The 56500-nt window shown below is 64.7% G+C and carries 50 protein-coding genes and 1 pseudogene (2 of these 51 only partly in view); 32 read left to right on the forward strand and 19 right to left on the reverse strand.

Annotation, left to right across the window (positions count from 1 at the left end; all coding sequences use genetic code 11):
• The 4 genes from AC56QP_RS28315 to AC56QP_RS28330 all read right to left on the reverse strand — a co-directional run.
• Positions 1-2056: the 5' portion of an efflux RND transporter permease subunit gene (locus AC56QP_RS28315; protein ID WP_489862488.1), read on the reverse strand. Its footprint begins 1142 nt before the window's first position; only the first 2056 of its 3198 coding nucleotides appear in the window; its start codon is at positions 2054-2056; the stop codon falls past the left edge of the window.
• On the reverse strand, positions 2053-3015 hold the full coding sequence (locus tag AC56QP_RS28320) for an efflux RND transporter periplasmic adaptor subunit (RefSeq protein WP_489862487.1): 963 nt from the start codon (positions 3013-3015) through the stop codon (positions 2053-2055). Before AC56QP_RS28320 ends, AC56QP_RS28315 begins: the two co-directional genes overlap by 4 nt.
• Positions 3016-3026: 11 nt before the next feature.
• Complete coding sequence (locus AC56QP_RS28325) at positions 3027-3227, reverse strand: YgaP family membrane protein (RefSeq protein ID WP_140813415.1); 201 nt, start codon at positions 3225-3227, stop codon at positions 3027-3029.
• A 151-nt stretch (positions 3228-3378) separates the two neighbouring features.
• Positions 3379-4686, reverse strand: a complete 1308-nt coding sequence (locus tag AC56QP_RS28330; protein ID WP_489862486.1) for an NAD(P)/FAD-dependent oxidoreductase — start codon at positions 4684-4686, stop codon at positions 3379-3381.
• 221 nt (positions 4687-4907) lie between these two features.
• Here AC56QP_RS28330 and AC56QP_RS28335 point away from each other — a divergent pair, with 221 nt between their 5' ends.
• The 3 genes from AC56QP_RS28335 to AC56QP_RS28345 all read left to right on the forward strand — a co-directional run bounded on the left by AC56QP_RS28335 (position 4908) and on the right by AC56QP_RS28345 (position 7760).
• Positions 4908-5243 carry an ArsR/SmtB family transcription factor gene (locus AC56QP_RS28335; protein ID WP_489862485.1) on the forward strand — a complete coding sequence of 112 codons (336 nt, stop codon included), beginning with the start codon at positions 4908-4910 and terminating at the stop codon, positions 5241-5243.
• A 191-nt stretch (positions 5244-5434) separates the two neighbouring features.
• Entirely contained in the window at positions 5435-6178 is a 744-nt protein-coding gene (locus AC56QP_RS28340) for a hypothetical protein (protein WP_489862484.1), read from the forward strand.
• Complete coding sequence (locus AC56QP_RS28345; protein WP_489862483.1) at positions 6168-7760, forward strand: GH3 family acyl-acid amido synthetase; 1593 nt, start codon at positions 6168-6170, stop codon at positions 7758-7760. The genes AC56QP_RS28340 and AC56QP_RS28345 overlap by 11 nt, the downstream gene beginning before the upstream one ends.
• Before the next feature lie 85 nt (positions 7761-7845).
• Here the strand turns inward: AC56QP_RS28345 and AC56QP_RS28350 are convergent, their stop codons facing one another.
• On the reverse strand, positions 7846-8934 hold the full coding sequence (locus AC56QP_RS28350) for a cytochrome P450 (RefSeq protein ID WP_497100964.1): 1089 nt from the start codon (positions 8932-8934) through the stop codon (positions 7846-7848).
• 179 nt (positions 8935-9113) lie between these two features.
• Between AC56QP_RS28350 and AC56QP_RS28355 the strand changes: the two genes are divergently transcribed.
• On the forward strand, positions 9114-10175 hold the full coding sequence (locus AC56QP_RS28355; RefSeq protein WP_489862481.1) for a hypothetical protein: 1062 nt from the start codon (positions 9114-9116) through the stop codon (positions 10173-10175).
• 42 nt (positions 10176-10217) lie between these two features.
• On the opposite strand, the gene AC56QP_RS28360 is transcribed toward AC56QP_RS28355, so the two are convergent.
• A complete protein-coding gene (locus AC56QP_RS28360) occupies positions 10218-10667 on the reverse strand; it encodes a universal stress protein (RefSeq protein ID WP_489862480.1) in 450 nt (149 codons plus the stop codon).
• A gap of 219 nt (positions 10668-10886) precedes the next feature.
• On the opposite strand from AC56QP_RS28360, the gene AC56QP_RS28365 reads away from it, so the two are divergent.
• The 4 genes from AC56QP_RS28365 to AC56QP_RS28380 all read left to right on the forward strand — a co-directional run bounded on the left by AC56QP_RS28365 (position 10887) and on the right by AC56QP_RS28380 (position 16870).
• Positions 10887-12803 (forward strand): diguanylate cyclase, encoded by a 1917-nt coding sequence (locus AC56QP_RS28365; RefSeq protein WP_489862479.1) that lies wholly within the window; start codon positions 10887-10889, stop codon positions 12801-12803.
• 311 nt (positions 12804-13114) lie between these two features.
• Positions 13115-14062 carry a substrate-binding domain-containing protein gene (locus AC56QP_RS28370; protein ID WP_489862478.1) on the forward strand — a complete coding sequence of 316 codons (948 nt, stop codon included), beginning with the start codon at positions 13115-13117 and terminating at the stop codon, positions 14060-14062.
• A gap of 217 nt (positions 14063-14279) precedes the next feature.
• Complete coding sequence (locus AC56QP_RS28375) at positions 14280-15857, forward strand: sugar ABC transporter ATP-binding protein (protein WP_489862477.1); 1578 nt, start codon at positions 14280-14282, stop codon at positions 15855-15857.
• Positions 15854-16870, forward strand: a complete 1017-nt coding sequence (locus AC56QP_RS28380) for an ABC transporter permease (RefSeq protein WP_269906988.1) — start codon at positions 15854-15856, stop codon at positions 16868-16870. Before AC56QP_RS28375 ends, AC56QP_RS28380 begins: the two co-directional genes overlap by 4 nt.
• A gap of 78 nt (positions 16871-16948) precedes the next feature.
• Here AC56QP_RS28380 and AC56QP_RS28385 read toward each other — a convergent pair whose 3' ends face one another.
• Positions 16949-17317: a hypothetical protein gene (locus tag AC56QP_RS28385; protein WP_489862476.1), complete on the reverse strand. Its 369-nt coding sequence runs from the start codon at positions 17315-17317 to the stop codon at positions 16949-16951.
• Between the two features lie 186 nt (positions 17318-17503).
• Between AC56QP_RS28385 and AC56QP_RS28390 the strand changes: the two genes are divergently transcribed.
• A complete protein-coding gene (locus AC56QP_RS28390; protein WP_091584880.1) occupies positions 17504-17806 on the forward strand; it encodes a hypothetical protein in 303 nt (100 codons plus the stop codon).
• A gap of 488 nt (positions 17807-18294) precedes the next feature.
• On the opposite strand, the gene AC56QP_RS28395 is transcribed toward AC56QP_RS28390, so the two are convergent.
• Complete coding sequence (locus tag AC56QP_RS28395) at positions 18295-18990, reverse strand: XRE family transcriptional regulator (protein ID WP_489862475.1); 696 nt, start codon at positions 18988-18990, stop codon at positions 18295-18297.
• A 612-nt stretch (positions 18991-19602) separates the two neighbouring features.
• On the opposite strand from AC56QP_RS28395, the gene AC56QP_RS28400 reads away from it, so the two are divergent.
• Complete coding sequence (locus AC56QP_RS28400; RefSeq protein WP_489862474.1) at positions 19603-20316, forward strand: GcrA cell cycle regulator; 714 nt, start codon at positions 19603-19605, stop codon at positions 20314-20316.
• 315 nt (positions 20317-20631) lie between these two features.
• Here AC56QP_RS28400 and AC56QP_RS28405 read toward each other — a convergent pair whose 3' ends face one another.
• Positions 20632-20940, reverse strand: coding sequence for a DUF982 domain-containing protein (locus AC56QP_RS28405; protein ID WP_489863496.1), 309 nt, complete (start codon positions 20938-20940; stop codon positions 20632-20634).
• A gap of 105 nt (positions 20941-21045) precedes the next feature.
• Positions 21046-21327: a DUF982 domain-containing protein gene (locus tag AC56QP_RS28410; RefSeq protein ID WP_489862473.1), complete on the reverse strand. Its 282-nt coding sequence runs from the start codon at positions 21325-21327 to the stop codon at positions 21046-21048.
• An 89-nt stretch (positions 21328-21416) separates the two neighbouring features.
• Here AC56QP_RS28410 and AC56QP_RS28415 point away from each other — a divergent pair, with 89 nt between their 5' ends.
• The 7 genes and pseudogenes from AC56QP_RS28415 (at position 21417) to AC56QP_RS28445 (ending at position 25507) form a co-directional block, all read left to right on the forward strand.
• Positions 21417-22097 carry a YdaU family protein gene (locus tag AC56QP_RS28415; RefSeq protein ID WP_489862472.1) on the forward strand — a complete coding sequence of 227 codons (681 nt, stop codon included), beginning with the start codon at positions 21417-21419 and terminating at the stop codon, positions 22095-22097.
• Entirely contained in the window at positions 22018-22482 is a 465-nt protein-coding gene (locus AC56QP_RS28420; protein WP_489862471.1) for a hypothetical protein, read from the forward strand. The genes AC56QP_RS28415 and AC56QP_RS28420 overlap by 80 nt, the downstream gene beginning before the upstream one ends.
• A 143-nt stretch (positions 22483-22625) precedes the next feature.
• Complete coding sequence (locus tag AC56QP_RS28425; RefSeq protein ID WP_489862470.1) at positions 22626-23222, forward strand: DUF6456 domain-containing protein; 597 nt, start codon at positions 22626-22628, stop codon at positions 23220-23222.
• 107 nt (positions 23223-23329) lie between these two features.
• Positions 23330-23845 carry a DUF488 domain-containing protein gene (locus AC56QP_RS28430; RefSeq protein ID WP_489862469.1) on the forward strand — a complete coding sequence of 172 codons (516 nt, stop codon included), beginning with the start codon at positions 23330-23332 and terminating at the stop codon, positions 23843-23845.
• Positions 23784-24008 (forward strand): annotated as a pseudogene (locus tag AC56QP_RS28435) (DUF8758 domain-containing protein); the annotation flags it as partial. The gene AC56QP_RS28430 and the pseudogene AC56QP_RS28435, both read left to right, overlap by 62 nt.
• 96 nt (positions 24009-24104) lie before the next feature.
• Positions 24105-24551, forward strand: a complete 447-nt coding sequence (locus AC56QP_RS28440; protein ID WP_489863719.1) for a DUF8757 domain-containing protein — start codon at positions 24105-24107, stop codon at positions 24549-24551.
• A 29-nt stretch (positions 24552-24580) separates the two neighbouring features.
• Positions 24581-25507, forward strand: coding sequence for an HNH endonuclease (locus AC56QP_RS28445; protein WP_489862468.1), 927 nt, complete (start codon positions 24581-24583; stop codon positions 25505-25507).
• An 81-nt stretch (positions 25508-25588) separates the two neighbouring features.
• Here the strand turns inward: AC56QP_RS28445 and AC56QP_RS28450 are convergent, their stop codons facing one another.
• Positions 25589-27631, reverse strand: a complete 2043-nt coding sequence (locus AC56QP_RS28450; RefSeq protein ID WP_489862467.1) for an acyltransferase family protein — start codon at positions 27629-27631, stop codon at positions 25589-25591.
• A 268-nt stretch (positions 27632-27899) separates the two neighbouring features.
• Here AC56QP_RS28450 and AC56QP_RS28455 point away from each other — a divergent pair, with 268 nt between their 5' ends.
• On the forward strand, positions 27900-27989 hold the full coding sequence (locus AC56QP_RS28455) for a putative RiPP precursor (RefSeq protein WP_489862466.1): 90 nt from the start codon (positions 27900-27902) through the stop codon (positions 27987-27989).
• 356 nt (positions 27990-28345) lie between these two features.
• Here the strand turns inward: AC56QP_RS28455 and AC56QP_RS28460 are convergent, their stop codons facing one another.
• Positions 28346-28651, reverse strand: a complete 306-nt coding sequence (locus tag AC56QP_RS28460; protein ID WP_489862465.1) for a hypothetical protein — start codon at positions 28649-28651, stop codon at positions 28346-28348.
• Between the two features lie 585 nt (positions 28652-29236).
• A complete protein-coding gene (locus AC56QP_RS28465; RefSeq protein ID WP_489862464.1) occupies positions 29237-31780 on the reverse strand; it encodes a patatin-like phospholipase family protein in 2544 nt (847 codons plus the stop codon).
• 241 nt (positions 31781-32021) lie between these two features.
• On the opposite strand from AC56QP_RS28465, the gene AC56QP_RS28470 reads away from it, so the two are divergent.
• A complete protein-coding gene (locus AC56QP_RS28470; protein ID WP_489862463.1) occupies positions 32022-32435 on the forward strand; it encodes a GFA family protein in 414 nt (137 codons plus the stop codon).
• 88 nt (positions 32436-32523) lie between these two features.
• Here the strand turns inward: AC56QP_RS28470 and AC56QP_RS28475 are convergent, their stop codons facing one another.
• Positions 32524-33555, reverse strand: a complete 1032-nt coding sequence (locus tag AC56QP_RS28475) for a hydroxyacid dehydrogenase (RefSeq protein ID WP_489862462.1) — start codon at positions 33553-33555, stop codon at positions 32524-32526.
• A gap of 146 nt (positions 33556-33701) precedes the next feature.
• Here AC56QP_RS28475 and AC56QP_RS28480 point away from each other — a divergent pair, with 146 nt between their 5' ends.
• From AC56QP_RS28480 to AC56QP_RS28500, 5 genes are all read left to right on the forward strand, one after another.
• Positions 33702-34763, forward strand: coding sequence for a LacI family DNA-binding transcriptional regulator (locus tag AC56QP_RS28480; RefSeq protein ID WP_489862461.1), 1062 nt, complete (start codon positions 33702-33704; stop codon positions 34761-34763).
• 80 nt (positions 34764-34843) lie between these two features.
• Positions 34844-35833 (forward strand): sugar ABC transporter substrate-binding protein, encoded by a 990-nt coding sequence (locus AC56QP_RS28485; protein WP_256753789.1) that lies wholly within the window; start codon positions 34844-34846, stop codon positions 35831-35833.
• A 147-nt stretch (positions 35834-35980) separates the two neighbouring features.
• On the forward strand, positions 35981-36952 hold the full coding sequence (locus tag AC56QP_RS28490) for an ABC transporter permease (RefSeq protein WP_489862460.1): 972 nt from the start codon (positions 35981-35983) through the stop codon (positions 36950-36952).
• On the forward strand, positions 36949-37725 hold the full coding sequence (locus tag AC56QP_RS28495) for an ATP-binding cassette domain-containing protein (protein WP_489862459.1): 777 nt from the start codon (positions 36949-36951) through the stop codon (positions 37723-37725). Before AC56QP_RS28490 ends, AC56QP_RS28495 begins: the two co-directional genes overlap by 4 nt.
• 4 nt (positions 37726-37729) lie before the next feature.
• The gene (locus tag AC56QP_RS28500) at positions 37730-38584 is read left to right on the forward strand and encodes a sugar phosphate isomerase/epimerase family protein (RefSeq protein WP_489862458.1); all 855 of its coding nucleotides are present in this window, start codon (positions 37730-37732) and stop codon (positions 38582-38584) included.
• 260 nt (positions 38585-38844) lie between these two features.
• On the opposite strand, the gene AC56QP_RS28505 is transcribed toward AC56QP_RS28500, so the two are convergent.
• Together AC56QP_RS28505 and AC56QP_RS28510 are read right to left on the reverse strand one after the other, a co-directional pair.
• On the reverse strand, positions 38845-40059 hold the full coding sequence (locus AC56QP_RS28505; RefSeq protein ID WP_489862457.1) for an FAD-dependent oxidoreductase: 1215 nt from the start codon (positions 40057-40059) through the stop codon (positions 38845-38847).
• Between the two features lie 86 nt (positions 40060-40145).
• On the reverse strand, positions 40146-41672 hold the full coding sequence (locus tag AC56QP_RS28510; RefSeq protein ID WP_489862456.1) for a glucosamine inositolphosphorylceramide transferase family protein: 1527 nt from the start codon (positions 41670-41672) through the stop codon (positions 40146-40148).
• Positions 41673-41916: 244 nt separating this feature from the next.
• Here AC56QP_RS28510 and AC56QP_RS28515 point away from each other — a divergent pair, with 244 nt between their 5' ends.
• Both AC56QP_RS28515 and AC56QP_RS28520 read left to right on the forward strand, forming a co-directional pair.
• A complete protein-coding gene (locus AC56QP_RS28515) occupies positions 41917-44025 on the forward strand; it encodes a GumC family protein (RefSeq protein ID WP_489862455.1) in 2109 nt (702 codons plus the stop codon).
• A gap of 1 nt (position 44026) precedes the next feature.
• The gene (locus AC56QP_RS28520) at positions 44027-45376 is read left to right on the forward strand and encodes a VpsF family polysaccharide biosynthesis protein (protein ID WP_489862454.1); all 1350 of its coding nucleotides are present in this window, start codon (positions 44027-44029) and stop codon (positions 45374-45376) included.
• Between the two features lie 214 nt (positions 45377-45590).
• Here the strand turns inward: AC56QP_RS28520 and AC56QP_RS28525 are convergent, their stop codons facing one another.
• On the reverse strand, positions 45591-46091 hold the full coding sequence (locus AC56QP_RS28525; protein ID WP_489862453.1) for a cupin domain-containing protein: 501 nt from the start codon (positions 46089-46091) through the stop codon (positions 45591-45593).
• A 359-nt stretch (positions 46092-46450) separates the two neighbouring features.
• Here AC56QP_RS28525 and AC56QP_RS28530 point away from each other — a divergent pair, with 359 nt between their 5' ends.
• The gene (locus AC56QP_RS28530; protein ID WP_489862452.1) at positions 46451-48241 is read left to right on the forward strand and encodes a winged helix-turn-helix domain-containing tetratricopeptide repeat protein; all 1791 of its coding nucleotides are present in this window, start codon (positions 46451-46453) and stop codon (positions 48239-48241) included.
• A gap of 256 nt (positions 48242-48497) precedes the next feature.
• On the opposite strand, the gene AC56QP_RS28535 is transcribed toward AC56QP_RS28530, so the two are convergent.
• Both AC56QP_RS28535 and AC56QP_RS28540 read right to left on the reverse strand, forming a co-directional pair.
• A complete protein-coding gene (locus tag AC56QP_RS28535; RefSeq protein WP_489862451.1) occupies positions 48498-49760 on the reverse strand; it encodes a glycoside hydrolase family 5 protein in 1263 nt (420 codons plus the stop codon).
• Positions 49757-50926 carry a DUF1972 domain-containing protein gene (locus AC56QP_RS28540; RefSeq protein WP_489862450.1) on the reverse strand — a complete coding sequence of 390 codons (1170 nt, stop codon included), beginning with the start codon at positions 50924-50926 and terminating at the stop codon, positions 49757-49759. Before AC56QP_RS28540 ends, AC56QP_RS28535 begins: the two co-directional genes overlap by 4 nt.
• 321 nt (positions 50927-51247) lie before the next feature.
• Here AC56QP_RS28540 and AC56QP_RS28545 point away from each other — a divergent pair, with 321 nt between their 5' ends.
• The 5 genes from AC56QP_RS28545 to ligD all read left to right on the forward strand — a co-directional run.
• A complete protein-coding gene (locus tag AC56QP_RS28545) occupies positions 51248-52417 on the forward strand; it encodes a glycosyltransferase family 4 protein (protein ID WP_489862449.1) in 1170 nt (389 codons plus the stop codon).
• A complete protein-coding gene (locus AC56QP_RS28550; RefSeq protein WP_489862448.1) occupies positions 52414-53727 on the forward strand; it encodes an MATE family efflux transporter in 1314 nt (437 codons plus the stop codon). The genes AC56QP_RS28545 and AC56QP_RS28550 overlap by 4 nt, the downstream gene beginning before the upstream one ends.
• A gap of 9 nt (positions 53728-53736) precedes the next feature.
• Entirely contained in the window at positions 53737-54963 is a 1227-nt protein-coding gene (locus AC56QP_RS28555) for a GNAT family N-acetyltransferase (RefSeq protein WP_489862447.1), read from the forward strand.
• A gap of 342 nt (positions 54964-55305) precedes the next feature.
• Positions 55306-55530 (forward strand): hypothetical protein, encoded by a 225-nt coding sequence (locus AC56QP_RS28560; RefSeq protein ID WP_489862446.1) that lies wholly within the window; start codon positions 55306-55308, stop codon positions 55528-55530.
• 63 nt (positions 55531-55593) lie between these two features.
• Positions 55594-56500, forward strand: partial view of a DNA ligase D gene (gene ligD, locus AC56QP_RS28565; protein ID WP_489862445.1) — the start only. 1583 nt of this gene lie beyond the right edge of the window; the window shows 907 of its 2490 coding nt (coding positions 1-907); the start codon lies at positions 55594-55596; its stop codon lies beyond the right edge, outside the window.

Consider the following 56500-nt stretch of genomic DNA (forward strand, 5'->3'; position numbering starts at 1 on the left):
CCTTCAGGCTGGTGCCTTCCGGCACGGGGATGGTGGCGATGCGCTGGCGGACGTCGATCGCGATCTCATGGCTGGACCGGCTGCGGTTCGCTTTCGGCACCAGGTTGAGCGCAACGTCGCCCTGCTGCGGCTCGGTGCGCAGGATGGCATGGCGGACGAGGCCGTTGAAGTTGAAGGGCGCCGCCGTCGCGGCATGTGTCTGGACCGATCGAACCTCCTTCAGCTCGAGGACCTTGGCGGCGACGGCCTGCGCCACCGCGTCGGTCGCCTCGACGGAAGACCCTTCCGGCAGGTCGATGGTCACCGACAGTTCGGACTTGTTGTCGAAGGGCAGGAGCTTGACCGTGACATGCTCGGTGTAGAACAGCGCGAGCGAGCCCAGCGTCAGCACGCCGACGGCAAGCAGGAAGGCCCAGCTCGCCTTCTTCGAGGCCAGGATCGGCCGGGCGACGGCGGTGTAGGCGCGGCCGAGCGGGCCGCCATTGCCATGATCCGCATGGGCGTGCACTGGCGCCCGTCCGGCGAGTTTGAGCATCAGCCAAGGCGTCACCGTCACCGCGACGAAGAAGGAGAAGATCATCGCCGCCGAGGCATTGGCCGGGATCGGGCTCATATAGGGGCCCATCATTCCCGAGACGAACAGCATCGGCAGCAGTGCGGCGACAACGGTCAAGGTGGCGACGATGGTCGGGTTGCCGACTTCGGCCACCGCCTCGATCGCCGCCTGCCGGCGATCGCGCCCGCCGCCCATGGCCCAGTGGCGCGAGATGTTCTCGATCACCACGATGGCGTCGTCGACGAGGATGCCGATGGAAAAGATCAGCGCGAACAGCGAGACGCGGTTCAGCGTGTAGCCCATGACGCGCGAGGCGAACAGCGTGAGCAGGATGGTCACCGGAATGACGACGGCCACGACCATGGCTTCGCGGCGGCCGATGGCGACCCAGACCAGCACGATGATCGAGATCGTCGCCAGGCCGAGATGGTAGAGGAGCTCATTGGCCTTGTCGTTGGCGGTCTCGCCGTAGTTGCGCGTCACGTCGATCGAGACATCGCCGGGGATCAATCCGCCCTGGAGCAGGGCGACCCGGTGCAGGATGGCGTCGGCGACGGAGACCGCGTTCGAGCCGGCGCGCTTGGCGATGGCGAGCGTGACCGACGGCACGCGCTCGACGCCGGCGCCGGCCCGGGTGACCGTGGACACCAGCGCATCACCGGTGTCGGTGGCGAAGGCGACGTCGGCGACGTCGCGGACATAGACGGGGCGGCTGTCGCGCGAGGTTAAGAGCAGGTTGCCGATTTGGTCCGGCGAGGCCAGCGTCTCGCCGGCGACAATATCGATCTGCTCGCCCTGATTGCGAACGCGTCCGGCCGGAAACGCCTTGTTGGCGCCGGACACCTTGGCCACGAGCTGCTGCAGGGTGACGCCGTAAAGGGCAAGCTTTTCCGGGTTCGGGTTGACGCGGATGATCTCTCCGGTGTCGCCGACCAGATAGGTCAGGCCGACATTGTCGATCTTGGCGATCTCGGTGCGCAGTTCGCGCGCGATGCGGGTGAGGTCGTTGGCCGTCATGCGCGCGGCCGCCTCCGGCTTCGGCGACAGCGTCAGCGTGACGATGGCGACGTCGTCGATGCCGCGGCCGACGATCAGCGGCTCGGGTACGCCGACGGGAATGCGGTCCATGTTGGCGCGCACCTTGTCGTGGACGCGCAGCACGGCGGCATCCGACGAGGTGCCGACGACGAAGCGGGCGGTGACCATCACCTGGTCGTCGCGCGTCTGCGAATAGACATGCTCGACGCCGTCGATGCCCTTGACGATCGTCTCCAGCGGCTCGGTGATCAGCTTGACGGCGTCGTCGGCCTTCAGCCCGTCGGCGCGCACGAAGATGTCGACCATCGGCACCGAGATCTGCGGCTCCTCCTCGCGCGGCAGCGTGAGCAACGCCACCAGCCCGAAGGCGAAGGCGGCGACCAGGAACAGCGGCGTCAGCGGCGAGGCGATGAAGGCCCGCGTCAGTGCGCCGGCGATACCCAACGAGGAGGGACCCTTCATGGCGTGACCACGACATCGCCGGCCGCGAGGCCTGTCAGGATCTCGACATAGTCGCCGTCGGCGCGCTTGGTGCGCTCGCCGGTGACCACCGCGCGCTCGGCCTGTGCGCCGCCGGCGGCGACGCGCACGAAATCGATCCCCGAACGGGTCTGGATCGCCGACGCCGGCACCAGCAGCGCGGAGCGCTCGGCGACCGGCAGTTCGACCAGGACGCGGGCATCGATGAAATTGGTATCGAGATTGTCGACCTCGACGTCGGCTATGACGCGACCATTGTCGATCTGCGGATAGATCTTGGCGAGGCGGCCGGCGGCTCCCTTGCCGCCGGCATTGATGCGGATGGCGGCTCCCTGCTTCAGCGACGCCGCGTAACGCTCCGGAACGGCCAGCCGCAGGAACACGCCGCCGCCACCGATGGTGGCCACCACTTCACCGGCCATGATGACGGCGCCGCGCGTCACCGGCACGGTCAGCACGCGGCCATCGCCGGGCGCAAAGACATCGCCTTCGGCGCCCTGCTGCACGATCACCGAACGCTGCGCCTCGGTCGCGGCTAGCTGGTTGCGCGCGACGTCGACCTCGGTGCGCAGCTGATCGAGGCGCTGCGCGGTCATGACGCCCTTGTCGACCAGCGTCTGGCCGCGGGCGAGTTCGGACTGCGCCGTCTCCAGCTGTGCCTGCAGGGCGCGCAACTGGGCATCCAGCGCGGCGACCTGGAAGGCGATCTTGTCGTCCTGGACGGTGGCGATCTTCTGCCCCGCCTTGACCAGTTCGCCCTCGGTGACGGCCAGGTCGACGATCAGGCCGCCGATGCGGGCGCGCGCCGGAACGGTGTCGCGCGCCTCGACACGGCCATAGACCGCTTTCCATTCGGTCACCGTCGTCGGCGCCAACGTCAGCGTGCCGGCAAGCGCCGGAGAGGCCGCCAGCAACGCGGCGAACAAAAGAGGCATGCGCATGCGGGTCTTCCTTAGAATGCGCATCCCGGCTTGACGCCGAGCTTGCGGAAGACCATCGCCGCCGGGCAGAAGCCGGTGAACGCCGACTGCAGCATGTTGAGCCCGACGAAGACCGTCAGCCAGACAAACAGCGGCGAGACAAAGGCGGTGAGCACGACGGACAGCAGCACCATGATGCCGGCGAAAGCGAGAACGGAACGGTCGAGGGACATCGTCATCTCCATTTGTATATGATCATATCTAAATATATGTATGTTATCGTTGGCCGCAAGAGGCGGCGCCAGATTTGCCGCCGGCGGTCGCGGGCCTTCGTGCCCGTCAACCGCCGTCCGCAAAAAGCCCAGCCGCGGCGGCTTGCTCCGGTCAGGCTCCCGGGACATCCGCTGGCGCCTCGACCTTGATCTGCTTGAGCTTGTCGATGCCCAATACCTGCAGCGCGAGGCGCTCGTAGAAAGGCTCGGACTTGCCGGTCCTGATCTTGTGCAGGAAATACTTCTCGAAGCCGACCTTGGCGGTGTGCACCCATTTGCCGGAGGACGACCAGTTGACGTTGCGCGGCGGGATCTGCGGCTGCGCCACGAAGGCGACGCCGGAATCGCCGAAATCGGCGAGGCAGACCGCATTCCACGTGCCCTGGGCATCGGGCTCGTCGCCCTTCACCAGCCGGCCGATGTTGCGCGCCGTCGCCGTGACCATGGATTCGATCATGAAGCCGGTCTTGGGCACGCCCACCGGTACCGGCGTCTTGCCGATCGGCGGGATGGCGACGCAGACGCCGACCGCGAATATGTCGGGGAAGGCCGGGTTGCGCTGGTGCTTGTCAACGACGATGAAGCCACGCGGATTGGTGAGCCCCTCGATGCCGCGCACCGCCGCCACGCCACGGAAGGCCGGCAGCATCATGGCATAGGCATGCGGCAATTCATGCGCCTGCCTGACCGACCCGTCGTCGGCGATTTCCTGGACGAACATCTTGCCCGGCTCGACCTTGTCGACCTTGGCGTTGCAGATCCATTTGATGTGATGCTGGCGCATCTCGCTCTCGAGCAGGCCCTTGGTGTCGCCGACGCCGTCGAGGCCGAGATGGCCGATATAGGGTTCGGAGGTGACGAAGGTCATGGGCACGCGGTCGCGCACCCTGGCGTCGCGCAGCGCCTTGTCGAGGATGAAGGTGAATTCGTAGGCCGGCCCGAAGCAGGACGCGCCCTGGACCGCGCCGATGACGACCGGACCCGGCCTTGCGACGAGCGCGTCGAAGGCCGTCCTGGCCTTGAGCGCGTGATCGATGTGGCAGACCGATTGGGTGTTGTGCTCCGGCCCGAGGCCCTCGATCTCGTCGAAAGCGAGTTCGGGGCCAGTGGCGATCACCAGATAGTCATAGGAGACGGATGAGCCGTCGTTGAGTTCCACCGTGCGCTCGACCGGGTGGACGCGCCTGGCTCCCTGCGGATGAAAACCGATGTTGCGCCGTGCCAGCACCGGAGCAAGGTCGATTTCGACCGCCTGCCGGTCGCGCCAGCCAACGGCGACCCAGGGGTTGGACGGCACGAATGAATAGTGGCTGCCATTGTTGACGACGGAAACCTGGTGTTCCCTGGCCAGTCCGTCGCGAAGCTCGTAGGCCATGATGGTGCCTCCAAGTCCGGCACCCAGGACGACAATATGCGCCATGCTCTTTCCTCCTTCGCGGCGTCGCCTTGGGGCAACGCCGACATTGCTCTCCCACGCAGGAACCGGCACTGGCTGATCATGCGCCATCCTGGCCGGCCGCGACTTGATGCGGGTCAAACGAACGTGCTGGCGGGAATCCCCCGCGTATCGATCCATCGGCTTGACAGGCGCCGGCGCCAGACTAATATTATTTGTAACTCTTAATATGATAATGTGTTCATATGCGCAATATAAAAATCACCGAACTGGACAAGCGGGCGCGTGAAGCGTCCGAACTGCTCGCGGCCATGGCCAATGAGAAGCGGCTGATGATCCTGTGCCATCTGCTGGACGGCGAGACGAACGTCAACGAACTGGCCGAGCTGGTCGCGATGAACCAGTCGGCGCTATCGCAGCAGCTTTCGAAATTGCGGGCGCTTAAGCTCGTGGATACAAGGCGCGACGCCCAGCAGGTCTACTATCGGCTGGCCTCGGCGGAGGTCGAGCGCATCCTGCAGACGCTCTACGGCATCTATTGCGACCCGCAGACCAGGATTGCGAAGGCCGACAGCCGGTAGTTTGCCAGCTCTGGCGTCGCGCCGAGTCTTCAAGCGACATTGGCCGGCGTGCTTGACCGCAGCCTGTACTGGAATTCCTGCCGCTATTATTCGCGGAATGATGAGGATCCATTGGAGGGTGGGGTTGAACATCTGTTCGTCTGTCGCATATTCGGCGCATCGGGGTATGATACGGGCGGGCAGGGAACTACGTGCGAAGTGCTGCAGACGAAGCCGATACCATAGAGTCGCTGACAATCCCGGTTGCGGACCTGATGCCGGTCGACCGCGACCAGATGTTCGCGCTGTACGAGACTTACTACGAAGCCGTCGACCGCAATGGTTTCGAGCGCGATCTCGCCGAGAAGGACGCGGTCGTGGTCATCCGGCGCCACGGCACGATCATCGGTTTCTCGACCTATCTCGTCAGGCAGCAAACCGTTGGCGCGGAGACCGTCAACTATCTCTTCTCCGGCGATACCGTCCTCCATTCGGCGCGCTGGGGCGACCCGGTACTGCTGCGCGGTTTTTTCCGCGCGGCGGGTGCCGCCAAGGCGAGGATCGGCGGCCGGCTTTTCTGGTTCCCCATCATCAAGGGTCACCGCACATTTCGCATCCTGCCCAATTTCTTTCGCGAGTTTTTTCCAGCGATCGATGGTCGGGGCTCGGCCTGCCTTCAGGCCATCCGCGACGCGATAGCGACCGCCCGCTACGGCCGCTACTACGATCCAGCGACCGGGCTGATCGACTTCGGTCCGTCGCAGGGCCACCTTCGGGAACATTGGGCCGATGCCGAGGAAATCGCGGCCAGAAACCGCTATGCGGCACTTTTCGTGAGAGCGAACCCGGACCATTTTCGAGGCGTCGAGCTCGCCTGCTTGGCCGAACTCGAGCTTGGCAATTTGAAGCGCTATGGCGCGGCGAGCTTTGCCGAGGGGCTGGCGGATGGTCGCTGAAGCCTGGGCAAGGATTGCCGTCGAGACAGCGGCCGCGGAGGCTGGTTTCCGGGCGCGGCTTGGCGATGTCGAGGCCACGCAGCGCGCCGTCTTGCGACGGCTTGTCGATGCCAATGCAGCGACGGTGTTCGGCAGTGACCACAATTTCGCCAAGGCCAGTTCGGCGGAAGCCTTTCGCGACATGGTGCCGATCGGCGACTACGAGGCCTTGTCGCCCTATATGGACCGCATGATCGGCGGGGCCGAAAATGTGCTGACCGCCGAGCCGGTCCGGTTTCTCGAACAGACCGGCGGCAGTTCCGGCGGGTCGAAATATATCCCCTATACCGACACGGGCCTGCAAGCTTTCACCGATTGCCTCTATCCCTGGCTGGCGGATTTGATCCGACGCCGACCAGGCGTCACGCAGGGGCAGAGTTATTTTTCGCTCAGCCCCATCGGCCGCGGCGCTGACGAACGTGTCGGTGCACACAGGCTGGGCAGCCCCGTGCCTTTCGCCTATTTCGGAGCGTTGCGCGACAGCCTGATCGAATTGTCCGCCGTGCCGATGGAATTGAGACTGCTCACCGATTTCACCGCCTGGCAAAGGCAAACCTGCCTCCGCCTCCTGGCGGCTGAGGACCTGGCGCTGATCTGGGTCTGGAGCCCGACTTACTTGACGGAAATCCTGCGTGCGATCCGACGCGATGCCGGTAGCCTATTGCAGGAGCTTGCGGGCAGTCTGGGCGCCATACATCCGGGGCACGCCGTGCGCCGCCGCATTGCCACGCTCGAGGCCGCGCTTGGAGGGGCGGAGAGAAAGCTCTCGGCGATCTGGCCTCGCCTCGATACGATCAGTTGCTGGACCGACGCCTCGAGCAGCGGTTTTGCCGCCGAGTTGCAGGCGCAATTCCCCGAGGTGTTCGTCCAGTCGAAAGGTCTGATGTCCACCGAAGCCGCCGTTTCTTTTCCCCATGGCGACGGCGCCGGCTGCATCCTGGCATCGCAAAGCGGGTTCTTTGAGTTTGTCGACGACAACGCCGGTAGCCTGTTCGCCTGGCAACTGGAGGCTGGCCGGTCCTACCGGCTGATCGTCACCACCGGCTCGGGTTTGTATCGCTACGATACGCGCGACATGGTGGAGGTCACCGGCTTTACCGGCGACACGCCACGCCTGCGTTTCATCGGTCGCGCCGGCATGGTTTCCGATCTCTGTGGCGAGAAGCTCACGGAGGCCTTTGTCGCGCGTTGCCTCGACGAAATCGGGCTTGACCGTCGGACGTACGCGCTGCTGGTGGCGGTCGCGACGCCACACCCCCACTACCGGCTTTTCGTCGAAGCCGACACCGCCGGGCAGGCCGTCCAGTTGACAGGCGAGAGCCTGGACCGCGCACTCGGGGCCAATCCGCAGTATGAATATGCCCGGCGCATCGGCCAGTTGGGACCGCTGCGGGCGGCTGGCATCGACGACCTTTATGGCAGGCTGAAGCGCCACCGCATGGACTGCGGCACGAGCATTGCCGGCATCAAGCCGCCAATCCTGCTCAGGCAATCAGACGCGGCGCTTCTCGCGGCACTCGATGACCGTGACGCTGGGCTTTAGGATCATGCTGCATCCCCTTGTCTCGGAATCGAAATTCCTGGGTTGCCATGTTGCCGCTCGGAAATGGGTTACGCGATCGTGCTGCCTAGGCCGTCAGGCGCAAGGTCAACGCATCGAGGCCACGGATGGAGGAATTGTCCATCCATTGCCAGGCGACCGGCTCGATGGTTTTCCAACGGCCCAGCGCCGCTTCCAGAACCGCGACGCCTTCCATCTCCGCCAGCGCCCTGCCAATGCAGACATGCGCACCGCGGCCAAAGGCGAGGTTCTGCCTGGCACGGCCGAGGTTGAAACGCGACGCATCGGGAAACTGGGCTGGATCTCGATTGGCCGCGCCAATCAGCAGCACCACCAATTGGTCCTTCGCGATCTCATGGCCAGCAATGGCCGTGGGCTTCAGCGGCCAGCGGCAGATTTTCTGCACGGGGCTTTCCAGCCGCAGCGTTTCGGCAACGGCGTTGGCGGCAAGCCCGCGATCGGCCCGCAGCGCCGACCACTGGGCGGGCTGGTGAGCGAGATGGAACAGCAGGTTGCCGATGAGATGCACGGTTGTCTCGTGACCGGCGAAGGCCAGGAAGGCGATGTTGCGCCCGGCAGCCGTCAGCCCCAGTGCATCGACGAGACCCCGCAGCCCCGTCAGAAGCGGTGGCATCCGGCCGGCGGCGAGCAGATGGCGCAGATGCTCGACAAAGTAGTCCGACATTTCATCGGCAGGGTTTGGGCGACCGCCAAAGGCGTCGTCGAAACCCGCATCGAGAATGTTACGGATCGGACCCGACCATGCCCGGATCATGGGCATGTCCTCGTCTGGCACGCCAAGCAGCCGACAGATGATGCGTTCCGGCACCGCGCGCGTGAAGGCGGTCACCACGTCGACGTCGCCGGAAAGTTCGGCATCGCCAAGGAACTCGTCGACCGCTTCGGCGACCACGGGCCGCAAAACCGCGGCGCCCTTGCCGACAAAGGGTTGCTGCAAGGCCTGGCGGAGGGCCGCATGAGCAGCGCCCTCCTGATACATCAGCCAGTCGCGCATAGCCGAATGCGGCTCCGCCACCTCGCCGCCAGGGGGCACGTGCGACAGCGTGCGGTTGACAAGGCTGCTGGAGACAAGATCGTATCCCGTGACGTAGACATCACCCCATGGCGCCTGCCAAACGGGGGCTTGCCGGCGCATTTCATCATGGATCGCGTAGGTATTCGCGGCGCCCTTGAAGGCTCCCGCGCGAACCCCTTGCCAAGGGTGCTCACCGGCCCCGGACGCAGTCGTAGAGAATGGCTCGCTATGCATCGTCTTTCGAAGAATCCCGTGTCGTCAGGCATGCCCTGCGCGCGCCAGCTTACCGAGTCCCGGCCATGACCGTCGACCAGGGGCCGATCTACTATCTCTGTACCCGCCGACACGCTTACACGATGGGCGTGCTGCTTGGCTATTACGACCATGGGCTTGGCGACCTTGTGCGGATCATCCCCTACGAATTGGCCGACAAGCTCGGCTCCGTCGCTCCCGGCACCTTCATCTTCACGGATTTCGAAAGGCTGTCTCCTGCCGGATTGCAAGCCGCGGCCGCGTTGCACGACCGTATCGCGTCTCTTGATCGCGACCTCACGTTGCTCAACAATCCCGCGATCGTGCCGCGCCGCTTTGAGTTGCTGAAGCGGCTGAAGGCCGCCGGTCTCAACGACTTCGACGTGCATCGCCTGCACCAGCGTGAGTCACTCCGCCGATTTCCGGTTTTCGTGCGCTGGGAAAGCCAGCATGAGCCGCCACTGACCGGGTTGATCGACAGCGCGGATGCGCTGGAGCGCGCGATTGCCAGCATGCCCGTCCATGTCCGCCAGGACCCGGATCTGATGATTGTCGAATATGGCGCGGCACCATCGGCCGATGGCCGGTTTCGCAAATACTCGGCCTACAAGGTGGGGCCGACGATCTATCCGCAGCACTGCTTCATCAACGAGAGCTGGTACATCAAGTTTCCCAGCACCCGCTTCACCGAGGCGGACAGGGCGGAGAGCCGTGCCTATGTGAGCGACAATCCGCATGCCGCGCAGATCGAGCGTGTCTTCACGCTGGCCGGCATTGACTATGGTCGCATCGATTATGGCATCGTCGACGGTCGCATCCAGACCTTCGAGATCAACAACAATCCGACCGTTCTGACGCGGCCACCCGGGTGGGAAGCCGGCGCGGACTACAGCCGCTACGCCGAGATGCATGCGCGGGCGCTGCGCGGCATCCTGCGGCCAGCCTCCGGCCCACCTTTGCACCTCGGCGACGGCACCATGAGCGTCGACGCGGTCCATGCCGAAGCCATGCGCGCAGTGCGACAGCGCATCGCAAGGTTTTCTCTGCGGCGTCGCCTGTCGCTACGGCTGCTCAAGAAGCGGCTGGCGCGCGTTTTCGGCCGCGGGTGAAGGAGGATTGGCGCGGCGTCCTCCTCAACTGGGGATGATAGCCTAGCGGACCACGAGAACCGGGATCTCGGTGAAGGACAGCACCTCGGCGGTCTGGCTGCCCAAGAGCAGCCTTCCCAGTCCACGGCGCCCGTGCGAGGCCATCACGATCAGATCGCAGCCTTGCGCCTGCGACAATTCCAAGATCGCTTCGGCGGGCTTTCTGTTTTCGATATGCAGGACCTTGGCGCGCACGCCAGCCAGGTCCGCCGACGCCTTGCATTTGTCGAGCACTTCCTTGGCGTATTGGCGGCCGCCTTCCTGATAGGCGGCGAATTCATCGCCGGCGGCATAGCCGGCCATGGCGCCGCCCCAGGCGAATATCGGGAACGGCTCGGTGACGTTGACAAAGGTGACGGCGGCGCCGAGGCGGCTGGCCAGCGTCACGCCCTGGGCAACGCCCTTGTCGGCCAATTCCGATCCGTCCGTGGCGATCAGCAGATGTGTGTACATGATGATTTGACCTGTTGCGAAAGGGTCGTGCGACGACGCGCCCTTGTGATGGCGGAAGCCTGAGGGAGGCTGACTTCGATATAAGTCTGCTATCAGCTTGATCACAGGGCCAGCTTGACGCGGATCAAGGCCAGACAAGCGAGGTAACGCTTTGTTGTCATCGAAGGCCTATCGAGGAGGCGATGCGGCGAAAGCCCCATGCAAAAGGAAAGGTGCGCAATGGGTTCGCCCTGGTCCGAATTGCTGGCCAATCTCGCGGTTGTGGCGATGTTCGTCTCGGTCTGGATCCACACGCATGTGTGGCTGGATCGCAAGCCGGCGGCGATAAGGGCGGCCGCCTTCGGCCTGCTGATGGGCGCTGGCGCCATCACCCTGATGCTGACGCCGATGCGGCTCCAGCAAGGTGTCTTTGTCGACCTCAGAGCGACGATGATAGCCGTTGCCGGCTTCTTCGGTGGCCCGGTCGCCGGCCTCATCGCCGGAGTCATGGCCGGTGCCTACCGGGCTTTCGAGGGCGGAATTGGCGAATTCGCCGGTGCCGTGGGGATCGCGGCCGCCATGCTGATCGGTGTTGCCGGCAACCTTGCCCTAAGGGGGCGCTCGCCCACCATGCCGGACATCATGATTCTGGGTGCGGCAACCGCGGCCGGATCGCTGCTAGGCCTCAGCGTGCTGCCGCAATCCGTCCTGCAGGTCGTTCTGCCCAAAGTGACGCTCCCATCCTCCCTGCTGATCTTCGTCTCGGTCGCGGTCTCGGGGCTTGCGCTCTATCAGGAAAGGCGCCGTCTCGAGGCGCTGCATTCCAGGCGGATCTTCAAGGCGGTGGTGGAGACATTGCCCGATTGCCTCAACGTCAAGGACCTCGACGGGCGGTTCATCGTCGCGAATCCGGCAACGGCCGAGCTGATGCATGCAACGAATGCAAAGGCGCTGATCGGCAAGACGGATTTCGATTTTTACCCGCGGGAAACGGCGCAGAAATTCCGCCAGGACGAGCTCGCCATTCTCGCATCGGGCGTGCCGTCCACCATCGAGCAGCACCTTCACCATGACGATGGGACCGACGGCTGGCTGGCGACGTTGAAAGCGCCGTTCAGGGACAAGAGCGGGGCGATCGTCGGCCTGATCACGCACAATCGCGACATCACCGCGCGCAGGCAACTGGAGACCGAACTGGCCGAAAGCCGGATGAGGCTGGCGGATGCCTTGGCGCACATGGCCGATGGTCTGGTGATGTTCGACCAGGATGGCAAGCTGGTGCTCTGCAACGCCCGCTACAGGGCCATGTTCCCGCTGACGGCCGATCTCCGGGTGCAGGGCGCGGACTATCGCGATATCCTGCGCGCCTCGGCCGCGCGCGGCGAACAGATCGTGCCGCAGGGGACGGTCGAGGACTGGATCGGCGGCATCGTGGCGACGCAGACGCAAGCCAGCAAGCGCCAGGTCCGGCTCGCCGACGGGCGTTGGCTCGACGTCCGGACCAGGCCGACCGGCGATGGCGGGAGCCTGAGCCTTTTTTCCGACATCACCGAGGCAAAGCACATCGAGGCCGAGCTGCTGGTGGCCAACGAGAAGCTGAACCTGCTGGCGCACAGCGACGGGCTGACCGAGCTGTTGACGCGCCGGGCCTTCGATCAAGCGCTGGCGCTTGAATTCGCCCGCGGCAAGCGGAGCGCGATACCGCTCAGCCTGCTCATCATCGACGTCGACTGGTTCAAGCGGTTCAATGACCACTATGGCCATCCGGCGGGAGACGAATGCCTGCGCGCCGTCGCCGGCTGCATGAAGGCCACGGCCCGGCGGCCGACCGACTCGGCGGCCCGCTATGGCGGGGAGGAGTTCGCTCTCATCCTGCCTGAAACCGACGCGCGAGGCGCATTCGTCATCGCCGAGAACCTCAGAGGCAAGGTGCGCGACCTCGGGCTCACGCATGCCGGTAGCGAAAAGGGCATCGTCACGGTCAGCATCGGGGTCGGGACCTTCGATCCCGGCAGCGCCCCGATCGAGATCGCGGATCTGCTCAGGCGCGCCGACGAGGCCCTCTATGGCGCCAAGGCGGCGGGGCGGGACAGGGTCCACGGCTGGCGCCCGCATCTCAGCGAGCCGCACTCCACAGGCGGGCGGCGCCGGCTCTGAGCCGACGGGGGTTCGGGCCTTCCTATCTCGCATCCGGTAAAGGACGGCCCGCAGCGGAAATCCAAAAATCCGACAATTCCGATAATTTGCCCCGGCAGCTCTGTTATATCGATGTTGCACAAATGGTTGACCCTGGGTTAGCATCCGCGCGCAGGCGTCGATGGGAGGCTCTTTTTTACAGCGGCGGCCAGCTGGAGCGGCATGCGTTGTCTAGCGCAGGGAGGATGCTCCAACACTTTGAACCGACGCATGATCCCTCCTGAAACCGATCCCGGTTTTCGGGGTCGTGCGTTCTTGTGGAGGAGGATCCCATGAACAGACGTGAATTCCTGCTGTCGTCCGCGGCGCTCGGCGCCATGATGCTTGCCGCGCCCTCGGTGTTCGCCGAGGACAAGCTCACCATTCTGGGCTCGGTGCCCAATCTCGGCTTCCCGTTCTTCGTGCACATGCTGAACGAGATCAAGGCCGAGGCCGCCGCGCAGGGCGTCAACCTGACCGAGAGCGACGGCCAGAACTCGGCCACCAAGCAGACCGCCGACATCGAGGCGGCCCTGGTGCAGAAGGTCAACGCCATCGTCATCTCGCCGCTCGATGTCAACGCGCTGGCGCCGGCCATCGAGGAAGCGGTCAAGGCGGGCGTTCCGGTGGTGACGATCGACCGCCGCGTCGACGGCGTCGAGGGCATCCTCGCCCATGTCGGCGCCGACAACGTCAAGGGCGGCGAGGCGGAGGCCAGCGCCATGGTGGCGGCGTTCCCCAACGGCGCCAAGATCTTCCACCTGCAGGGCCAGCCAGGTGCTGGGCCCGCTATCGACCGCAACAAGGGGGTGCACAACGTGCTCGATCCCCTGAAGGACAAGTATCAGATCATCTTCGAGCAGACCGCCAACTTCGCCCGCGCCGAGGCGCTGTCGGTGACCGAGGCCGGCCTCGCCGCCAACGGCAAGCCGGACGCCATCGTCTGCGCCAATGACGACATGGCGCTCGGCGCCATGGAGGCGTGTGCCGCACGCAACTTCACCGACGTCAAGATCTACGGCTTCGACGCGCTGCCGGAAGCGCTGGTCGCGGTGCGCGACGGCAAGCTTGCCGGCACCGTCGAGCAGTTCCCGGGCGAGCAGTCGCGCACCGCGGTGCGCATCGCTGTCGCCTATGCCAAGGACAAGACCGAGCCGAAGGAGAAGCTGGTGCTGTTGACGCCGATCGTCATCGGCAAGGACAATCTCGACAAGGCGGAGCGGATCGGCGAGACGAAGTAGGGGCTTGTGATCGGCGTGGTCGGGACAGTGTCCCGCGAGCAAGATCGATCGCCGAAGTTTGCGTCGCCCCTCATCCGCCTGCCGGCACCTTCTCCCCGTCAAGTGACGGGGAGAAGGGAAGCGCTTCGACGCTGGCGACCCCCTCTCCCCGTCTCTATACGGGGAGAGGGTAAGGGTGAGGGGCAGCGCAGACGTCCCATGTTTCCGGGAGCAACCTTTGTCGCCAGCTGAAGCCGCATCGCCTGAACCCGTCCTGCTTTCCGTCGAGGGCGTCACCAAGCATTTTTCCGGCGTCACGGCGCTGAGCGACGTCTCGCTCGACATCAGGCCCGGCGAAATCCTCGGCCTTTTGGGCGAGAACGGCGCCGGCAAGTCGACGCTGTTGAAAATCCTGTCCGGGGTCATGCCGCCGTCCAGCGGTCGCATCACCTTCGACGGCGCCGACTATCAGCCGGCGAGCCCGCAGGATGCCAAGCGGCTCGGCATCGTCACCATCTACCAGGAACTCAGCCTGATCCCGACGCTGACGGTGGCGGAGAACATCTTCATCGGCCGCGCGCCGACAGGACCGCTCGGTCTGGTCAGTTGGCGGCGCATGGAGGAAGACTCCCGCGCGATCATCGCCCGGGTCGGTCTGACCATCGATCCGATGACGCCGGTCTCGGCGTTGTCGGTGGCCGAACAGCAACTGGTCGAGATCGCTCGCGCGCTGTCGCTGAAAAGCCGATTGATCATCATGGACGAGCCGACCTCGGCGCTGACCGAGACCGAGGTGCAGCGCCTGCTGTCGATCATGGACCGGCTGCGCAAGGACAAGGTCGCCATCATGTTCGTCACCCACCGGCTGGAGGAGGCCGCCGCCATCTGCGACCGCATGACGGTGCTGCGCGACGGCAGGCTGGCCGGCCATCTCGACCGCGACAACGGACCGATCGAACTGCCTGCCATCATCGAGAAGATGGTGGGCCGCGCCGCGTCCGAACTCTATGCGCGGCCGGCACAGCGCGCCGTTGCCGGCGACATCAGGCTGTCGGTACGCGGCTTGCGCACCGTGCGCGACCCCGAGGCGCCGCATGCCATCGTGCTCGACGGCGTCGACATCGATCTCAAGGCCGGCGAAATCCTCGGCGTCGCCGGCCTCGTTGGTTCGGGCCGCACGGAGCTGGCGCGCGCCATCTTTGGCGCCGACCGCATCGCGGCGGGAACGATCACGCTCGACGGCAGGCCGATCGCACCGGCGTCGCCCGCCGATGCCATCGCGCTCGGCATCGGCCTGGTGCCGGAGGACCGCAAGCACCAGGCGATCTTTGCCGCATTGGGCATCCTGCCGAATTTCTCCGTCGCGTCGCTCGGGCATTTCAGCAACGGCTTCGGCTTCATGGCCGAGCGGCGCGAGCGCGATGCCCTTGCCGGGTTCCGCAAGATGCTGTCGATCCGCATGGCATCGGCCGAGCAGGCGATCGAGGGCCTGTCGGGCGGCAACCAGCAGAAGGTGATCCTGGCGCGCTGGCTGGCGCGCGATCCCAAGGTGCTGATCGTCGACGAGCCGACGCGCGGCGTCGATGTCGGCGCCAAGACCGAGGTGCACCAGATCCTGGTGCAGCTTGCGGCGCGCGGCATCGCGGTGATGATGATCTCGTCCGAACTGCCCGAGGTGCTGGCGGTGTCGGACCGCATCGTCACCATGCGCCGGGGGCGCATCACCGGCCAGATGCAGGGCGTCGAGGCAAACGAGGAAAAACTGATGGAACTGATGGCGCTCGACAGGCAGGACGCGAAGGGGCAGGCACGATGAGCGTGGCGGGCGAACAGAACCAGCGCGGCGGCATCAATGTCGCGCGGCTCTTGATGAGTTTCGGGCCGCTCTTGTTCCTGGCGGCCCTGATCGTCGTCTTCACCGTGCTGAAGCCGAGCTTCATGGATCCGATCAACCTGTTCAACATCACGCGCCAGATCTCGATCACCGGGCTGATCGCGCTTGGCATGACCTTCGTCATCCTCACCGCCGGCATCGATCTGTCGGTCGGCTCGCTGCTCGCCTTCTGCGGCATGGTCGCCGCCGTGGTCGCCAAGGGCGGCACCGCCAACACGCTGTCGCTGTCGACGTCGGGCACGCAAGGCTATGGCTGGTTCGCCGCCCTCTTGGCCGCCGTCGTGGTGGGCGCCGCCGCCGGCGGCGTGCAGGGGCTGGCCATCACCCGGCTGAAAGTGCCGCCCTTCGTCGTCACGCTGGGCGGGCTGACGGTGTTTCGCGGGCTGACGCTGACCATCTCCAATGGCGGCCCGATCTCGGGCTTCGACGCCTCGATGCGCTGGTTCGGCACGGGCCTGATCGGCCCGGTGCCGGTGCCGGCGATCATCTTCGCGGTGGCCGCCATCCTGTGCCACATCGTGCTGCGCTACACGCGCTACGGCCGCGCCGTCTATGCCGTCGGTGGCAATGCCGAGGCGGCACGCCTGTCGGGCCTGCGCGTCGACCGCATCCTGGTCTCGGTCTATGTCATCGTCGGCTTCTTCGCCGGGCTCGCCGCCTTCGTGCTGTCGGCGAGGCTCAACTCGTCGGAAGCGGTGGCCGGCATCGGCTACGAGCTGACGGTCATTTCGGCCGTCGTCATCGGCGGCACCTCGCTGTTCGGCGGCATCGGCTCGGTCGGCGGCACGGTGGTGGGCGCGGCGCTGATCGGCGTGCTGCAGAACGGGCTGCAGTTCAACAATGTGTCGTCCTACACGCAAAGCATCGTCATCGGCCTGATCCTGATCCTGGCGGTGGCGTTTGACCGGTGGTTGAAGTCGCGGGTGAGAAGGTGAGGGCCGGGCATGGCGGTGATCCCTTCTCCCACAAGGGGAGAAGGCGATGCCAACGCAGCGCCCCAGACCCGCTGTGGCTCACGCCGCCTGGAGCGCCCAAAGCTGATGGCCGTAGCGGCGGAAATAGCGCGCCACGAGCCGTTGCTGCCTGGCCCTGACAAGGTCGGCCTGGCGCCGCTCCTGACGCCAGCGGGGCATGTTGCGCCAGCAGGCGATGAAGCGGGTGGTGTCCTCGATGGCTTCCTCCGCCGACAAGGCCGGGCCGATAGCAGCGAGGAACAAGGCTTCCGACTGTTTCAGCTCGTCAATGACGGCCTTGCGCCGCAGATGATCATAGCGGGCACGCTGGATGCCGTTGCGGCGGATCGCCTCGAAGGCTTCGAGCAAAGCAGGGCTGTCGCCGGTGTAACCGCAGGCGCGGGCGAAATCGGCGGCAAGGGCGTGCATCGTCGCTCCCGGAACTGATGCGGCGGGCGGTTCTCCCTCCGACTCACATTTGTGAGTTTATATAAGCATAACTCAAAGAACTATAGAAGAAAAACTTTTGGGAAAGTTTGAAAGGCTCGACTCGACTCTCACGTCAAAACGCAGGAATATGCGAACAAATCAGGAACAAAAGGCAAGGGAGGGGCGATGGCATTGCCAGGCAAGGAACCGGTGATCGCGCATGTCGCCTCGATATCCGTCGAGTGCGCCGATTGCGGCCGCAACAGGTGGTGGCGGCCCGATCAGCTGAAGCGGTTCGGGGTGACGGGGAACACGCCGCTGGCCGCGTTGTCGGGGCGCATCGTCTGCTCGGCCTGCCGCGCCGACGGGCTGCCGGGCGCCGCGGTGTCGATCCAGGCGGCGTTCATCGACGAACGCCAGCGGGTGCGCAGCGAAGCGCGGATGCTGAACGACCGCGAGGTGCCGCTGGAGGGATCGAAGCGGGCTTGAGAGGGCGGGATGGTTGGGATGAGAGCTTCGGCGTGAATTGTTCTGCCTCGCCGCGCCTTTCGTCTCGGTCGCGGCATGGATCCTAGGGTCTGCGCCGCGTCGCTTCGCTCCTTGCTTCGCCCTAGGATGACGAAGGGGGAAGGCCTCCTGGCCAATTTCCGGAGTTGCGACTGCCGTCGGCCTCGGCGACTGGGCTACCATGACTTCGTCATCCTGGGGCGGAGCAGCCGCATAGCGGCGTCGCGAAGACCCTAGGATCCATGCCGTGACATCGGAGCGTTGCCATGGTGCAAAATCATTCGCGATGCGGAAGACGCCCCGCCCTTAGTCCCAGCATGAATGCTTGCCTGCCAGTGGTCAGCGCTATCATGCAATCGTTGGCCTCTAGGTTCATGGCGTGTGCGGAGCCGCTTTCAAGTGCTTGAATTGTCGGCATAGCGGCTTCCCGGAACCAGCGATCGATCGCTGCGTCGTGCGTGACTTCGCCCCTAGTACCCCAGCAATTCCTTCAGTGGAATCACACGCCAGACGTGTTTGATGGCGTAGCGGTTGAAGGTCAGCGTCTTGGGCGGATTGTACTGCTCGACCACCAGCTCGGCGGCGGTGCGCTTGACCAGCTTCTTGATGAAGGCCTTGCCGTTGCGCTCGTTTTCTTCCGGAAAGGTCTCGATGACCACGTGGTCGCCGGGCACGGCGTCGCGGCCGCCGCAATAGATCAGGTCGCCGGGTTCGTAGCGCGGCACCATGGAATCGCTGAGCACATGCAACGCAAACACTTTCGGCAGGTTGCGAACCCCCGGCGGGCGCTGGACATAACCGGCAGGCTCGCCGTTGAAGGTGAAGTCGCCGTCGTCGCCGCCGACCGCGGCCCCCAGCACCTCGATATCCATTGATCCGGCGGGCAGGGGGGCGGCATCGGTGACGATTTCGGCGTCGGCCACCGGGCCGGCATCGTCGAGGAAGACGACCTCGCCTTTGCCAAGCGCGACAGGGTCGACGCGCAGGAAGGCGGCGGTCTTCAGCAGGTTCTCGGTCTTGGGCAGGTTGCGGCCGGTTTCCCAGTTGCCGACGGCGGCAACGTCGGTTTCGTTGTGCTCGGCAATATGGCGCATGACCAGGCCGCGCTGCTTGCGCGCCTTGCGGATCGCCGCCCCGACCTTGATCGACAGTTCCGTCTTTGCCATGGCGCCATGTGAGCGATGAAAGCGGCTCTCGTCTATGAAAGAATGGCTTGCATCTATTTTTGAGTTATGCTTATATCCGGTCATGCAGAACCTGTCCAGCTTTCCTGGCGCCGTGGCGCCGGCCTCATCCCAGGCGCATCCGGCGGCGAAGGCCGTCACTTATTCGCTTCCGTCCCGGCTGTCCTCCTCCCCGGCCGGGGCGAAGCCCGAGGCTCCGTGCTTGCACGCCTCGGGTCCGGTCCGCCCGTCACCGGCGACCGGAACGGCCGGAGCCGCCGCTCCCCGCGGCTCCGGCCCCCCATTCCACAGGCATGGCGCTGGCTCCGGCTTTGCCGGTCCGTCTGCCCGGTCATGCATCCGCACGCAGGATGGCACGGTCATCTTGTTCGAGCCGGCAACGGGCAGGGCGGTTTCCGCCCCCGACCAGAAGACCGCCGAGGTGCGGCTTTCGCGCCTTGCCGCCCGACGATCGGCCCGGCCCGGCTGACCCGGCGCCAGCCGGACCTCGAAACAGACAACCACGAATGCGGCCCGGTGGGCCGAACCCTGACGCTTGCCCGACGGCGCGCGCTCAAGTGCGGCCGAAGGCTGAACATTGGATGGAGGCCAGACATGGCGGGCTACACCGACAGCGAATTGCAGGAGATCGCCAGCTGGCTGAAGGAGGGGCTGTCCGCCTCGAAGATCGCGGCGGCGTTCAGCGCACTGCGCGGCGCGCGCGTGTCGCGCAACGCCATCATCGGCATCGTCCACCGCAACGCCATGCTGGGCGCGATCGGCTTTGCCAATGGCAGGGGTGTACCAAAGGGCGTGACAACCGCCGCCAGGCAGGCCGTAAGCAAACGAACGGGAACCAAGCCGGCGAATGGCCTGCCGGCAACGGGCAAGGCCGGCGGCACGTCGGCTACCGGCGCCGGGAAGGTCGGCGACCTGCACGCTGCGAAGGGCGCCGGTGCGCGCAAAAGCAAGGCCCGGCCGAAGCGCGACCCGCCGCCGGCCTGGCTGCCGTCGCGCCTGTATGCGCGCGAGGTCGGCGTGCTGGTGGCCGACGGCGAGGCCTATCGCCTGGAAGTGCCGGTACCGCCGCGCACCGCCATCGGCCGCCAGCCGCATGGCGTGGCGATGCGCTTCATCGACTGCTTGTTTTCCCGCTGCCGCGCGCCGCTGGATCTGACGCTGGAAGAGGATCCTGAAAACGATGCGCCGGGCGGCCGGCCGGGCGCCGACATGCTGTGCTGCGGCATGCGCACCAGGGCGCTGAAAAGCTATTGCGACTACCACCAGGCGCGCTTCCGCCGCCGCGTTCTCGTAGCGGAGCCGGGGTGAGCATCCCTTCTCCCCGGGGGAGAAGGTGCCGGCAGGCGGATGAGGGGCGGCGCCAGCGCCGCGAAATCTGGCAACAACCGACGCCTACTTGTCGAAGCGTTGGCGCCGCCCCTCACCCTTACCCGTTCCGGGGCGAGCCACGGGTCTCGCCCGTCCTCCGGACCCCCGCAGGGAGAGGGGGCGTCAGCGCCGGAGCTTAATTCTTCTCCCGTGCCGGCAGGCGGATGAAGGGCGGCGCTGACATGGCAGGCAAATGCGGACGAGCGATCGCGAGGATCTCAGATGAAGCAGGATCGAACCGAGAGCCGCACAGTCTTATTTCGGGATATGGCGGCCTTGCTTGGGCATGCGGCTTTGCACGGTCCTTGCCTCGAGCATCATGGCCGGACCGCCGTCGGCGACGAGGATGCCGCTGACCCGGGCGAAGCCGGTGAACACCTTCATGGCGTCGGATTCGGAAATCTGCGCGGCGATGGCCGCGCTGCAGGCGTTGAGCGCGCTGCGGTATATGTGGCCGCGCCGCTCGATCGGCCAGCGCTGCAGGAAATCGGCGGCGTCGCTGACGCTGTCGATCTCTTCCACCTCACCCTCCATCCGCACCTTGAGCGGCACCCCGGTCTTCATCGTACCCACGGCGTTCACCTTCGATCTGGCATTGCGCGCGGCATCCAAGCCCGCGTTCATAAACGCGCAAGGCTGGCGGGCGGTTGCATCACATCCGCGCCGGCGTCACGGACCGGCGGCGGCGTCGAGCCAATCATGCGCCCGGCTCCGCGGCTTGGCAACCAGTATGCCCTGCTGCCCGGCTACCTTGATGAAGGCGTCGAAGGCGATGCGCTGGGTGCAGGTGCCGTCCACGGCCGATGCCACCAGCCTTGCCGCCTCGACGTAGCCAGGTGCGGTCTTGTCGGGCCATTGGTGCCCGAGCGCGGTCGCGGCGTCGGCCACCGAGCCGACCAGCATGGTCGTGTTGTCGCAAAATCGCAGAGTAACCGGCATGAAGGCCGTCATCGGCAAACCTCCCCTTGGCATCGACGCGACAAAACGTCGAACCCCGCCGCTGGTTCCATCAGGCGTGGCTTGAATATGGGCGTGGCGGCATGAGCGAGCGCCCCTTCATGCAGCTCTACGTCTCCGATTTCGTCGGCGAGACGCTGCAGCTCTCCACCGAGCAGATCGGCGCCTACATGCTGCTGCTGATGGCGATGTGGAATGCCGGCGGCCGGCTGCCCGACGACGACGCCAAGCTGGCGCGGGTGGCGCGCCTGTCGCTGAAGAAATGGCGGGCGCTCAGCGCCGACCTGTTGACCTTTTTCGAGCGCGAGGGCGGCGAGATCAGCCACGGGCGGCTGACCAGGGAGTTGCACAAGGCCCAGGGCAAAAGCCATTCGAGGGCCGCCGCCGGCGCGCGCGGCGGCGCCGCCACCGCCTTGAAAACAAAGGCGCATGCGGCGGCAAATGCCGGCCCTTTGCCGCGGCATCTTCCAGAGTCCAGAAACCAGAGTGAAAAAGCTGCCGCTTTTTCCCGGGAAAAGGCCGGCGCCTTTTCCCGCGAAATCGCGCAGGGATTTGCGGGCCGGACGCAAGAAGACGCGCGGCGTTTCTCCCCGCGCACCGCCAGGCCGAAAAAGCCGGCCGGCTGGCATCAGCCGAAAACCCATAGCGACGCCGCCAACGCCATCATCGAGGAGATCCGCAACCATGACCGCAGCCGAATTGCAGCAGGCGACGAAGGCGCTGGCCGCGATGTTCTCATGCTTCCCGCAATCCGCGCTGACTGACGTCGACATGCAGATGCGCGGCTATCTCAGCGCCGTGCAGGAGGCCGAGCTGGCCGACCTGCAGTCCGCCATCCAGCGCTTCATGCGCGGCGAGGTGAAGACCGGCAACGCGCAGTTCTGCCCCTCCAGCGCGCAGCTCTGCATCGAACTGCGCGAACGCCGCGCCATCCGCGAGCTGCTGGCGAGGAGAGGGGTGCTGCAGAACCTGGGTTCCTCGAAGCCGCAGGTCGCAAGGGCGGACCCATCGATTGCGAAGGCTGCGACTTCGAAAAGTCTGGGTTCCTCGCCCCCGCAAAGCGGGGGAGAGGTGGCCCGGCGTAGCCGGGACGGAGAGGGGGCGACCTCTGCGAAGTCAAAGCCGGTTGAGGACGGAGCACGAGATTAAGTGGTCCGCCGCGCCGCCTTTCTCTGCAGCCGCCGCGCTGCCCCCCTCTCCGTCTGGGGCTTTGCCCGAGCCACCTCTCCCCCGCTTTGCGGGGGCGAGGACCCCAAATTCTCCCAAGCCACCACCCAACCAAGGAGCCCCCCATGGCCAGGAAGACCAGACCCGCAAAACCCCAGGCGCCGAAGCTGCCCAAGGGCGAGGCCGAGCAGGTGCGCATCCGCCGCGAGATCGGCCATGATTTCGCGCTGAAGGACGATACCTTCGGCCGCAAGCGGCTCCACGCCGGCACGCAGGAGGCAAGCCGCGTCTACGAGGTGTCGAATGACGGCTTCACCTCAAGCGGCGGCATCGTGCGGGTGCGCAATGTCGACCCGCTCATCGGCATCACCTCGCTGTCGCGCCAGCAGCGCGAGGCCGGCCAGCGCTACCGCGAGGATTTCCAGTGCAGCCAGCAGGCCAGCGTGAAGCCGATGCGCTGGACCGAACGTGTCGACGGCGGCCGCCAGGGCGGCGGCATCGCCGACAGCGTGCTCGACGCCGGCCGCGCCCACGCCGCCGCGACCCGGGCGCTATGCCACTGGGAGCTGGCCGCCGTGGTGCAGCAAGTCTGCTGCGCCGGCGGCTCGATCAAGAGCCTGGCCGAGCAGACGGGGGAGGGCCGCGATGTGGTGACGAAGCTGTTGAAGGTCGGGCTGGATTTGTTGGCTGTGCATTATGGGATGATGATGGGGCGAGTGTAAGCCTTTGTTCATCGGGCCTGAAACAAACATTGATGCGATGCGGCACGGTCCCAGGTCGACGTAAGCTCCGCATGCGAGTATCCACGGGCGAAATGCCGGAGAATGACATGAGTGTCGTCTACACGATCGGATATGAGGGAACGGATATCGACCGTTTTGTCGAAACCCTGAAAACTGTTGGCGTCAAGCGGGTGGCTGACGTTCGTGCTGTCGCACTTTCTCGCAAGAAGGGATTCTCAAAGAAATCATTGGCTGCCCGCCTAAATTCTGAAGGTATCGAATACTTGCATTTCGTAGACCTTGGCGATCCAAAACCGGGGAGAGAGGCAGCCCGAGCAGGACTTTTCGAAAAATTTCGTGCTATCTATACTGCTCACCTTGATTCCGACGACGCTCAGTTGTCCCTCAAGGAGCTGGTGGCTGCCGCGGGGGAAAAACCGACATGTCTACTGTGCTTCGAACGCGACCCGGAGACCTGTCATAGGTCTATCGTTGCGGAGGAAATGATTGAGTCAATGGAGTTCGAAGTGTTCGATCTCTTTGGTGACGATCCGGAGCGCTATGTCCGCAACGCCTCAAAGCTGCCGCGTTATTATCCTCGTGAAAGCGCTGCCACAGCGTAGCGCGAAGCACGGAGAAACCGTGTGTTGTGCTGGCGTAACGCCCGATGGCCATTGGAAGCGTCTCTACCCGGTTCGTTTCAGGCATCTTAAGGAAGAGAATAGCTTCAAGCGCTGGGATTTCATTGACTTCAAATACACCCGACCTCCACGAGATAATCGCAGGGAGAGTTGTCGAATATTCGAAGACACTATTGTAATCAGCAAGCGGTTAGCTCCGAACGAACGAACTTCATTTCTAAATCCACTGGTTTTGCCGTCCGTGAAATCTGCTGAAGAGCGCGGAGATTCGCTCGCGTTGATCAGACCTGTCGAACCGCGTTTCTCTTACAGGTTGAAGTCGTCGGCTGATTTGAAGGAAGAACGTGACTCTTACAAACTGGCGGCGTCACAAGGGTCGCTTCTAGACGACGAACTCGCCGCGCTAGAGCCCACACCTTACGAGTTTAAGTTCAAATTCAAGGACGCAGATGCGCAACACCAATACACAAATGGCGATTGGGAAGCGCACGCAATGTACTTTAACGAGCGGAAAGTTGGACGGACCGCACAGGAAACGCTCGACTGGATGGATCATAGGTTCAACGATGACTACCCCAAACGCGGAATGTTGTTCGCGGTTGGGAACCTGGCAAAGCGGCCGCAGACTTGGCAGTTGCTTGGAGTTCTTCGGGTTGATGAGACTCTACAAGGCGCGCTCGCATTGTAGGCGAGACATCGTGGCGACAGGGTAGGATCGTGAAAGCCGTTTTTGATGTGAAGCCAAGGTCTGGCTATGACGACAGTGAGGGCCGGTATCACTTCCCCGCTCGTTATCTGGAGGCGGCTCGAAATACTGTTGGCGACTGGGTGCTCTACCGCGAGCCACGGCGCAATGGCGGCAGCCAGGCTTACATTGCCTCCGCCTTCGTGAGCGATATCGAGCCGGACCCAGAACTGGCCGGCCACTACTATGCCAATGTGACAGAGTATCTCGAATTTCCGACGCCGGTGCCTTTTATCAGGAATGGTCGCTATGCGGAGGCGCGACTGCGCGAAGTCGTGGACGCCAGTAGCGTTGGTCGAGAAATACAGGGTAAGTCGATTCGGGCGATCCCGCAGGCAGACTTCGATGAGATCGTGCTTGCCGGCCTTAGCGAAACCTTAGATCCCTCCAACGCCAGAAAACTCGACTTGGACCTGCTGGCTCTGGACATTCCGTTGCCAACGCAGCCTGATTTTGCCGGACAGTCTGGCTTTGCCGAGACGGTCGATCGTCGGGTGGAGCAGATCCTGTTGAACCGAAAAATCCGCGACGCGACCTTTCGACTGGAGGTCTGCCGGGCCTATGAAGATACCTGCGCCGTCACCGGTTTGCGCATCATCAATGGTGGCGGCAGGGCGGAGGTTCAGGCTGCCCATATCAAGCCGGTCGCGGCCAATGGCCCAGACGTTGTCCGGAACGGCATTGCGCTATCGGCGACCGTCCATTGGCTGTTCGACCGGCACCTCATCTCAATCGATGAGAACCATCGGCTTCTAGTCGCTCACAACCGGGTGCCTGGCGAATTGAGAAATCTCTTCCGTCCGGAATCGCAGGGTTTGCACCTTCCGCCAGATCGGAGGCTGTGGCCACACCCGGCATTCTTGGCTCATCACCGAGGGCAATTCGCCGGAGTGCATTGACCCGCAGACGCCGCGCCGCCCCTCATCCGCCTGCCGGCATCTTCTCCCCGTATAGTGACGGGGAGAAGGGACTAATCCATTTTAAAACAGCGCCCTCTCAATCGGCCCCTCCAGCGTCTCGGCAAACGCCGTCGCCAGATGGTGCCGGTCGCGGAAGGCGAGTTTGCCGCCGATGACGACGTGGCAGGAGGTCGGGCCGCAGAAGCGGTTGGTGAGGTCGACATAGAGCGTGTCGGGCACGCTCGCCACCACGGCGCGCTCGGCGGCGGCGGCGCCGTCATTGGCGGCGTCGGCCCTTGGCGTGTCGCAGCGCGACGGGGTCTCGCGCTGCCACAGCGCGCGGGCAACGCAAGTGTCGGCGAAGCTGTCGTTGATTGGCGTGTCGCGGATCACCGCCGTCTCGACGCCGGCCCGGCTGAAGGCCTGCAAGGTCGAGCGCAGGCCGGCCTGCCAGCGCGCGGTCTCGGCGGCGCGGCCGGCGGCGGACATCTCGCGCGTCAGATTGCCGATGGAGAATTCCGAGATCACCACCAGGCGCGGCTTGCTGCGGATGATGTCCGCTATCGCCTGTTCGCGCCAGGCGTCGCATTCGGTGTAGTCGCGCTTCAGCACGGTGTTGAAGGTGGAGAGCCGCGAGGCGCGGCATGACGATTTGAGATAGGTGACTACCTTGGTGTCGTTGCGCCTGGCCGCCTCGACCAGCGGCGTCGACCAGTGGTCGGCATGCGAATCGCCGAACAGCACGATGGTGTGGGCGGCGTCCGTCGCGCCGAACACGCAGGGCTTGGGCGTCACCGTGTGGAAGTCGAGCAGGCAGTTTTTATCCGTGGCGCGCGCGGTGGAGGGCCGTTCGGCCGCCTGCTCGATGCCGCGCTGCGCTTGGTCGATGTTGCGCGTGGCCAGATGCGCGTTGGCATAGGCCACCGCGACGCCCACGCCGGTCAGCGCCAAAGCGGGGATGAGGGCAATTCCAGGAAAAGCGCGGAGCGGTTTTCCCGGGAAAAGCGCGTAGTGCCTTCCCTGGGGAATTGCGCCAGGATCGGGCGCCCGGGCGCCCGCCGCCAGCCAGGTGCCGCGCCGCGCCGGGTTCTCGATCAGGTGGTAGGTCAGCACCGACAGCGCCAGCGCCAGCAGGCCGCAGCCAAGGCGCTCCAGGCCGGTGAGATCCGGCACCAGCATCCGCGCATAGACGATGACCGGCCAGTGCCAGAGATAGAGCGAATAGGAGAGCGTGCCGATCCATTGCAAGGGCGGCAGCGACAAAGCGGCAGCCGGGCCGGGGGTCTGGGTGCTCTGCCCGCCAGCCTGCTCGCCGGCGCCGCTGAGCAGCACCAGCACCGTTCCGGCGACCGGCAGCAGCGCGTACCAGCCGGGAAAGGGCAGGTCCTCGCTCAACAGGAGATAGGCCGCCGCAATCAGCGCCAGGCCGAGCCAACCCTGCACCGGGCGCAGCCAGGGGCGGTGCTGAAGAAGGGCCGCCGGGGCCAGTGTCGCCAGGCCGCCGGCGGCGAACTCCCAGGCGCGCAGCGGCGAGAAATAGAAGGCCCAGGCCGGTGCCGCGCTGGTCAGCCACAGGCAGGCGGCGAAGGAGGCGAGGCCGGCGACGCCGATCACCGCGACAGTCATTCGCCGGCCCGGACGCAGCCAGGCGGCGAGCAGAAGCAGCGCCGGCCAAGCCAGGTAGAACTGCTCCTCCACCGACAGCGACCAGAAGTGGATGAAGGGGTTGCTGGTGGCGTCCGTGGCGAAATAGTCGAACGACCAGCGCAGCAGCCACAGATTGATGGCGTAGGCGGAGGCGAACATGGCGCCGCGCGAATAGAGCGCCTGTTCCTGCGGCGCCAGGATGAAATAGCCTGATGCAAGCGTGGCCAGGATGACGAAAAGCGCCGCCGGCAGAAGCCGCCGCGCCCGCCTGGCATAGAAGCGCCAGAGGTCGAGCCGGCCGGTGTCGCCGATCTCCTGCATGAGGTGGGTGGTGATCAGCCAGCCGGAGATGACGAAGAAGATATCGACGCCGGCAAAGCCGCCGGGCAGCGCGGTGAGGCCGAAATGATAGGCGACGACGCCGCCGACCGCGAGCGCGCGCAACCCCTGTATGTCCGGCCGGAACGATGCTGCCATGACGGCTCCTTCGTACAAGCCCGCCCGTCGCCAGCGGCGGCCGGCAGACTGATATTGCAATGCAGCAAACTCTTCGCATCGCAACATGGCGAAAAAGGGAAGGCGACGGAAATGGGCTGGACCAGCAGGCCGGCTGACGGCGAGAGATCGCTGCAAATCCAGGCGCTTGCGTGACGTTCCTGAAAACACTTTTGGCCACGACTTGACAAGCGGTGGCTTCTGCTGCGACCTGCCCCCAAAGGCAAATCCTGCGGCATTGGGGACATCCATGAAGAAGATCTACGAAAAGCCGACGCTCAACAAACGCGAAAAGCTGTCCGCTGTGACGGCTGTTCCGCCGAGCTCCCAGCTCCAGTAGCGAGCGCCCTTCGCGATTCTAAGCGCCTCATGAGGGCGTCGCCTGGTGTTGGCCGCGGCTTGACAAGATCTTTCCGGGAGTGCCTTCTGGCCACTTATTAGGGTCATGGGGACATCACATGAAAAAGACCTACGAAAAGCCGGTGCTTGAAAAGCGCCAGAAGCTTTCAGCCGTCGTGGCCGCCGTGGTCTCGCTGGTCGATTAATAATCTGGTCGTGGATCGGGGCTGAACGCCTGAAGGTCCCGCAAGCCGAAACAGCCAACCCCCGCCGCCACTGAGGACGGCGGGGTCGGTTTTCGCGACGTCGCGTGCTCTGGGGTCTATTTGGACGAAGACACCGCCGAGGCAGCCGTAGTTACTTGCTGCCGCCGTTTGCCTTCACGCTGCTGCAGAACTCCGGATGGCTGTTGGCGGCATTCGCGTTCTTGGCCTCGTCGTCGCAGGCCGCCATGACCATTTTCTGGTCTTCAGGTGACATCGCCTTCCAGGCCTTCACGAAGTCGTCACTGCCGACCATCTTCTTCATGCTGGAGTCCGTGTAGAAGGGCTGCATCTTGGCCGGGTCGTCGAGAGCGGACGTGCCGGTGGCGCCGGCGGCGAGAGCCGAGCCAGCAACCATCGAAAGCGCCATGGCGCCAAAACAGATCATCTTGATATTCATGGCATGATCCTCCTATTGCCTTGAGATCGCCGAAGCAACGATCCTGTGGCAAACGGCATGTCTGGACGAAAGTTCCGGACTTTTTGTGCGAAAATGGAAAATCTGGCGAACTATAGTCGAGAACACCCTGAGGCTTTTTGGATCGTTCCCGTTAAGCTTCGCTTTGATCGGCGAGCCTGGAGTGCTCGTCAGAAAAGTGGCAACCGGTTTCCAATGGATTCCACCTGAGTGGAACAGCTTCCAAAAAGGCCCGCCACCGACGCGAATCGCGACGGGCCTTCTGGAGTAGGCCGGGCTTCCCACCGCCCGACTGCTTTCAAAACTTCACGGCAAGATGATCGTTCCATCGCAATGAAAACCCGCGAGAGCCCGCTGCCGAAGGCGGCGGCGAGGTTCGCCGACAGGCCGGCGCTTCGCCTGAGATCAAGGTCGGATCAAAGTTCGGTCCTCTGCCGGCGCATGAAAAAACCCCGCCGGCAGGGGCCTTGCGGGGTGTTGATTGGAGGAGGATCGAATGGGAGACGATCCGAGTGAAGAACGCCAATGCCCCGCAAAGGTTCCAGAGCACGGGGGCGGTGCCAGCGGCTAGATATGGGCCACGATCGCCGTTGCCATTGGTTTTGGCACATTGAGCAAGGCCAGAGCTTCGGCAACCTGGCCGCGCCAGCCTTCCGGGGCCGCCGCGGGCTTGCCAAAATTGTCGGCGCCGGTCAGAAGACCGCGTGCCGCATGGAAGCCCAGGGCGCGATAGGCCTCGAACTGCTCCTCGGTGAAGAACTGGTCGACGGTCGTTTCGTGGGGAAAGGTCGGATTCCGCCTGAAGTAGTCGAGGATGTAGTCGTTCTCATCGCCGCTCAATGACGGCTTTATATAGATCAGGACGCCAGTTTCGTCGTCGTCATACTTTATGATGCCGATGGCGGCATGCGGGCCATGCCGGCCGGGCGGGCCGCCAGGGCCATAGGGCGCGGCCGGCGTGATGCCGAGCGAATTGGACTGGATCGCCTGCCATCCCAGGTCGATTCTGGCGCCGAGATCGATGCGTGCCATGACCTCCAGATTGACCAGCGATGGAAAGGTCAGCGCCGGGTCAGCCTCGGCGTCGACCGCCAGGATCACCTTGCAGCGGCGGCGGAGCAACTCGTAGATGCCGAGGTTCTCGATGTGGCCGCCATCGGTCAGGTACACGTTGAGCTGTTTCTCGTTCAGAAGCCCGGCCGTCTCCGCCGCGAAATACCATGTGCCGACATTGGCGATCCATCGGTTCAAGCCTTTCTTGAACGCGTTGATCCGGGCGGGATTGGCGAGCCAGTAGCCGAGGCGGATGTTCAGGAGCGAGAGGCTGAACGTCAGGATCTTGATGGTCTGCCGTCCCATGTTGGCGGACGCCGCCGCGCTTGAGGTCGCCATTGCCGTGGCGAGGCTGAGGTCGGGCACCACGCGCTCGATATCTTTCGACTTGACATAGCCGGTCGACTGGCTGCCGACATGGAGCGGGCTGAAAATGAAATTGTCGGCGTTGCGCCCGCGCTTGTTGAGATCCTTCGAGCCCTCGAGATTTATGGCGGCGTTCGACAGAAGATAGGGCGAGAAGGCGGCGCCCTCCTTCCAGCTTCCGGCTTTCTCGTCGAACGGCTTCAACGAGGAGAATTTCCAGGTGTCGACGGCTTCCGACGGTTTCTTGCCTATCGTCTTCCTCTGCATGAGAAAGGCGCGGCTGAGGCGGTCGCGATAGAGCCTGTGGAGAGAGTTCGCATTCGGCCCGATCAACAGGCAGACGGCCGAGAGAGCCAAGGCGACGCCCAGATATGTTACGCCGATCGGACCAAGTCGGGACAGGGGCCATATCTGCCAATGCGCATACCAATCCGCCTGGCAATGCGTGATCGCTTTCAGCCAGCGCGGGGTTTCCACGCCGCACCACTCGTCGCCTTTCCGGATCGCCCAGTGACTCAGGTATATGTATGCTATCCACAGCATGAACGGCACGATCACGGCGGCAAGGTACAATGCAAATCGGCTGCTGTTTTTCTTCATCGCCGCGCTCCAGGTCACATCGCCGAGCGATGCCTCCGCAAGCTTGGCCAGTTTCTGCGCGACGGAAATGAGAACCGCCACCGTTGGGGCCAGCACCGTGGCGAGCGAGGGCAGAATGCTCGCGAAAGCCGCGAGCAGATCCTGAAAGGGCTGCGCCAGGACGATGACTTCCCTGGCCGAGGTGATCTGCTTGTCGTTCGCGTTGGCGAGCATCCCGGAAAGCACCAAAGGCTGGATCTCGATGATGGCCGAGGCGAGCACCAGTGCAACCAGCGCGCCCAGGGCACGGCCGAGAACTTCACGGCTCTTCAGCGTGTCCCTGCGAAACGCAAGCGACGTGTAGAGGGCGCTGCCGAACATCAGCAATGCCGCCAGCGCGGCCAGAACCATCGTATGCGCAAAGTGCTTCATGGTTCCGCCGAGCATCCACAATTTCGAGGCCGAAAAGCCGAAGATGCCGGGCGTCATCAGGTCGGATACGGTCGGATTGATCAGGATGGTCAGGGCCGCGAGCAGCAACAAGGCCGGCAGAACGATCAGGGCATTGACCAGCAGGCCGCGCATCACCAGCGCGATGGTCACCAGATAGTCCGGGGCACCGGCCGGCGCCAGGAAATTGGAGAAGTCACGCAGATGCTGCGTTTCAGGCGTTTCCGCTTCATCGAGCCGGCTTTCGAACGGGAATGAGCGATTGTCCTGCATCATCCCGGCCACGACCGACGTGCCGATATAGCCGCCGCCCGACACCGTGGAGAGATAGTCGACGGCATCGAGCGGGCGCGGAGTGCCCGCTGGCGACAGGGACGCCAGCGCCTGCAAGACGCCGAGGCCGTACGAGGCCGAGCGCATGCCCCCGCCCGACAGGGCTATCCCGGTAAGATTGCTGGTTTTTTCCGTCCGGACCGTGCCACGCTGTGGGTCGGACCTTGTGTCGTCGAGGGTCGCGTCGCCGCGATCGACAACAAAATGGCGAGCGGCCTTGCTTGCGGTCTGCGACCTGCGCTCGGCCACCATGCCGTTGCGTATGGAGTCGCGACGGAAATTGATGACGCTCAGTTCGCGACGAAAGACATCAACAAAATTCAGGAGCACGCTCGATCTCCGTTACTTGGGAACCGCACGCCGTCTGTATTGTAGGGAGATATCCTTGTGTCACTAAAGCGCGTACCGCGGGCCATGTCCATGGGCGGGGAGGCAACGCCTCGCGCACGCGAACACAACCGCTTGCGTCGAATGTCGGAATTGGGCGCCGGCTCAGCGCATTTCACGGCGACCCCCTCCTTACGACCAGTATAAATTATCGCTCAGGTCAGTTGGCTCAAGGAGAATTTGCATGCGTGGTCATTGCTTGTGTGGCGCTATTGCTTTTGAAGTCGCCGGCTCGGCACAGGCCTGCGTGAGCTGCCATTGTGAAAGTTGTCGGCGGCAATGTTCTGCGCCGATGACCACCTACATTGGGGTCTTGGACAGCCAATGGCGATGGCTGGGCAAACCACCGAAGGTGTTCAACTCTTCTCCCGGTGTGGAAAGAACATTTTGCGATAACTGTGGCACGCCGCTGTCCTTCCGCTCAAAGAACATGTCCGGTGTCATGCATTTCTTTGCCGCGGCGATGGAGGAGCCGGAAAAATTTGCACCAACGCTGCATGTCGCTTTTGAGGAGAAGCTGCCTTGGTTGAAACTCGCCGACGGCCTGCCCACACGGTTTGGGCCTGACTATACGAAGGACCAGGCTTCGCGCTCGTAGCCAGAATCGCACGGCGGCGAGTTTTGCGAAAGCCATGTCGGCTGAAGCGTGCGGTCGTAGCGGGTTGCGATGTGGCGGAACTGAACCCCTAGTTCTTGTCGACCGGCTTGGAGCGCATCCGCGACACGGTCTCGCGTTCGGCGCGCTTGGAGCGCAGCGGCGGCAGGCCGCGGTCGATCAGGTCCATGTCCTCCAGCACCATGTCGCCCATGCGCTTGAAGGCGATGTCCAGCGCTCCGGCGCGGTGGGCAGAGCGCAGGAAGCCGGGCAGGGCACGCACCGGGTGGTCCTGCGCCAGCGGTTCTTCCGGGAAGACGTCGCTGGCGGCGACGATGTGGCCGCTCTTCACCGCGTCCATCAGGGCCGGGAAGTCGACGACGCCGGCGCGGCTGAGCAGGATGAAGGCGGCGCCCTTGCGCATGCTGGCGAAGGCATCGGCGCCGAGAAAACCCTGGTTCTCAGAGGTGACCGAGGCGACGACGAAAATGAAGTCGCTGGTCGACAGCACCTCGTCGAGCGAGGCCGGCTCGACGCCATTGTCGATGAGGATCGACGGCGGCAGCCAGGGATCGAAGACCTTGGTGCGGGTGCGGAAGCCCGACAGCAGCCGGTTCAGCGCGCGGCCGAGATCGCCGAAGCCGATGATGCCGACATCGGCGCCGGAAAGGAGCCGCGCCGTCTGGTTGCCGTCGCCGCCCCACAACTCCTTGCCCTGGCGAAAGGCGAGGTCTGCGTCGACGATGTCGCGGGCGAGGTTGAGCGCCATGGCAAGGCCAAGCTCGGCCACCGGCTCGGCGAACACCAGGCCGGTGGTGACGACATGGATGCCGCGCGCGAACAGTGTCTCGTAGGGCATGTTGTTGAGCAAATTGGTCTCGACATTGAAGACGCAGCGCAGCGCCTTCAGGCTTGCCAGCGTCTCGGGCGTGATCGGCGGCTGGCCGACGATGTAGCGGGCTTCAGCAAGGACATCGGCCGGCAGCTTGGCCACGCCATCGGGCGTCGTCTCGACGATGCGGTATTTCGCCCTGAAGCGCGCCAGCTGATCCGGCGTGAAGATGAGATCGAGCGTGCGTGGTTCCGGCGCGCTGATGACCAGCGGCAAGGCGCTGTTTGACATGAAGATTCCTCCCGACGCGATCCGCATCGCGTTTTCTCGACGGACAAAATACCTCCGATTAAACGATTTACAACAACGAAAAATCGATTTACTCATTTTGGCAGCGGACAAAAAATGCTGATGTCCGCGCCTCGGGAGGAGGACCAATGGCGCATCGGCAAGCCCAGCAGCGGCGTCCGTCGATCCACGACGTGGCAAGCCGCGCCGGCGTGTCCGCCGCCACCGTCTCCAAGGTCATGGCGGGCGTCACCACGGTGAAGCCGGAAAATGCGCAGCGTGTCTTCGACGCCGTCGAGCATCTCGGCTACCGCGTCGATCCGCTGGCCTCCGACATGCGGCGGGCCAAGCGCCGCATCATCGGCGCCATCATGCCCGAGTTCGAAAGCGAGTTCTTCGGCCAGATGGTCAGCCAGCTCGAAAGCCTGGCCGAACAGCGCGGCTACACGCTGGTGGCGGCATCCAGCCGCGAATCCGAAGCACGCGAAAAGGAGATCCTCGCCCGCATGCATGACTGGCGGGTGGCCGGCGTGGTGCTGGCGCCGGTGCGCAACGAGCATGGCCCGGCGGCGGCCTTCATGAAGGCCAATGGCATGACCGGCGTGCTGATCGACCGCGTGCTGTCGGACGACGCCTTCGACACAGTGTCGGCCGACAGTGCTTCCGCCAGCGCCGAAGTGGCGCGCGAACTGATCGGCAAGGGCCACCGCCACATCCTGGTCATCGGCCTTGGCGAACAGGCGGCCACGGTGCGCGCCCGCCTCGACGGGTTTCGCTCGACCGCGCTCAGACTGGCGCCGGATGTCCGCATCGATGTCGTGCTGGCCGAAACCGATGTCGAACCGCTCAGGGCGCAATTGCGCGACTATTTTGCAAAAGGCGAACGCCCGACGGCGGTCTATTCGCTGTTCCTCAAGGGCACGCTGGTGGCGCTGTCCGAATTCCGCCGGCGCGGCTGGCACTGCCCCAACGATATTTCGCTGGTCGGCTTCGACGATGCCGAATGGATGCAGGTGACATGGCCGGCCATCGCCGCCGTGGTGCAGCCGGTGCGGCAGATCGCCGGCCACGCGATGGAGGCGCTGTTTGCCAGGATTGAAGGCGAGGAGGGGCCGCCGATCGCGCGGCTCGAACCTTGCAAGGTTTTGATGCGGGAATCCGTTGGCTCGCCAGGCAACGTCCCGCATTCCGGGGGAGGAGACCGACAATAGCCCCCATTGTCGAAGACGGAAGGCAGACGCCGCGCCTGGCCTCGGCTCGCGGCACGTGACATCAACCGGAGGAAACCAAAATGACACCGTTCGCTCTGAAGATAAATCGATTTACTTTGGCTTTGGGCGCGGCAATCGCGTTCTCGGCCATCTCCGTGGCCAAGGCCGAGGACGGCGAATATGGCGTGCTGATGAAGACGCTGGCCAATCCGTTCTGGGGCGCGATGGCCCAGGGCGTCGAGGCCGGCGCCAAGGAAGCCGGGGTGAAATACTTCCAGCAGGCGGCCGAAAGCGACCAGGCGGCCGAGCCGCAGCTCAATTTGTGCAACACCATGCTGGAGCGCAAGCCGGCGGCGATGATCACCGCCGCCATCAACTCGACCAACCTGCTGCCCTGCCTCAAGGCGGCGCAGGACGCCGGCATCAAGATCGTCGACCTCGACAACAATCTCGACCAGGCGGTGCTCGACAAGGAAGGCATCAAGGTCACCTTCCACATCGGCTCCGACAATGGCGCGGCCGGCGCGCAAGGCGCGGACTATCTCGTCTCCAAGCTCGGCAAGGACGCCAAGGGTCCGGTGCTGGTGATCGAGGGCCTGTCCGGCAACATCACCGGTGAGAAGCGTGCCAAGGGCTTTGCCGACAAGCTGAAGGAACTGGCGCCGGGGCTGGAAATCGTCGCCTCGCTGCCGGGTGACTGGGATCGCGGCAAGGCGGCCTCGATCGCCACCGACACGCTGACGGCACATCCCGACCTCGTCGCCATCTTCTGCGCCAATGACGGCATGGCGCTCGGCGCGGTCGAATCCGTCTACGCCGCCGGCAAGGGTCCGCAGGTGACGATCATCGGCGTCGACGGCAATTCGGATGCGGTGAAGTCGATCAAGGACGGCCGGCTCAACGCCTCCGTTGCGCAGCTGCCCTACCTCGTCGGCAAGCAGGCGGTCGAAAACGTCAAGAAGGCGCTGGCCGGCGAAAAGGTCGAGGACAGCATCGCCGTGCCGACCCTGGTGCTGACCAAGGACGTGCTCGACGCCGGCAAGGAGCCGATGCTGGAATACGTGAAGTAGGAAGGGAATGGAGGAATAGGCAGTAGGCAGTAGGCAGTAGGGACCGGGCATGTTCCGGCCTTGGAGCTGATCTCGATCGACCTTCTACCCTACTGCCTAATCCCCACTACCTACTGCCTTACTGCCCTCTCTCAAAGGTGCAACCAAATGTCATTCTGGTCCCGGGTGCAGCGCGCATCCGTCGAGCGGCTCCACATTCGCCTAGAATCGCTGCTGGTGCTGGTGGCGCTCAGCGCCGTGATGGCGGTGCTGTCGCCCTACTTCCTGTCGCTCAGCAATTTCCTCAACATCCTGCTCGCCACATCGACGATCGGCGTGCTGGCCATCGCCGCCACCTTCGTCATCGGCTCGGGCGGGCTCGACCTGTCGCTCGGCTCGGTGATGGGGCTGGCCGGCGTCGCCGGCGCCTTCGTCGCCGTCAATCTGGGCTGGCCGTCGGTGTTCGCGGTCTGCGCCTGCATCATCGCCGGCGGGCTTGCCGGCTACATCAATGGCCAGCTGGTCACCCGCGCCTTCGTGCCGGCCTTCATCGTCACGCTCGGCATGCTGGGCCTGGCGCGCGGGCTGGCGCTGGTGATCTCGCAGGGCAGGGCGATCTACGGTCTTCCGCCCGAGATCGTCTATATCGGCCAGGGCCGCCCCTTCGGCATTCCGATGCCGGTCATCCTGCTGGTGCTGACGGCCATCGTCGCGCACTGCCTGCTCGCCTACACGCGCTTTGGCCGCCACACGCTGGCGCTCGGTGACAGCGAGGGCGCGGCGCGCGGCGCCGGCATCCGCGTCGAGCACCATCGCCGCATCATCTACACGCTGTCAGGGGCGCTCGCCGGCCTTGCCGGCCTCCTGTTCACCGCCCGCGTCAATGCCGGTGACCCGACCGCCGGCATCAACTACGAGCTGACCGCGATCACCGCGGCGATCATCGGCGGCACCAATCTGTTCGGTGGCCGCGCCTCAATCCTCGGCACCATGATCGGTGCGCTGATCATGGGCGTGCTGCAGAACGGGCTGACGCTGCTCGCCGTGCAGTCCTACTACCAGCAGATGGCGATCGGCGCGGTGCTGATCCTGGCCGTCTTCATCGACCAGTACCAGGTGCGCAAGGAGTCACGCGTATGACCCTCCTTGTCCTCAACGGCATCCGCAAGAGTTTTGGCGCGGTCGACGTGCTGCATGGCGTCGACCTCTCGGTCGAGGCCGGCGAAGTGATCGGCCTCGTCGGCGACAACGGCGCCGGCAAGTCGACGCTGATGAAGACCATCACCGGCATCTACCGGGCGGACGCCGGCTCGATCGAACTCGGGGGCAAGGACATCCTGCCGCTCGACCCCGGCCAGCGGCGCGAACTCGGCATCGAGATGATCTACCAGGACCTGTCGCTGGCCAGGCAGCAGGACGTGGCCGCCAACATCTTCCTCGGCCGCGAGCCGACGAAGAAGCTGTTCGGGCTCATTCCAGGCTTTGTCGACAAGGCCGAGATGGACCGCCAGGCGGGCAAGATGATCGAGCGGCTGGGCGCGCATCTGCCGTCGATCAACCGCTCGGTCGGCTCGTTCTCGGGCGGCCAGCAGCAGACGGTGGCGATCGCGCGTGCGCTGACCTTCAACCCCAGGCTGGTGATCATGGACGAGCCGACGGCGGCGCTTGCCGTGCGCGAGGTGCAGAGCGTGCTCGACCTGATCCGCCGGCTGAAGTCGGAAGGCATCGCCGTCATCCTGATCTCGCACCGGCTGAACGACGTGCTGGCGGTCACCGACCGCATCGTCGTGCTGCGCCACGGCCGCGCCGAGGCCAACCTGGTCACCGCGAAGACCAACATGAACGAAGTCGTCGGCCGCATCGTCGGCGGCGGCGACACCAGCGCCGCGGCGGCGCACGAACAGAGAGGCTGAACCGATGAATACCTTTGGACTGCACACTTTCGCCATCGCGCCGGTCTGGGACCTCGACCTGATCGAGCCGCAGATGGAGCGGCTGAAGGGGCTCGGCATCGGCCTCCTGGAAATCCCGCTGCTGCGCCCCGAGGAGATCGACACCAGGCGCACGCGCGCCTTTGCCGAACGCTGGAATGTCGAGCTTATTCCATCGCTTGGCCTGCCGGCTTCACTCGATGTGGTGGCGCGGCCGGACGAGGCGCTCGCGTTCCTCGAGCCGGCCTTCACGGTGTGCGAAGCGGTGGGCAGCGCCGCACTTGGCGGCGTCACCTATGGCACGATCGGCAAGACGACCGGCCGTGCCCCGACGGCTGGCGAAATCGACGGCATGTGCAGCTTCCTGGCGCGTGCGGCCAAGGCCGCCAAGGCGCATGGGCTGAAGCTCGGCATCGAGCCCTGCAACCGCTACGAGACGCATCTGATCAATCGCGGCATCGATGCTGCCAAAATCATCGAGCGCGTCGGCGCCGACAACATCTTCATCCATCTCGACACCTATCACATGCATATCGAGGAGGAGAGCTTCGAGGCCGGCTTCAAGGCCGCCGCGCCCTATCTCGGCTATGTCCATGTCTCGGAAGCCAATCGCGGCGTGCCGGGGCGCGGCATGCTCAACTGGGCGGCCTGCATGAAGGCGATCGCCGGCATCGGCTACAGCGGCGCGATCACGCTCGAAAGCATGAACCATGTCGATGTCGACATCGCCGGCGGGCTCGCCGTGTGGCGGCCGGTGGCCGACAATCCCGACGACGTCATCGGCGTCGGCCTGCCGTTCCTGCGCGCGGAAGCGAGGAAGGCCGGGCTGACGCTGGGGTGAGAGGCTTCCTAAGCTGTGACAGCCGGACGTGGCACAATTGACACGTGGCACCAAATTGGCTCTTCTGGCCCGGTATCCAGCGAGGAGGGCATATCCATTGAAGAAATATGAGAAGCCAACGTTGCAGAAGCGGGAAAGGCTTTCGGTCGTCACGGCCCAGGTTGGGCCGTCGTCAGCTCCGCCGCCGCCCTGAGCGGCTAACGTCTGACGCGTTCGCCCGGTGAGGCGAAAGCACAAGGGCGCGATCGGTTGATCGCGCCTTATTGCATCTTGGCCACGGCCGCTGGCTGCTGGCCGAAATGCCGTATCTTGCGGCCGATGATCATCAGCTGGCGCGCGGTGTTGTTGCGCAGGCGGCGGATGCGCCATTCGAGTCCCGTACCGGTGGTGATCGACCTGGCATAGTAGCTCACGCGCATACCGTCCTCATCGGTGGCCACCTTGACCGGGTCGTCATAGAAGGCGCTGATCTTGTCGGCCGCCATGCCCGGTGTTTCGAGCCAGCGCGGAATGTGAACCGAATAGAGCTGGTCGACATCGGTCATCACGCGCGCGATGCCGACGCCCGGCGTTGGACACGTCGTGCAGAAGGCGTCGCCGATGAAGACAACCCCGTCACGGCGATGCCCTTCCGTCCGCGTCAGATCGATCGGCCTGATCTCGACCGGCCCGCTGACCTTGAAGTTCCCGCACTGCGCCGCGATCTCCGGCATCATTTCGCAAAGCATTTTCTGCGGATCCTTGCGGAACGCCTTGGTCCACGGCTCCTTCGCCTGGCGATAGCCGAACATGTTCGCCCGCATGACGCCGCCGATGGGAAACACGCTGATATAGGCCATCCGGTCGTCGGGTCGGCTGGAGAAACAGGTGACGGCTTGATAGGCGCATTCGCTCGGCGGGGTGGCGAGATCGAACCCGATCGAAAGGGAATGGGCCTTGGAGTCCTCGATGCGGCGCACGCCGATGGCGCGGCGCACGGCCTCGCTATGGCCGGTGGCCACCACTAGCAGCCGCGCCTCGATGATGGCGCCGGTGTTGAGGACAAGCCGCTGCTTGTCCGGCCCGGTGGTGATTTCGGCGACCTTGGCCACGGTGACCGGCACCTGGGGCGGCAAGGCGGCGCGCAAGCCATTGATCAGCGCGCCGTAGGAAAATCCATATTCGACGCGCCGTTCGCGCGCGAACAACTGGCCAAGGCGAAAGACATGGATGTCGTCCATCGGCGTCATCAGAGGCAGGACGATCGAATTCAGGCCCAGTTTTTCGAACAGGCGCCCTTGGCCCGTGCCGAGCTTCTCGGCCCTGAACTCGTCGGGATGGGTATGGTGCGGATCGATCAACGCGACCTTGCGTCCGTCTCTGGCCAGCAGCGTGGCCAAGGTCGTGCCGGCGAGTCCGGCGCCGACAATCGCCACGTCGACCGTCGTCGGCACGGCGTTTTTGGCGGGTGCTTCAGGCTCTTTCTGGCTGCTCATCATGCTTCTCCGGGCCTTGTCCCGAGTATCTCTCTGCCTCGATCAACCTCAAGCAACCTTTGCGTGAGGCTGGTGGTAAGCAAGGTTTAGGTTAATCCGCGCCGATGCTTCCAGCGCGGCGCGATCGCCGAGCCGTCGATGAACTCGAAGCCTCCCGCCTCGTTGAGTGTGTGCAGCTTGCGCCCGTTCCATAGCTCACCGGGATTTAAGATCGTCTCAACGACCTGCTCCATGCCGCCCGGGTCGAGGCGTGAAACGCGGGCGATGCCGAGGGCGGCGCCATAGCTCCGGCGGCAGTCCTGCACGGGGCGGATGAGGTCGTTGCCGCGTTTCACCATGCGGCCGGCCGGCCTTGCCGAGGCAATATCGATCAGCACGGGATTGTTCGCATGCGGCGTCCAGGGCCCGCGAAAATCCGGCGCCGACCACAGATGCAGTGCGTCGGAAAAGGCACCTCCACCATCCCGGATGGTGCCTCCACCATCCCTGACGGTGGCGAACATCCACCAGCGTCCGCCATGCTCGACCAGCGTGGCGTCACTGGCAACGACGCCGGACAGAAGCGTTGATTCCTTGACCCAGCCGCGGGGGAAGGCGGTCGCCCGGTAGAGGTCGACCGTGCCGTTGGCGCAGCTCTCCGGGATCATCCAGACCTCGCCGTCGCGCTCGAAGACGAAGGGGTAGGAGAGGTGGTAGGGCAGTTCCAGCACTGGCTGCGGGCTTCCGAGCGGCCCCGCCGGGCCGAACGGCACGGCGGAGATGATGGCCTTGCCGAGCCGGTGGATATAGTCCTCGACGAACAAGGTGAGCTTGCCCTGATGCAGGATCGGGAACGGATCGGCGTAGAAGCGGCTGCCGTCGTCCGGCAGCACCTGCCAGCCCGATGCCGGGTGCGCGCGCAGGTCGAACAGATCCCTGCCCTTGGTCTCACGCCAGCCGACCTTCCAGTGCGGCGCGTTGTAGCAAAGATGATAGATCTTCTGGACGATCCGCCGCGCCAGCGCCTTGGCCGCCCTGACGCCAAGCTTGCCGGCCGAGGGCATCGGCGGGGCGCCAGCCCGCGCCGCCTCGGGCAGCGCCGGCAGGGCAGTGGCCTTCGCCGCGCCCGTCATTGCCGCGACGACCAGGCTTGCCGTGCGCGCCAGCATGTCCTGGAAGGAGGCGAGCGCGATACCGCCATATTCGGTTCCCAGGCGCCCGGCGGCAATCGCAACGCCGTTCTCCTCGATCCGGGCAAGCGGCGTTCGGCCGTCGAGGATCAGGGCCAGCAAGGCTTCTTCTCCGCTGGCGCCATCGTAGGTGACGCGCCAGACGCGGGTTGCGTCCGGATCGACGTCGCCGCTGAGGTCGAGCACCAGGTCCGGGGAAGCGGGCCGTTCCGCGCGGTAGGGAGCGAGGTCCGAAAGTGGCACGCGTTTCGCCAGCCCGTCGCGGGACAGGCCGTGTATCGCCGTTTCAAGTTGGAACAAGGCCTCCGCGCCGCGCGGGATGCCGCCGCTTGCCGGCCGGGCATCGACAGACACCGTCACGTCTGGAAGCGCGGCCAGGCGTTGGAGCAGCATGAGGTGAAAAGCGCGGACGCACTGGCTGTCCAGGCGAAGGCTCACCCGCATATCGGACGCTCGACGGTCTGCCGCACGTCATTGCCGACGCGGCCGGCCCGGTTCAAACGTTGCCCCATCTATGTCGGTCTCCTGCCGCGCGATCTCAACACTCCGGTTTCCTTCTAAGCAAACCCCGTGCCAAAATTCCAAGCAGCTGCGAACATAATTAATAATGTTTTAACAATTGGAGGAATAGCTAGGCTCAAGCCGCAATTTCGTCTTGCAGGCAAATGGAGTATTGTAGGAGGCAGCTATGCTATCATCTCTGCCCAGCGTTCCTCAGCAATACTTTCCGGAAGCGGGACCGGTGGAATCGGCGGCATCCTACCCACCTTCGACAGTCGAGCTCGGCGACCTGAAGCGCATATTGGTGCGCCGTCGCTTGTGGATCATCGGCACCGCCGTGCTGCTGACGCTCGCGACCCTGCTCTACGGCCTGCTCACGCCCGCGCTCTACAACTCGGTGGCGGAAATCATCGTCGATCCGCAGGACCTGCAGGTGGTCACCAACAATATCAATCCGAGCGGGCTGGCACCCGACGGCGGCATCACGCAGGTTGAAAGCCAGGTCAGCGTTGTCCAGTCCACGGGCGTGCTGCTGCGGGCGATCAAGGCAACCAACCTGACGGCGGATCCGGAATTCAACGGGCAGGGCCTGCTGTCCCGCTTGCTCGGCTCTGGTCCGGACCAGAAGGACAGGACGCTCTCGACCCTCGATGCGCTGCGCAGCCGCCTCGCGGTCAAGCGGGCGGACAAGGTGCTGGTCATCGACGTGATCGTCACGGCCAAGAGCGCCGACAAGGCCGCGCTCCTGGCCAACGCCATCGCGCAGGCCTATCTGGCCGACCAGGCGAGCGCGCGCGCGCAAGCCGCCACGGATGCGTCGAAATCGATTACGGCGCGACTGGACGAACAGCGCAAGCGCGTCCAACAGGCCGAAAACGCCGTCGAGGCCTACAAGGCGGCCAACAATATGGTGATGGCGGCGGGCACGCTGGTCAGCGACCAGGAACTCACCGATCTCAACACCCAGCTTTCGGCGGCGCAAAGCCGCACCGCGACGCTGAAGGCGCAGGTCGACCAGCTGCGCAAGCAGAACGGCACGGCCGATGCGACCTCGGAAGCGATGCGCTCTTCGGTGATTTCGAGCCTGCGGGCACAGGAAGCGACGCTTGTCGACCAGGTCTCGCAGCTTGGCACGGAACTGGGGCCGCGCCACCCGTCGATGATCGCCGCGCAGCAGCAGCTGCGCGACACGCGCCGGCTGATCGCGCGCGAGCTCGGCCGCATCCAGACCGCCGCCGAGACCGACTACGAGCGGGCGCTCGCCAACCAGCAGGCGCTGGAAGCGAAAGTCGCGGGCATGAAGAGCAAGTCGCTCGACACCGACCAGGCATCGGTGCGGCTGCGCGAACTGCAGCGCGACCTCGAAGCGGTGCGTTCCGTCTACGCGACCTACCTCCAGCGGGCCCAGGAAACGCGCGAGCAGATCAACGTCGACAGCACCAACGCGCGCGTCATTTCGGATGCCATGCCGGCCCAGAAGAAGAGCTGGCCGCCACTGGGGCTGCTCTTGTTTGGCGCCGTGTTTGGCGGATTGGGGCTGGGCACCGGCCTGGCGCTGATCGCGGAATATTCCTCGCCGACCGTGCTTTCCAGCAACCAGATGCAGTCGGCGATCGATGCCCCCGTGCTGGGCATCCTGCCGGCCGGAACGAAGGCTGGGCGCCGCTGGTGGCCTTTCGGCGCGAGCCCGGCCGTCGCGGCCAGCCAGAAGGCGGACGCTGTGATCGGCCTGGCGCTGCGGCGCATGTTCACCTCCGGCAGGCGTCCGCCGGACTGGCCGCTGGTGCCAAGCATTCTGGTGACGTCGCCACCCGAGGATGCGGCGCAGCGCAACAGGATCGCTCGCCTGCTCGCCAACGCCGCGGCTGCCAGGGGCAGCCGCGTCCTGTTCGTCGACACCAACGCCAGCAACGGCCAGAAGGACCCGCAGCCCGGGATACTCGATGTGCTGCGCGGCGAGTATGCGTTTGAAGCCATCAGCCGATATGCCCCGGGCAGCAACGTCGCGCTTCTGGGCAGGGGCCGGCCGAAGGCGGTCTTCCAGGAGGCGCACGGCGTCTACTTCGCGCAGCACATGCTGACCCAGGCGAGCCGGAGTTTCGAACTCGTCGTCGTCGATGGCGGCGCGCTCGCCGAGAACCTGAATGCCTCGCCGCTGGTCGCCATGGTGGACGAGATCGTGCTCGTCGCCAGGCTGAACGCCACGCCGATGCGTGACGTGACGGCGACGGTGCAGGCGATTTCCGTCATGGGGCGGGTGCCGACAGGCGCGCTGCTGGTCGACGAGGTGGCCTGACATGGCCTCCGGCTGGAGCGGAACCGCCTCGACCCTCAGTGGCGTCGCCGCCCCTCGCGCCGGCGCCTCCGTCGATGCGGTGACGCAGGTTGGACTGATCGTCGCCGTGGCGGTGCTGTTCAGCGTCTCGGGCGGCATGCTCTGGCTGCTGGGCTACAATTACGATGGCCTGTCGGGCAGCGCGGCGACCAAGATCCATCCCTCCACCTATCTCATCATCCTGCTGTTTGCCTGGCGTTCGTGCACCTTCGGCAATCCGGTCGGCTATTGCGTCCACGTCGCCGACCGGCGGCCGGCCACCACGCTGATGGTCGTCATCGCCGTCGTGCTCCTGGCCGTCGTCATCCTCAGGCAACGGCCCGGCATGGCCGGCATGATCGACACGTTCGTGGCGTCCGGGCTCCTGGTGCTCTTGCTCGGCGAGGACGACGAATGGACATTCGCCCGGCTGCCCACCGTCATTCATGCGATCATGACGGCCAACGCGCTGCTGGCGCTGGTCGAGTTCGCCACCAAGACGCTGCTCTTCCCCTATCGCTTCGACGGCGAGGTGTTCGCCACCGACCTGCGTTCAAGCGCGCTGCAGGGGCATCCGCTGGTCAATGCCACGCTGACGTCGATCTACGTGCTGGCGCTGCTCAGCGGCGCGAGATCGCTGCCGGCGCCGCTGCGGCTGGCGATGGTTGGCCTGCAATGCGCGGCACTCGTTGCATTCGGCGGCCGGTCGGCGATGGTGGTGACCATCCTCCTGGGCGGCAGCTATGTGCTTTTCCACGGCTTTCGCAAATTGCGCACCGGACGCGTCAACCTGCTCGGCGCCGCGCTGGCGAGCATGCTGGCCGCGCTGCTGCCGGTTGCCATCGCTGTCCTGGCCTCGCAGGGTTTTTTCGATGCGCTGCTTGGCCGCTTCGTTTCGGACGGCGGCAGCGCCAATGCCCGCGTCGAGATGTTCGAGATCTTCAAATATCTGGAGCTGCGCGACGTGATCGTCGGGCCGAGCGTCGATCTCGTCGAAAGCCTGCGCCGGATCAATGGCCTCGAATGGGGTATCGAGAACCCGTTCATCCGCATGACGGTCTACCAGGGAGCCTTCTTCACCCTGTTGATGATGTCCGGCTTCGGGCTGTTCATGCATGAGGTGGCGCGCCGCTGCCACCCCGGCGTCTGGCTGCCGATCGTGGGCTGGCTCATCCTCCTCAACACCTCGGAAAGCATCTCCTCCAAGACCACGCTGCTCACCAAGATCGCCGTGCTGTGCCTTGCCCTCTACCGGCCCGCACGCGCGGCGATCAGGCCGGTCAGAGCAGTTCCTCGTTTCATGGAAACGCAGAACCGCTCCACATCTTTTTGATGCTGTTGCCGTTCCACAAAGCTCAATCAACTGGCTGCCGCCAATGGCCGATATGGGCCGGTGGCGGACTCGCGGCTTCGAGGCTTGGGATGTGAGAAGCGGACGTTCGCCATGCATCGACGCAATCTGACCTAGAGCGGACAGCTCAAGTTGCTGATCCCTGTCCGCATTGGGACGGTAGGACTTTCGCCCGAGTAGGCGGACAATTCTGCCGCTAAAACTTGCAGGCTGTGTTCGGACGATCCAACTCCGCTCGGAATGACTTTTCCACTGGAGCGAAGATGACTGTCACGTCCTTAGCAGGCGCTCCCGACTCGTTTCGCCCGATGTGCCCACGGCCGGTATCAACATACCCATGGCCTTTCGAGACCACCTTTGGCGTGCACGTCGGATCGTCGCCCTCGTAGAACGTCACTTCGCCTTCAGTGACCGTGATGAAGACCGGGCCCGGATGCGAATGCCATCCCGTCGAGCTTCCGGGCGCGTAGTCATGGGTCCGCACGACGATGTCCAGCGGGCTCTTCGCTTGGGCCGCAAACCCGAGATCGGACTGCAGGTCAAATGGATCATACGTAGCCCGTCCAATAACGGTTGGGGTGACCCCGACCGCCGGCTCTGCCTGAGCTGGCATCAAGGCGGGCATTGTTAGCTGGAAAGCCCACAGTGAGAACATAAGCATGCCGACACGGCGTGGGTTGAGGAATCGCGGCTTCATGGGTAGTCCTCCTATTGGATCCAACGTGTCCCGGATCAGGGTGAACGGCGATTAGGATGATGCGCGTGAGCCACGCGCCCGCCAGCAATGCAAACCCGATCCTGACAGATCCAGACCGCATCACATCCTCCGATGCCCTTGCGGCGGTTTGCCGTCGCGTCCCTCGCGGTGCGTCAGCTCGTCCAATTGGGTGGCACAAAATAACGGCCAGTGAGGGAAGTCCTGAAGGCCGTCCGAAAATTTCCCGAAATTCTCCTGAAGCGAGCGGAAATCGCGATGTTTTTGTGAACGCTGCACCAGCGGTAAGTCGTGGTAGAGTGCTGTCCGAGGAATGGAGCCCACCTGCGGGGGGAGACTGAATGGAAATCCGGTTAGGTCAATCGCTCGCAATCAACGGCGTGACCGCCGATTTCGGCAACGAAACGTTGCGCGATCGGGAGGGCAATCCAGTCGATTTGCGGCCGCAGGCTTTCGCGGTGCTGCGCTACTTGGCGCAGAATGCCGATCGCCTCGTGACCAAGGACGAATTGATCGAGGCCGTCTGGCTCGGCATCGCTGTCACCGAGGACAGCCTATTTCAGTGCATTCACGAGATACGGCGCGCCCTCCACGATGAGGCCCGGGCCATCCTGCAGACTGCGCCGAAGCGCGGCTACCGGCTTGTGCTGTCAGTGAACGGTGAGAAACATCCGGCGGGGTCGGCGCCGGCGGGGTTTGAGGAGTCGTCACCTAAGGCAACGATGCCAATGCTCGACGCAATGTCGGCACGGCATACGCGAAAACCACTCCGGGCTTCGCTCGCGTTCACCGTCGTTGCGGCTCTGAGCATCATCGGGGTCACAATCTGGCACATCAGGCCGTCCCAAAAGACGCTGGAGGGCAATCCGTCGATTGCCGTGCTTCCGTTCGATGTCTTTGACAGCGATGAGACCACCAAACGGTTCGCAAGCGGGATCGGTCAGGACATCATCACAGACCTCTCGCGCTATCGCGATATTGAGGTCATTGGCTGGAACTCGAGCAGCACTTATGCCGGATCGCCGATCGATGTTCGTAACGTCGGGCGCGACCTGAACGTGCGCTATGTGCTGAAGGGCTCGGTCCAACGCGACCATGACCAGATTCGCGTGACGACAGAACTCCTCGACACAGCGACGGCTGTAAGTCTCTGGTCGGAGCGCTGGGATCGGCCTGCTTTCGACCTTTTCTCGGTTCAGGCCGAAATCTCAAATGAAGTGACAAGCCAGCTCGGCAGCGCGAAGGGCGCCATACCGGAGGCGGATCGTATCGCCGGGCTGCGGCTTCAGCCCCAGAATCTAACTGCTTATGAAACCTATCTCCGCGGTCGGGAATCGCTGCTGCGCTTCACCAAGGAGAGCATCGAGGCGTCCATTCCGCTCTTCAGGCAAGCCGTCACAACGGACCCGAAGCTTGCACGGGCTTGGGTCGAGATGGCTTCCGCTTATAACGCGCTCGCAGGCTTTGGGGCGAATAGCGATGAGGTCCTGCCTCAGGCTCTCGCCGCCGCCGAAACTGGTCTCGCCATTGATCCGCAAGACGCGCTTGCGCACGCGATCATGGCCCTCGTCCTTGGACACATGGACAATTTCGAACGGGCAGAGGCGGAGTTCGACATCGCCCTTCGCCTGAATCCCGGCTCAGCCGACATCATGACCCTTTATTCGCTGTGGGCAAACGCCTTCGGAAAACCCGAGCGCGGAGCGGAGGCCGCCGACAAGGCAATCCGGCTCAATCCCAACTACCCGAATGGGGCCGCGTTGGGATTCCGCTACGCCTATTTCATGGCGGGACGATACGAGGATGCGCTGCACGTTCTGGAGCGCCTGCCGCTCGAAAGCTATAACAGCTTCTCCTGGATCGTTCGCGCTGCCGTTTATGTTGAACTTGGCCGTGGCGAGGAGGCCAGGACCTGGGTTGCCAAGGGCCTTGCGAAATATCCGGAGCTGACCATCGAAGGTTTCGTGAATGGACCTGGGTGGAGCGACTCCGAGCGGAAGCGAATAATGGACGCGATGCAACACGCGGGTTTTCCGCCTTGCGCTCTGCCGGATCAGCTCAACGGGGTCACGAGCCCCATTCGCATAGCGGGATGCGTGAACTCAAAAGACCGCAGGCCGTCAGCTCTGTGACCGGAGTCGATAGCGTGACCGAAGTGGATAGCGGAACAGCACTCTTGATCGCAGAAAACGCGATCCGTGCCGGGCACCCACACACCCCCCATGACCGCTTTTAGCGCACCCTCGACCTCCAGCGCGGTCGCCAATGTCCGCTGTGAGGCGGTGGCACAATTAACTTTAGCGGCCGACATGCGGCGCAAAGTTGACGTTCGCTTCGTGGAAGACGTAAGTCGACTTCGGGTCGTTCGGAGTGATTGGGTTTTTGACCCTACTCCGCCGGCATGGTCAGGCCAAGGGCGTCGATGATGGCGGGGTCGAGCGCGCGCGTGGTGTCGTCCATCATCCCCATGCCGTCGAACAGATTCCAGAATGCCCAGCCAAAGCCGAGATCCTCGGCGCCCTGGCGCACGTCGGCGATGTAGCGCGCGCGATCGGGGTTGGGCGCGGCCACATAGCGGGCGTCGGTGCGCAGCGCGCCGAACTCGCCCATGACGATGCGTTCCGGCGCCACGCCATGGGCGTCGCCCCAGGCGCGAACCTGGCGAAGATATTTGTCGACGAAGCCCCGGTCGGGCCGGGCGTCGAAATAGACCTTCAGCACGCGTTCGGTTTGCGCATAGGCGGCGTGCTTGGCCGCGTCGGTCGTTTCGGTGTCCTGCGCCATACGCGCCCTGACGGACGCCAGCGTCTCTTCCAACGAACCGGCGGATGCCGGCCATGGCACGTTGTTGAGCGAGCGGTAGACGGGCTCGCGCATCCATGGCGCGCCCTGGTGGCTGAACAGATAGGGTTCGTAGAAATGGAAGGTGAACAGGATCGGCTCGAAGGTCGACAGCGGTACCGGATCGAGCGCGGTCAGCCCGCCGACCATCGAGCCGCAGCCGCCGGTGACGACCAGCGGCAAGGTCGCGGACGATGCCCTTGCCGCGGTCAGCAGCGCGTGCTGGACCTGCGACCAGACGTTGGACGCGCAGGCCTGCGGCGGTTCGTTGACCGGCTCGAGCGCCACCTTGCCGGGCTGGAACCGCTCCAGCCTGCCGGCAAGCTCGCCGATCAGCCCCCGGTAGAGATCGAAGGCGGGCGCGGCGATGCTGGAGACCATGCGGTCAGGGTTCCAATAGTGGGTGGCGCCGTTGGCTTGCACGTTGGCGATGATGCCGAGATCGGCGTCGAGCGTGGCGGTGACGGCCTTGTCCAGCATGTCCAGCAACTGGCCGCGGGACGTCGTGTCGGCCGCCAGGAAGGGACCGGGATCGACGGGCAAGCGGATGAAATCCAGTCCGGTCTCGCGCAACCGGCGCAGATCGGCCGATGTCGGAACCGGCCGTTGCGACTGGAATGGCGGCCAGTCGAAATCGGTGCGAGGTGCCGGAAATTCACGTGTCAGCGAAAACCAGGGCCAGGCGTTGACGCCGCGGCGAAAATGCGGCGTCTCGGCGGCGCGGGCGGACGGTGCGATCGGGGCGGAACCCAGCGCCGCCGCCGTGGACAGCGCTGCCTTGAGTACCCGACGGCGCGACCAGCCCGTCATGCGGTGCCGGGCGATGGACGATCGATCGTGACGGCCTCGGCGGCGGTCATGCCGAGCAGCCGGTAGGCTTCACGCTCGTAGGCGAGCAGGACGTCCTCCCAGCGGAAGGCTTCATTGGCACGCGCCCTGGCGGCCTTGCCGCAGGCGGCGACCAGGGCATCGTCGTCCAGCGCCTGTTGCATTCGCTCGGCGCAGCTGGCGGTGTCGGTGAAATAGATGGCGGCAGCCCCGGCGGTCCACCTGTTGTAGGGATTGTCGTGCGCGATCACCATGTTGCCGGCGGCCAGCGCCTCGACCAGCGACGGGTTGGTGCCGCCGACGGTGTGGCCGTGCAGATAGGCGCGCGCGTGGAAGCGCAGCGCCTTCACCGTGTCCTGGTCGTAGATGGCGCCCGGCAGAACCACCGAGCCATTCGCCGCCTCGCGGACGGCGACGTGATAGGGGATTTCGTCGGAAAGCGTTCCCAGCACCACCAGCTTCATGTCGCGCTTGCGGCTGCAAAAGGCTTCGATGATGGGCAGGATGTTGTTGTCGGGTTCGATGCGCGCGATCGAGATCAAATAGCGCCCGGGCTCGAGGCCGAGTGCCCGAACCGGCGCCTCGGGCGCCGATGTCACCGGATCGGCGCCATAGGCGATGGTGGCGATGGCGCTGCGCGGCCGGCGCGTCGCCAGATGATCTGATATCGCGGGATGATCGGCGACCAGGCGATGCGAGGTCCAGGCGGCGATCCATTCGTTGAGCCAGAACCAGGTGCGCGCCGCCATCCCCCATTTGGGGCGGCGCCACTCGATGCCGTCCATGTTGGTGATGATCTTGCGTCGCATCAGCCTGAGCCAGATCAGGAAGATCCCGCCATTGTAGCCGAGGACGAGGCAGACGCCCGGCCGCCTGGCGGCGTCGCGGGCGCATTGCCAGTCGAATTCCAGTGTCGCGCGCGGCCCCCTGGAGGCGACCTCGACATGGATGAGCTCGATGCCGCGCCAGGTTTCGCTGCGCACCCTCTGCTCGATCCGGTCGACCTCCTGCTGGCAGTAGACGCCGACCTTCCAGCCTCTTGCGGCGAGAAAGAGAGCCAGTCTTTCGGCGAAGGTTTCAAAGCCGCCATGGGCCGCCGGTATGCCGCGCGTCCCCAGGATCAGAATGGCGGGCGTCTCTGGTTTCATGGCCGGCGGAACTTTCGGGTCGATTCCATGTATATTAGCGACTGCTGCATCATCAGGAAGCGGAAGCGCAACTTCCGTGCCATCTCCCGATTTCGGCGTCCGGGCGGATGATCATCGCGCCGGGTTGTAAAAAAACTGTATTGAACCCGGTGGTTGTTTCATTATCGATCAACCCTTCTGTGCGTATCTGTGTCGAAACGAGGCATTGCCAGGGATTTGGCGTCCGGCGGCCGGACGGATCAACCAGGCATGGTTCTTGCGACAAGGTTCCAGCACGCCTCCGGCTAGCGCGATGGTTGCGGCACCTGGCGGGATACAAAGATGCGGATTGCCTGCGTTCATCAGGGATATGAACTCTATGGTTCCGACCGCAGCTTCGCGGAGAGCGTCGCCGCGCTGCGCGCCGCGTTTCCGTCGGCCGACATCGAAGTGGTGCTGCCGCGCAGCGGGCCGATCGTACGGATCCTGGAGGGCCATGCCAGCCGGATCGTCTTCGAACCGCTCTGGGTGCTGAGGCGCCAAGCCATACTGCGCCTGGCGACGGTCGAGATGGCGCGGCTGCCGATGGCGGTGCTGAGGGCATGGCGCCGCCTCAGGGATTGCGATCTCACCTACATCAACACCTCGATCGTGGCCGATTACGCGCTGGCCGCGCGCTTTGTCCCCGGCAAGGCCGTCCTGCATATCCACGAGATCCCCGAAGGCGCCATGCGCCGGGTACTTGTCGGCCTGATGCGCTGGAGCCATGCCGATCTCATCTTCAACTCGCGCGCGACGCGCGCCGCGTTCGGCGATCCCAAGGGCTCGCGCACGCATGTCGTCTACAACGGTGTCGCCGGGCCGGCGGCCGCCGAAGCGATGACCTATGATGGCAAGCGCCCGTTGCGGGTGTTGCTGCTCGGCCGCGTCAACAGGATCAAGGGCCAGGAAGTCCTGCTGGAGGCGATCGCTTCGATGCCGGCGGAATTGCGGTCGCGGATCGAGGTGCGGCTGGTCGGCGGCGCCTTCGAAAGCGCCGAGCGCGAGCGCGCGCTGGCCGAACTGGTCGAGAGCATGGGCCTGGCCGGACGCGTCAGCGTGTTGCCTTTCGTGCCGGACCATTCGGAGCATTACCGCTGGGCCGATATCGTCACCGTGCCGTCGCGGCGTCCGGAATCTTTGGGTCGCGTCGCCATCGAGGCAATGGCCCATGGCCGTCCGCCGCTGGTGTCGGCGATCGGCGGGCTGGTGGAAGTGGTCATCGATGGCGAGACGGGCTGGCATGTTCCGCCGGGCGATGCCGCGGCGCTGGCCGGCAAACTGCGGGAGATCATCCTGCGGCCGGACGCCTGGCGTGGTTTCGTCGCCGCGGGGCGGTCGCGCTACGAGGAGCTTTTCAGCGAACAGGTGGCGGCGGCGGCGATCGTGGCGATCGCCACGGACAAGCTGAGGGCGGCGCTGGCGAAGCCTGGCCGGGCGCATGTCGCCCGCGAAGCGGAGACCAGTTCGTGACGTTCGCGTTTCCCGCCCATCTGCTGCGGCGTCTCGTGCTGATGATCGGCGGCGAGGCCATGCAGAGCGGCTTTCACTTCGCGCTGAACATCGCGCTGCTGCATGTGCTGTCGGCGCAGGGCTACGGCATCTTCGCCATCGCCATGGTGATGGGGGGCGTCGGCCTGTCCTACATCCGGTCGCTGACCGCCGTGCCCGCCAGCATATGGATGGGCAAGAGCACCAACCGCGCCGGCGTCGACGCACATGATGTCACTTTCGGAACGGCGGCACTCGTCGTGGCGCTGGTCATGGCCGCCGCCACGGCGCTGCTGATGCAGCTTTGGGGTGAGGCAAGCGGTGTCGCCGCCGGTTGCTTCGTCGGCGCCTGGTCGCTGCGCAGTTATATGCGCACGGCATTCTTCGCGCGCCGCCAACAGATGATTGTCTCCATCAGCGACTTCGTCTTCACGGTCGCGGGCATCGCGTTGACCGCGCTGGCGATCTGGGTGGCCGCGGACGTGCTGCAAGCGTCGTTCTATGCACTGGCGGCGGCCAACCTCATTGGCATCGTCGTGCTGGTCCGGCTGGCGCGGCGGACGCTTCGCATCAGCTTCCGCATGCCGGCCCGGCGACGCTACGCCAGGCTCTGGCCGCAGTTGCGCTGGTCGGGGTTCAGCGCCACCACCACCAACATCCAGGGGCAGTGCCTGGCGCTGCTGGTCGCGGGTATTGCCGGACCGGCCGCTTACGCGCCACTGGCGGCGGTTCTCGTGCTGTTTGGCCCGCTGCGCATCATCAGCCTGGCTTTCATGAACATGATCCAGCCGGAACTCGCGAAGCTGATGGCGAAGAACGAAGTCGGCCGCGTCTGGACGCAAGCCAAGGTATGGGCCCTGGTGATGGGGCTCGGCAGCCTCGTCTACGGATGCGGCATATTGTTCGTCTTGCCGATGATAAAATCCCAGGCCCTCGCGGATGCCTCGATAGGTTTCATCGGGCTGCTGGCGATCGCGAACTATGTGCCGATCATGCTCTACATCATGCCCCGCGTCATCCTCGAGATCCTCGGCGACTTCCGGATGGTCGCCTTCATCACGACGGCCGGCGCGATCGTCGGACTGGTCCTGATCGCCATCCTGCTGGCGATCGCGTCTCCGCCATGGTCGCTCGCCGGTGCCGCTGCCTCCGAGATCGTCGTGCTTCTGGCCTCATGGTATTTCGCACGCCGCCACATGCGGGCGCTCGAGCCGAGGGACGACCGCCATGATGGCCAGTCAACGTCGTGGCGACGGGCCGAACACGTCCCGCTTGCCACGGGAAAAAGATAGGTGACGGACATGTCGATCCCGACAATGGCGACAGCGCCCGCAGCTGGCTCGCCGACACCTGGCGGCCAGGTTCTGGGCCACGGCGCCGGCGTTGCCCAGGGCGTCTACACGGCTCGGCTGCACACCAGCCTGGACACGGTCATGCCGCTCTGGCTTCGGTGCCAGGCCGAGGGCGTGTGCACCGCCCATCAATCCTATGCGTGGGTAGAGGGGATCGCCAAACGGTTGATGCCTGAAGGCGCCGAACTGCTGGTCGTGGAAGTGACCGACGCCGGTACCGGCGAACTCAAGATGCTGATGCCGCTGATGCGGAGCTCGAGGTTCGGACATCGGGTGATCGAATGGCTGAGCTGCGGCGTCTGCGACTATTCCGCGCCGTTGCTGGCCGACAGGAGCCCCTGGACCCGGCAAGCCGCCGAGGCGGCGTGGGCGGCGATCCGATCCGTCCTGCCGCCGGCGGACCGCATCCATATCACGGGAATTCCGCGAGAGATTCACGGCGTGGACAATCCACTGGCGATGCTGGCGTCCGCCGCCGATTCCAGCCTCATCACCTCCGGGCTCGTTCTGGAGGGCGATCCGGAGACCCTGATCAAGCGCCACGGCAGGCCGTCCTTCGTCAAGACCTTCAACAAGGACTGGCGCCGGCTTGAACGGCACGGCAGCGTGGAGGTGGTCGAGGCCGACACGCCAGCGCTGGTGGAGCTCATCTTCGGTGCCCTGGTCGAGATGCGGCTCCGGCGCTTTCGGCAACTGGGGCGTTTCGACCTGCTGGCGCGGCCGGCGGTCGTCGATTTCTACCGAAACGCGGCGCTTCAGGGCCTGTCCGACGGATCGGTGCGGGTGTTCGGATTGCGCGCCGGCGAGGACTGGGTCGCCGGCCAGTACACGCTGGCCCGGCAGGGCACCTTGCATGCCCTCTTGATCGGAATAGACCAGGAGGTGGTGGTCAACGCCTCACCGGGCCTGGCGATCATCGGCAGGCTGATGGAATGGGCGCTCCGGCAGGGCTTCGACTATTTCGACCTGTCGGTTGGCAGCCAGCCCTACAAGGAACAGTTCGGCGCCGAGAGTTCGGTTCTGGCCAAGATCGACGAAACGCTGACGCCGCTCGGCAAGGGCGTGGCCGCCGTCGCGGCGCTTCGCGAGCGGGCCGAGCTTTTCGTGCGCTCCAACCCGCGCCTGTTCAAGGCCGGCCAGGGACTGGTGCGCGGCTTGCGGCGATTGAAGAACTGAAGGCGCCCGCATCGGCTCCCGTGGCCGTACCAGCGAACTGACGCATCACATCGCCTCGGACCTCTCCGGCGCGTTTGGCACTTGATCCAGGTCAAGGCGAATTGGCGTCGATGCGCCTATCTGGTGTCCTGTCTTGGGAAGGACGCAAGGCGGGCGGGTGGTTCCAGGCCGGCAAGCTGAAAACAGCCCCGGTTTGGGCCGCCCGCAACTTCGTCGGGAGGTCATGCCGCATTCGCAGGCCACCCGAAATTGACAGGACAGCGTGTCTCCGTCATCCTTGAGCCCAGTCGCCAGGCTGCGGAAGCGGCTGTGTTGCGTGTCAGGGCGACCGAGGGCAGCGTCATGTTCAGTCCCGTCATCGGCCAGAATTCGAAGCGCGCGGCGGTACGCAAGGCGCTCGACCGCCACAAGGTCTACATCACCGCGCAGAGCTTTTCGGCTGGCGCCTACCAGGCACGCGTGCTGGTCGACGGCGAGGCCTACTGGGTCGACGAATTCCGGCTCGCCCAGCTGCGGCAGGGGCTGTCGCCGGCCGAGCTCGAACTGACGCCGGCTACCGACGATTGAGAGCGTGATCTCCGCTCGTTCCGGAACGCTGGTGGGGCAGTGGGAAGGATCACGGCGTATGCCATGACGACCCCTCCAAAACTCCAGACCTATCGTGCCAAGCGCGAATTCTCCAAGACGCCGGAGCCGGCCGGCGGGCTGGTCGCCGACGAAGGCAACCGCTTCGTCGTGCACAAGCATCACGCCACCGCCGATCACTATGATCTGCGCCTGCAGGTCGGCGGCGTGCTGAAGAGCTGGGCGGTGCCGCGCGGGCCCTCGCTCAACCCGGCCGACAAGAGACTGGCGGTCGAGACCGAGGATCATCCGCTCGAATATATCGACTTCGAGGGCGTCATTCCCGAGGGCGAATATGGCGGCGGGCCGATGATCGTCTGGGACACCGGCACCTGGGCGCCGATGGACGATGTCGAGAAGAGCCTGCGCACCGGCGCCTTCAAGTTCCGGCTGGCCGGCGAGAAGCTCAATGGCGGCTGGATGCTGACGCGGCTGAAACCCAAGCCCGGCGAGGACAGCGAGAAGAAAAACTGGCTGCTGTTCAAGGAGCGCGACCTTGCCGCCGATCCCAAGCTCGACATCCTGGAAGCACGGCCGGAAAGCGTCAAATCCGGTTTGCGCATCGAGGAACTGGTGGCGCCGCCAAAGCCGGCGGCCAAACCCACGCCCAGACCGGGCTCGCTGAAGCCCGGCACGCTGCCTGGCGCCTTCAAGGCCCCGGCGCTCAGCCGCATCGAACCGCAGCTGGCGACACAGGTGCCGAAACCGCCCGATGGCGAGGACACCAGAGAGGTCTGGTTGCACGAGATCAAGTTCGACGGCTACCGCACCATGGCGCATCTCAGCGACGGCGTGGTCAGGCTGATCACGCGTGGCGGCATCGACTGGACGAAGCGCTATGGCGACCTGCCGCATGCCTTCGCCAGACTGCCGTGTCGCGACGCCATCATCGATGGCGAGATCGTCGTGCTCG

It is taken from the genome of Mesorhizobium sp. RCAM 05104 (assembly GCF_059683645.1).

What these genes read in the sequence shown, in the direction of transcription:
- AC56QP_RS28320 (WP_489862487.1), bottom strand. Translation starts at nt 3,015, where the DNA reads ATGCGCATGCCTCTTTTGTTCGCCGCGTTGCTGGCGGCCTCTCCGGCG.
- AC56QP_RS28325 (WP_140813415.1), bottom strand. Translation starts at nt 3,227, where the DNA reads ATGTCCCTCGACCGTTCCGTTCTCGCTTTCGCCGGCATCATGGTGCTG.
- AC56QP_RS28330 (WP_489862486.1), bottom strand. Translation starts at nt 4,686, where the DNA reads ATGGCGCATATTGTCGTCCTGGGTGCCGGACTTGGAGGCACCATCATG.
- AC56QP_RS28335 (WP_489862485.1), top strand. Translation starts at nt 4,908, where the DNA reads ATGCGCAATATAAAAATCACCGAACTGGACAAGCGGGCGCGTGAAGCG.
- AC56QP_RS28345 (WP_489862483.1), top strand. Translation starts at nt 6,168, where the DNA reads ATGGTCGCTGAAGCCTGGGCAAGGATTGCCGTCGAGACAGCGGCCGCG.
- AC56QP_RS28350 (WP_497100964.1), bottom strand. Translation starts at nt 8,934, where the DNA reads ATGCGCCGGCAAGCCCCCGTTTGGCAGGCGCCATGGGGTGATGTCTAC.
- AC56QP_RS28355 (WP_489862481.1), top strand. Translation starts at nt 9,114, where the DNA reads ATGACCGTCGACCAGGGGCCGATCTACTATCTCTGTACCCGCCGACAC.
- AC56QP_RS28360 (WP_489862480.1), bottom strand. Translation starts at nt 10,667, where the DNA reads ATGTACACACATCTGCTGATCGCCACGGACGGATCGGAATTGGCCGAC.
- AC56QP_RS28365 (WP_489862479.1), top strand. Translation starts at nt 10,887, where the DNA reads ATGGGTTCGCCCTGGTCCGAATTGCTGGCCAATCTCGCGGTTGTGGCG.
- AC56QP_RS28370 (WP_489862478.1), top strand. Translation starts at nt 13,115, where the DNA reads ATGAACAGACGTGAATTCCTGCTGTCGTCCGCGGCGCTCGGCGCCATG.
- AC56QP_RS28380 (WP_269906988.1), top strand. Translation starts at nt 15,854, where the DNA reads ATGAGCGTGGCGGGCGAACAGAACCAGCGCGGCGGCATCAATGTCGCG.
- AC56QP_RS28385 (WP_489862476.1), bottom strand. Translation starts at nt 17,317, where the DNA reads ATGCACGCCCTTGCCGCCGATTTCGCCCGCGCCTGCGGTTACACCGGC.
- AC56QP_RS28390 (WP_091584880.1), top strand. Translation starts at nt 17,504, where the DNA reads ATGGCATTGCCAGGCAAGGAACCGGTGATCGCGCATGTCGCCTCGATA.
- AC56QP_RS28395 (WP_489862475.1), bottom strand. Translation starts at nt 18,990, where the DNA reads ATGGCAAAGACGGAACTGTCGATCAAGGTCGGGGCGGCGATCCGCAAG.
- AC56QP_RS28400 (WP_489862474.1), top strand. Translation starts at nt 19,603, where the DNA reads ATGGCGGGCTACACCGACAGCGAATTGCAGGAGATCGCCAGCTGGCTG.
- AC56QP_RS28405 (WP_489863496.1), bottom strand. Translation starts at nt 20,940, where the DNA reads ATGAAGACCGGGGTGCCGCTCAAGGTGCGGATGGAGGGTGAGGTGGAA.
- AC56QP_RS28410 (WP_489862473.1), bottom strand. Translation starts at nt 21,327, where the DNA reads ATGACGGCCTTCATGCCGGTTACTCTGCGATTTTGCGACAACACGACC.
- AC56QP_RS28415 (WP_489862472.1), top strand. Translation starts at nt 21,417, where the DNA reads ATGAGCGAGCGCCCCTTCATGCAGCTCTACGTCTCCGATTTCGTCGGC.
- AC56QP_RS28420 (WP_489862471.1), top strand. Translation starts at nt 22,018, where the DNA reads ATGACCGCAGCCGAATTGCAGCAGGCGACGAAGGCGCTGGCCGCGATG.
- AC56QP_RS28425 (WP_489862470.1), top strand. Translation starts at nt 22,626, where the DNA reads ATGGCCAGGAAGACCAGACCCGCAAAACCCCAGGCGCCGAAGCTGCCC.
- AC56QP_RS28430 (WP_489862469.1), top strand. Translation starts at nt 23,330, where the DNA reads ATGAGTGTCGTCTACACGATCGGATATGAGGGAACGGATATCGACCGT.
- AC56QP_RS28450 (WP_489862467.1), bottom strand. Translation starts at nt 27,631, where the DNA reads ATGGCAGCATCGTTCCGGCCGGACATACAGGGGTTGCGCGCGCTCGCG.
- AC56QP_RS28455 (WP_489862466.1), top strand. Translation starts at nt 27,900, where the DNA reads ATGAAGAAGATCTACGAAAAGCCGACGCTCAACAAACGCGAAAAGCTG.
- AC56QP_RS28460 (WP_489862465.1), bottom strand. Translation starts at nt 28,651, where the DNA reads ATGAATATCAAGATGATCTGTTTTGGCGCCATGGCGCTTTCGATGGTT.
- AC56QP_RS28470 (WP_489862463.1), top strand. Translation starts at nt 32,022, where the DNA reads ATGCGTGGTCATTGCTTGTGTGGCGCTATTGCTTTTGAAGTCGCCGGC.
- AC56QP_RS28475 (WP_489862462.1), bottom strand. Translation starts at nt 33,555, where the DNA reads ATGTCAAACAGCGCCTTGCCGCTGGTCATCAGCGCGCCGGAACCACGC.
- AC56QP_RS28480 (WP_489862461.1), top strand. Translation starts at nt 33,702, where the DNA reads ATGGCGCATCGGCAAGCCCAGCAGCGGCGTCCGTCGATCCACGACGTG.
- AC56QP_RS28485 (WP_256753789.1), top strand. Translation starts at nt 34,844, where the DNA reads ATGACACCGTTCGCTCTGAAGATAAATCGATTTACTTTGGCTTTGGGC.
- AC56QP_RS28490 (WP_489862460.1), top strand. Translation starts at nt 35,981, where the DNA reads ATGTCATTCTGGTCCCGGGTGCAGCGCGCATCCGTCGAGCGGCTCCAC.
- AC56QP_RS28495 (WP_489862459.1), top strand. Translation starts at nt 36,949, where the DNA reads ATGACCCTCCTTGTCCTCAACGGCATCCGCAAGAGTTTTGGCGCGGTC.
- AC56QP_RS28500 (WP_489862458.1), top strand. Translation starts at nt 37,730, where the DNA reads ATGAATACCTTTGGACTGCACACTTTCGCCATCGCGCCGGTCTGGGAC.
- AC56QP_RS28505 (WP_489862457.1), bottom strand. Translation starts at nt 40,059, where the DNA reads ATGAGCAGCCAGAAAGAGCCTGAAGCACCCGCCAAAAACGCCGTGCCG.
- AC56QP_RS28510 (WP_489862456.1), bottom strand. Translation starts at nt 41,672, where the DNA reads ATGCGGGTGAGCCTTCGCCTGGACAGCCAGTGCGTCCGCGCTTTTCAC.
- AC56QP_RS28515 (WP_489862455.1), top strand. Translation starts at nt 41,917, where the DNA reads ATGCTATCATCTCTGCCCAGCGTTCCTCAGCAATACTTTCCGGAAGCG.
- AC56QP_RS28520 (WP_489862454.1), top strand. Translation starts at nt 44,027, where the DNA reads ATGGCCTCCGGCTGGAGCGGAACCGCCTCGACCCTCAGTGGCGTCGCC.
- AC56QP_RS28525 (WP_489862453.1), bottom strand. Translation starts at nt 46,091, where the DNA reads ATGAAGCCGCGATTCCTCAACCCACGCCGTGTCGGCATGCTTATGTTC.
- AC56QP_RS28530 (WP_489862452.1), top strand. Translation starts at nt 46,451, where the DNA reads ATGGAAATCCGGTTAGGTCAATCGCTCGCAATCAACGGCGTGACCGCC.
- AC56QP_RS28535 (WP_489862451.1), bottom strand. Translation starts at nt 49,760, where the DNA reads ATGACGGGCTGGTCGCGCCGTCGGGTACTCAAGGCAGCGCTGTCCACG.
- AC56QP_RS28540 (WP_489862450.1), bottom strand. Translation starts at nt 50,926, where the DNA reads ATGAAACCAGAGACGCCCGCCATTCTGATCCTGGGGACGCGCGGCATA.
- AC56QP_RS28545 (WP_489862449.1), top strand. Translation starts at nt 51,248, where the DNA reads ATGCGGATTGCCTGCGTTCATCAGGGATATGAACTCTATGGTTCCGAC.
- AC56QP_RS28555 (WP_489862447.1), top strand. Translation starts at nt 53,737, where the DNA reads ATGTCGATCCCGACAATGGCGACAGCGCCCGCAGCTGGCTCGCCGACA.
- AC56QP_RS28560 (WP_489862446.1), top strand. Translation starts at nt 55,306, where the DNA reads ATGTTCAGTCCCGTCATCGGCCAGAATTCGAAGCGCGCGGCGGTACGC.